Origin of the sequence: Brevundimonas sp. 2YAF1 (assembly GCF_052114745.1) — a bacterium.
Lineage (GTDB): Bacteria > Pseudomonadota > Alphaproteobacteria > Caulobacterales > Caulobacteraceae > Brevundimonas.
Genome location: NZ_JBFRFI010000005.1, coordinates 57,672 through 113,339, shown reverse-complemented (window position 1 = coordinate 113,339; position 55,668 = coordinate 57,672). Strand labels below are relative to the sequence as shown.

The window sequence follows — 55,668 nt, the reverse complement described above, 5'->3', positions numbered from 1 at the left end:
CCTGCCGGACGCTTCGCTGGATCGGGTCATGATCCTGTTCCCCGACCCCTGGCACAAGGTGCGCCACAACAAGCGCCGTCTGCTGCAGGACGAGACGGCGGTCGAGATCGCCCGCCTGCTGAAACCGGGCGGCCGGGTGCGCTTCGTCACCGACTGGCTGGACTACGCCGAATGGGCGCTGGAGCGGCTGATGCGCACGCCGGGCCTGACGAGGCTGGAGACGCCCGGCGCCGACTGGTTCGCGGTTCCCGCTGACCACGTCGTCACCCGTTACGAAGAAAAGAAGCTGGGCGACACCACGCCGATCTTCCTTGAGTTCCAGCGCCAAGCCTAGCCTTATGTCGGCGATCTGATCCCGGAGCCGACCATGACCTTCAGCCTCTATGACGCCGCCGTGCCGATGTTCCTGCGCGGGCTCGACAGCCTGTCGGCCATTCTGGAGAAGGCGGCGGCCTCGGGGCTGGACGAGGCGGCCCTGATCGAGGCGCGGCTGGCGCCGGACATGAAGCCTCTGTCGGCCCAGATCGACATGGCGACCTTCTCGGCGCGGGGCTGCGTCGCCCGGCTGGCGGGGATCGAAGTTCCGGCTATCGCGGGCGATGACGCGACCTTCGATCAGATGCAGGCGCGCATCGCCGCCTCGCGCGCCTTCATCGCCGGGGTCGAGCGCGCCGATTTCGAAGGGGCCGAGACGCGCCCGGTGCGTCTGGTCTTCCCCGGCGTCGACCTGTCGTTCGACGGGGCCGGCTATCTGACCAGCTTCGCCCTGCCCAACTTCTATTTCCACGTCACGACCGCTTACGCTCTGTTGCGTCAGGCGGGCGTCGACCTGAGCAAGCGCGACTATCTGGGGCGTCTGGCCCTCGTCCCGACGGACTCATAACCAAGCAGGGCGAAAGCGGGGGCTGACACGGCTCCTGCTTTCGCCTATATGACGGCTCACATCGTTAGACCGGCGTCCAACGGCGTCGTTTCAAGCGGCGGCCCGGACGGACCGCCGCTTTTGTTTTCTGGATTGATCCTTTGCGCGCCAAGACCGCTGAAGACCGCGCCCTGCTGGAGATGATCGACCCCGTGGCCGAGAGCCTGGGGCTGGCCGTCGTGCGCGTGCGCCTGATGGGCGGCACCCTGCGTCGCCGCCTGCAGATCATGGCCGAGCGTGTCATCGACAACGACATCTCGGTCGAGGAATGCGCCCGCCTGTCGCGCGCCGTGTCGGAAGTGTTCGACGCCGCCGACCCGATCACCGGCGAATATCTGCTGGAGGTGTCGTCGCCCGGCATCGACCGGCCGCTGACCCGCCTGCTGGACTTCCAACTGTTCGAAGGCTTCGAGGCCCGCCTCGAGACCGACCGGATGGTCGAGGGCCGCAAACGCTTCAAAGGCATCCTGGCCGGGGTCGAGGGCGAGAACGTCGCCATCGACCTGGACGGCGAAGAAGACACCGCCCTGATCCCCTTCGAATGGGTGTCGGACGCCAAGCTGATCCTGACCGACGAGCTGCTGAAGCGGGGCGCGGCCCTGCGCGCGGCGCGCGGCGAACCCGAAGACGACGGCCTGCCGGAAGGCGAGGCTGAAACTGACGACACGACCAACACCACGACCTCGACCAAGGACAAAGCCTGATGGCCGTCACCGGTATTTCCGCCAACCGTCTCGAACTGCTCTCGATCGCCGACGCCGTCGCGCGTGAGAAGAACATCGACAAGGAAGTCGTCATCGAGGCGATCGAGGAGGCGATCCAGAAGGGCGCCAAGTCGCGTTACGGCGCTCATCACGACATCCGCGCCAAGATCGACCACAAGACCGGCGAGCTGGCGCTGACCCGCCACGTCACCATCGTCGAGGACGACTGGCAGCCGGAAGACGAGCTGGAAGAGTTCAACGACAGCGCCATGGTGCGCCTGACCGACGCCTCCAAGCGCGACCCGGAAGCCGTGGTCGGCAAGGAATACGTCGAGACCCTGCCGCCGTTCGAGTTCGGCCGCGTCCAGACCCAGATGGCCCGCCAGGTCGTGACCGGCAAGGTCCGCGAAGCCGAGCGCGCCAACCAGTACGAAGAGTTCAAGGATCGCGTAGGCGAGATCGTCAACGGCACGGTCAAGCGCGTCGAATACGGCAACACCATCGTCGACCTGGGCCGTGGCGAAGGCATCATGCGCCGCGACCAGTCGATCCCGCGCGAAGTGTTCAACGTCGGCGACCGCGTCCGCACCTACATCTACGACGTCCGTCCTGAGGCCAAGGGTCCGCAGGTCATGCTGAGCCGCGCCCATCCGGGCTTCATGGCCAAGCTGTTCGCCCAGGAAGTGCCCGAAGTCTATGACGGCGTGATCGAGATCCGCGCCGCCGCCCGCGACGCCGGGTCGCGCGCCAAGATGGCCGTCCTGTCGAACGACAGCTCGATCGACCCCGTCGGCGCCTGCGTCGGCATGCGTGGCTCGCGCGTTCAGGCGGTCGTCGCCGAGCTGCAGGGCGAGAAGATCGACATCATCCAGTGGAACGACGACGAGCCGACCTTCATCGTCAACGCCCTGGCCCCGGCCGAAGTCGCCAAGGTGGTCATGGACGAAGACGCCGACCGCGTCGAAGTCGTGGTGCCGGACGAGCAACTGTCGCTGGCCATCGGCCGTCGCGGCCAGAACGTGCGCCTGGCCTCGCAGCTGACCGGCTGGCAGATCGACATCATCACCGAGTCTCAGGATAGCGAGCGTCGTCAGAAGGAGTTCGCCGAGCGGACCGCCCTGTTCCAGGAAGCCCTGGACGTCGACGAGACCATCGCCCAGCTGCTGGTCACCGAAGGCTTCGCCACGGTCGAGGATCTGGCCTTCGTCGACGCCTATGAAGTCTCCGAGATCGAAGGCTTCGACGAGGACACCGCCGAAGAACTGCAGACCCGCGCTCGTGAATTCCTCGACCGCAAGGCCGCCGAACTGGACGCCAAGCGCGTGGCTCTGGGCGTCGAGGACGACGTCCTGACCGTTCCGGGCGTCACCGGCGCCATCGCCGTCGCCCTGGGCGAAGGCGGCGTGAAGACGGTTGAAGACCTGGCCGACCTGGCCACCGACGAAATCCGCGGCGGCTATGAGGTCAAGAACGGCGAGCGGGTGAAACTGCCGGGCGTTCTGGAAAGCTTCAGCCTGTCGCAGGAAGCCGCTGAACTGCTGATCCTCCACGCCCGCGTGGCGGCCGGCTGGATCGACGCTTCGGAACTGCCGCAGCAGCCCGAGCCGGAAGTCGAGTTCGAGGAAGAAATCTTCGCTGAAGCTGGCGAAGAAGGCGACGAAGAGCTGGTCGTAACCGTTGACGTCGATGCGGAGGTCTTCGACGAAGACCTCGAACCGACCCAAGACGCGTGATGGGAGCCGCAGCTATCCATGGACCCGAACGAGGCGCTGATCGATAGAGACCGTCAAGACCTGGTGACACGCCAGGTTCTCGATGAATCTCGCCTGATCCGCTTCGTGCCGGCGCCGGACGGCTCGGTGGCCCCCGACCTCGCTCGAAAACTGCCCGGCCGCGGCCTCTGGGTCGCCGCCGACCGCGCCTCGATCGAGACGGCGGTAAAGAAGAACCTGTTCGCCCGCTCGGCCAAGGCGCCGCTGAAACCGGCGTCCGACCTGGCCGACCTGGTCGAGAAGCTGCTGGTTCGGCGCTGTCTCGACCAACTGGGCCTTGCCCGGCGCGAGGGCGTGCTTATCTCTGGCTTCGAAAAGAGCGCCGCCGCCATCCGTGGCGGGCGGGCGGCTTGGGTCGTGGAGGCGGCGGACGGCGCCGCCGACGGCCGAGGCAAACTTCTGGCCCTTGCGAAACACCCGTCCCCGGCGCCCAAAATCTGCGGCGCTTTCACGGCGGACGATTTGAGTTTGGCCCTTGGGCTGGAAAATGCGATACACGCCGTCCTGCTGAAAGGCGGGCGAGCCGATCGCTGGACCGTAGAGGTCGAGCGACTGGCGGGATTTCGGCCTCTGCGTCCAGAGAGCTGGCGCCGGGTTGGTCCCGGCGACGGCACCGAGGACGACCGGGGCGAGACCCCGGAACGAGAGCCAGAGGCTTTTGGCGGACGAGGCCCTGTTTCCTGACCAGGAAGCGGGACCACGCCCGGCTGTGGGTGTTTGACGAGACGACGGCGGAATTCTCCGCCCCGAGTAAAGCGACCGGATGAGCGACGAAAACGACAAGACCGAAGACGGCAAGACCCCTGCCAACGCGCCTTCTCAAACGGGGCCGCGCGCTCCGCTGAGCCTGAAGCCGCGCGTGGCGGGATCGGTCTCGACCGGCACCGTGAAGCAGAGCTTCAGCCATGGCCGCTCCAAGACCGTGGTCGTCGAGACGAAGCGCCGCGCCGGCGCGGTCCCCGGACATCAGCGTCCGCAGGGCTTCGATGTTTCACGTCCGCGCGCCGATCAGGGCGGCTCCAACGCGCCTCGATCCAACGCGCCTCGCGGCGGTTCCGCCGGCGGCGCCCTGTCGGTCGAGGAACAGGAGGCGCGTCGCCGCGCCATCGCCATGGCCACTCAGGCTCAGGCTGAACGCGAACGCGTCGCCGTCGCCGAGAAGGCCGCTCGGGAAGCCGCGCAACGCGATCAGGCCGCCGCCGCCGACAAGGCTGCGGAGACCGCTCGCGCCGAAGCCGCCGCCGCCAAGGCGGCTGCCGACGCGGCTCGCGCCGAAGCCGCCAAGCTGACGGCCGCTGCCCCGACCGCCGCGCCGGCCAAGCCGACAGCCGCCTCGGCCAAGCCGACCGCGCCCAAGGTCGAGCTGCCCAAGCCCATCGTTCCGGCGCCGGCGCCTGCGCCGACCCCGGTCGCCGCGGCTCCGACGCCGGCCGCTCCGGCTCGCCCGGCGCCGCCCGCGCGTCCGGTGGTCAATTTCGGCCAGCGCACGCCCAAGATCCCGACCGGCCGCGCGCCGATCGAGCGCCCCGCCTTCGGCGGCCGCTCGGCCCGCGAACAGGCCATGGGCGAAGGCGAACGGCCGCAGTCCGACCGGCCCCAGGCTTCGGATCGCCCGCAAGGCGGCCGCCCTCAGGGTGATCGTCCGCAAGGCGCCCGTCCGGCCGCCAGCCAGACCGTCCGCTATTCGGCGCTGAACCCGAAACCGGCGCCCGGCGCGGCCCGTCCGGGCGCAGCCCGCACCGGCCCCGGCGGCCGTCCGGCCCCGAACCAGCCTCCGGCCACGCCTGAAGTGGCGCGTCCCAGCCGCGCTCCCGGCGCCGGCTTCGGCCGCCCGGTCGGCCGCGAAGACGATCGCGACAAGCGTTTCTCGGACGCCGGTCCCGGCAAGGCCGTCAGCCGCACCCGCGGCGAGCCCAAGCGCCGCGAAGGCCGTCTGACCATCCAGTCGGTCGCCGGCGACGGCGACACCGCCGAGCGGATGCGCTCGCTGGCCTCGGTCCGCCGCGCCCGCGAACGCGAGAAGGAAAAGCGCAAGGGCGGCTCGACCGATGCGCCGAACCGGCCGCGCGAAGTCGTCATCCCTGACGTCATCACCGTGCAGGAGCTGTCCAACCGGATGGCCATCCGCGGCGTCGACATCATCAAATTCCTGATGCGTCAGGGCATGATGATGAAGATCAACGACGTGATCGATTCCGACACCGCCGAACTGGTGGCCGAGGAATACGGCATGGCCGTCAAGCGCGTCTCGGAATCCGACGTCGAAGAAGGCTTCATCGCCGAGGCCGACGACGAGGACGCGACCATGGTCCGCGCCCCGGTCGTGGCCATCATGGGCCACGTCGACCACGGCAAGACCTCGCTGCTGGACGCGCTGCGCACCACGGACGTGGCCGGCGGCGAAGCCGGCGGCATCACCCAGCACATCGGCGCCTATCAGGTGCGTCTGGAAGACGGCCAGCGGGTCACCTTCCTCGACACCCCGGGCCACGCCGCCTTCTCGGCGATGCGGGCGCGCGGCGCCAACGTCACCGACATCGTGGTTCTGGTCGTGGCCGCCGACGACGGCGTCATGCCGCAGACGATCGAAGCCATCCAGCACGCCCGCGCCGCCGGCGCGCCGCTGATCGTGGCCGTCAACAAGATCGACAAGCCGGACGCCAACTCGCTGAAGGTGGTCAACGAACTGCTGCAGTACGAAGTCATCGCGGAAAGCCTGGGCGGCGAAACGCAGATCATCGAGGTGTCGGCCAAGAACCGCACCAACCTCGACGGTCTGATCGAAGCCATCCTGGTTCAGGCCGAGATGATGGACCTGCGGGCCAACCCGGACCGTTCGGCCGAAGGCGTGGTCATCGAAGCCCAGCTGGACAAGGGCCGCGGCCCGGTCGCCACCGTCCTGGTCAAGCGCGGCACGCTGAAGCGCGGCGACATCGTCGTGGCCGGCTCCGCCTGGGGCAAGGCGCGCGCCCTGCTGGACGAACGCAATGCTCAACTGACCGAAGCCGGTCCCTCCGTCCCGGTCGAAATCCTCGGCCTGTCGGAAGCGCCCTCGCCGGGCGACGTCTTCGCCGTGGTGGAGAGCGAGGCCCGCGCCCGCGAACTGACCGAATATCGCGAGCGCGCGCGCCGCGAGAAGACCCAGGTCTCGGGCGGCTCGGCCTCGCTGGTCGACATGATGTCGAAGCTGCAGTCCAAGAAGGTCTCGGAACTGCCGGTCCTCATCAAGGCCGACGTTCAGGGTTCCGCCGAAGCCATCGTCGGCTCGCTGGACAAGATGGGCAACGACGAGGTCCGCGCGCGCACCATCTATTCGGGCGCCGGCGGCATCACCGAGAGCGACGTCAACCTGGCCAAGTCGGCCGGCGCGCCGATCCTCGGCTTCAACGTTCGCGCTTCGAAACAGGCGCGGGATCTGGCCGACCGTGAAGGCGTCGAGATCCGCTACTATTCGATCATCTACGACCTGCTGGACGACATTAAGGGCGTGCTCTCGGGCATGCTGGCGCCGCTCCAGCGCGAAACCTTCCTCGGCAACGCCAAGGTGCTGCAGGTCTTCGACATCACCAAGGTCGGCAAGATCGCCGGCTGCCGGGTGTCGGAAGGCGTGGTCCGCAAGGGCGCGCGTGTCCGCATCATCCGCGACGATGTCGTGGTTCTGGAACTGGGCGTCCTCAACACGCTCAAACGCTTCAAGGACGAGGTCAACGAAGTGCCCTCCGGCCAGGAATGCGGCATGCAGTTCCAGGGCTTCCAGGACATCAAGGAAGGCGACTACATCGAGTGCTTCACGGTCGAAGCGGTCAAGCGCACCCTCGACTAGGACGCCTGAACTCGACGAAGGCATCAGGGCGCGGTCTCGAAAGGGGCCGCGCCCTTTGTCTTGGGCGTGACAGCGGGACGACTTCACCTCGGGCCTGGTCGGCTCTAGAGTCCGCCTGGCGCCAGGGGGCGTTCATCGAAGGATCGCCATGCGCCGCCACATCCTGTCTCTGATCCTGGTCGCGTCGGGCGCGAGCGTCCTGGCCGGCGCCGCGGCCGCCGACACCCGCTTCCTGGCCTTCGACGCACGCGACCGCACGACCCAGGCCCTGACGCGCGGCGTGACGCTGGAGGTCGAGCGCGGCCTGTTCGGCGCGACTGCGGTGCGCAACCTGTTTTCCAGCACCTCGCGCGGTTCGGCCCGTTTCACGCCCGGCGGCCCCGACGCGGTGCGCCGCGCCCTGCCGGCGGGCGCCAGCGAGAGCGGCGTCTATGCCATCGTCCAGGAAGGCGACGGCCGCGGCCTGGCCCGGGCCCTGTGTCCCGGCGCTGACGAAAGCTGGGTGGTGATCGGCCGGGTCCGGGCCGGGCGGCCCATGACCATGCACGCCGTGGGCCGCTGGAGCGATGGCCAGTACCGTCACTGCGTCCAGCTGAACTACGACTATCGCGGCGAATGGGCGACGCAGGCCGGCGCCGGTCCGGCCAAGGACGCGCCTGTGGCCTACGGTCCGAACTGAGATCGGGATGCCGGGCCGGTTCCTTCTTGCGGCCCTGATCGGTCTGATCGCGGCCCTGTGGACCCTGACGCGGCCCGGCGATCCCGCCCTCTATCCGGCCTCGCCCAAAGAAGCGGGCGTGACCGTCTATCTGCTGGATAACGGCTTCCACACCGACCTGGCCGTGCCGCGCGCGGCGCTGATCGACGGGGGCGGAGCGCTGGCCGAGGCGACGGCGAGCCTGGAACCCGGCGACTGGGTTCTGATCGGCTGGGGCGACGCGACCTTCTATGTCGATCAAAGCCCGATCCAGGGGCGTCTGGCCGACGGCGCGCGCGCCTTCTTTAGGCCGCACAACCCTTCCGTGGTCATGCTGGACCCGCAGGCGCAGGATCCCGCGCGGCGTTTCCGCGCCAGGGATCGTCAGGTCCTGACCCTGTCTCAGGCGGGGATGGCGGCGTTGCGGGCTCGGGTGCAGGCCTCGCTGGAGACCGATGCGGCGGGGCGGCCCGTTCTGGCCGCGCGGTTCGGCGACGAGGCCTTCTTCAAGAGCCGCGAGACCTTCTGGTTCGGCCACCTGTGCAATCACTGGACGGCGGACCTGCTGTCGGCGGCGGGGCTGCCGATCCGACCATTCCGCGCCGTGACCTCGGACGAGGTGATGCGGACGGCGGCTCGTGCGGAAACACTGGCGCGGAAAAACGGACGCGGCCAAGCTGGCGCGGTCAAGCTGGACTTGAAGCCCGTCCGCGACTAGACCCCGGCCCTTCGCTTTTTCAGCCGGCGTCCGATCCCCGGCGAGCGACAAGGGAGGCGCGCCATGAGCCGCAAACAGCACACCCGTAACGCCACCGGTCCCCAGGGTCCGTCGCAGCGCCAGCTGCGCGCCGGCGAATTGATCCGTCACGCCCTGGTCGATGTCCTGCGCGAACACGGCATCCACGACGAGGCCTTGGCGGGCGTATCGATCACCGTGACCGAGGTGCGGCTGTCGCCGGACCTGAGGCACGCCACCTGCTTCGTCGAACCCCTGGGCGCGGGCGTCGAGGCCGCCGAGACGGCGGGCCAGGAGTCCGTGATCATCAAGGCGTTGAACACCCACGCAAAATTCCTGCGTGGCCAACTGGGTCGCAACATCGACATGAAATACACGCCGGACCTGAAGTTCCGCCACGACGAGAGCTTCGACGCGGCCAGCTACATGGAGCGGCTGATGGACGACCCGCGCGTGCGGGCCGACCTGGACCGTTCGGAAGGCGACGACGAAGGTCAGTCCTGATGGCGCGGCGCAAGAAGGGCGAGATCGTCAACGGCTGGGTCTGCCTCGACAAGCCTTTCGAGATGGGGTCGACCGAGGCGGTGACCAAGGTCCGCCGCCTGTTCGACGCCCAGAAGGCGGGCCACGCCGGGACGCTGGATCCCCTGGCCTCGGGCGTCCTGCCCATCGCCCTGGGCGAGGCGACCAAGACGGTGCCCTTCATGATGGACGCCGAGAAGGTCTATCGCTTCACCATCCACTGGGGCATCTCCACCGACAGCATCGACCGTGAGGGCGAGATCATTGCCCGTTCGGACGTGCGCCCATCGGTAGAGGCCGTGAAGGCGGCCCTGCCGGCCTTTGTCGGCGAGATTGATCAGGTGCCGCCGCAGTTCTCGGCCATCCGCGTCAATGGCGAGCGCGCCTATGACCTGGCGCGCGACGGCGCCGAGTTCGAACTGGCCGCCCGCAAGGTCATGATCCACGAGGCGGCCGTGACCGACGCCCCGGACGGCGATCACGTCGAAATCACCATGCGCACGGGCAAGGGCGTCTATGTCCGTTCGCTGGCCCGCGACCTGGCCGTCATGCTGGGCGCCGAGGGGCATGTTTCGGCCCTGCGCCGCGAGCGGGTAGGGCCATTCACCGCCGAGAACGCCGTCACTCTGGATTTTCTCGCCGATCTGGCGCATAAGGGCGCCGCCTTGGAAGGCTTGCTGCCCGTTTCGACCGCCCTGGACGACATCCCGGAGCTGGCCGTTACGGAACAGGACGCCTTCTCGCTGAGGCAGGGTCGGCCGATCGTTCTGCTCCCCCGTCAGGTTGAAACCTTGAAGAGCCGGCTTCCAGCCGGTTCGCGCACGGTGTCGGCTTTCGCGGGAGACACGCTGGTCGCGCTCTGTTCGATGCGGGCCGGACGGCTAGAACCCGACCGCGTTTTCAATCTCCCCTAGCGTTTGCTTCTGGCGGCGCGACCGGGCTCCAACATGGAGATCTACGATGTCGATCACTGCTCAACGCAAGGGCGAGGTCATTGCTGACAACGCTCGTTCGTCCGGCGACACCGGTTCGGCCGAGGTCCAGGTCGCGATCCTTTCGGAACGCATCGCCAACCTGACCGACCACTTCAAGACCCACAAGAAAGACAACCACTCGCGCCGCGGCCTGCTCAAGATGGTCTCGCAGCGTCGTCGTCTTCTTGACCACCTGATCAAGACCGATCGCGAGCGCTACGTCGCTCTGATCGCCAAGCTGGGCCTGCGTCGCTAAGGCGGCTGACCAGTAGCGGAAACGATTTTCGAGGCGCGGGCGAACACGTCCGCGCCTCGTTCCGCACCTAGAGCTTTTCTTGAAGCGGACTCGGTTTGCTTTGGAAAACGCTCAGACAAACGAGCTTCCTGCGCGCCGCAGGTCTTCAATCGGCGCAGACGCGAGGGCCATGAATCCGGTCCTTACTCCACCCGCCCGGCCGCGAAGCGCCGCCGGGTTCATCGGGAACCGTGGGACGATAAAGCCTGCCGCTCCACCCCCGCCGGGAATACGCCCGCCGGGCTTTGAAAGAAGAAAAATGTTCGACATCAAACGCAAGACGATCGAGTGGGCCGGCCGCCCGCTGACGCTGGAAACCGGCCGCATCGCCCGTCAAGCTGACGGCGCCGTGCTGGCGACCTACGGCGAGACCGTGGTTCTGGCCACCGTCGTCTATGGCCGCCAGCCCAAGCCGGGCCTGGATTTCTTCCCGCTGACCGTCAACTACCAAGAGAAGACGTTCGCCGCCGGCAAGATCCCGGGCGGCTACTTCAAGCGTGAAGGCCGTCCGTCGGAAAAAGAGACCCTGGTCTCGCGCCTGATCGACCGTCCGATCCGCCCCCTGTTCGTCAAGGGCTTCAAGAACGAGACGCAAGTCGTCGTCACCGTGCTGCAGCACGACATGGAGAACGACCCGGACATCGTCGGCCTGGTCGCCGCCTCGGCTGCCCTGACCATCTCGGGCGTTCCCTTCATGGGTCCGATCGGCGCCGCGCGCGTCGGCATGATCGACGGCGAGCTGGTCCTGAACCCCGCCATCGACACCATGGGTGAATCGACGCTCGACCTGGTCGTCGCCGGTACGCAAGACGCCCTGATGATGGTCGAATCCGAAGCCAAGGAGCTTTCGGAAGACACCATGCTGAAGGCGCTGATGTTCGCTCACGCCGGCATGCAGCCGGTGATCGACGCCATCATCGAACTGGCCGAACATGCCGCCAAGGAGCCCTTCGACTTCCACGCCGAGGATCACTCGGACGTGGTCGCCTCGATCAAGTCGCTGGTCGGCGAAGACATCAAGGCCGCCTACACCCACCCGGGCAAGTATGAGCGCCGCGCCGGCGTCGACGCGGCCAAGAAGACCGCTGCCGCCGCCCTGGTGAAGAGCGACGAGAAGCCCGAGGGCGTTGACTCGTCCAAGTTCTCGGCCGCCTTCAAGGAATGTGAAGCCGACGTCCTGCGTCGCGACATCATCGAGAACGCGCACCGCGTCGACGGCCGCGCCCTCGACAAGGTCCGCGCCATCGTCTCGGAAGTCGGCGTCCTGCCGCGCACCCACGGTTCGTCGCTGTTCACGCGCGGCGAAACCCAGGCCCTGGTCGTCGCCACCCTCGGCACCGGCGAGGACGAGCAGTACATCGACAGCCTGTCGGGCACGTACAAGGAATCCTTCCTGCTGCACTACAACTTCCCCCCCTATTCGGTGGGTGAAGCCGGCCGCATGGGTTCGCCCGGCCGTCGCGAAATCGGTCACGGCAAGCTGGCCTGGCGCGCGATCCGTCCGATGCTGCCGACCAAGGAAGACTTCCCCTACACCATCCGTCTGGTGTCGGAGATCACCGAGTCCAACGGCTCGTCCTCGATGGCAACCGTCTGCGGTTCGTCGCTGGCTCTGATGGACGCCGGCGTGCCGCTGATCCGTCCGGTCTCGGGCATCGCCATGGGTCTGATCCTGGAGCCGTCGGGCGAGTTCGCCATCCTGTCCGACATCCTGGGTGACGAAGATCACCTGGGCGACATGGACTTCAAGGTCGCGGGCACGTCGGAAGGCATCACCTCGCTGCAGATGGACATCAAGGTCCCCGGCATCACCGAGGAGATCATGAAGCAGGCCCTGACGCAGGCTTCGGCCGGTCGCCTCCACATCCTGGACGAAATGTCCAAGGCCATGGACGCCCCGCGCGCCGAACTGGGCGAGCACGCTCCCAAGATCGAAACCATCAAGATCCCGGTCGACAAGATCCGTGAAGTGATCGGTTCGGGCGGCAAGGTGATCCGCGAGATCGTCGAGAAGACCGGCGCCAAGATCGACATCGGCGATGACGGCACCATCAAGGTCGCCGCCAACGACCAGGAGAAGATCGACGCCGCCAAGGCCTGGATCCAATCCATCGCCTCGGAACCGGAACTGGGCATGATCTACTCCGGCAAGGTCGTGAAGGTCGTCGACTTCGGCGCCTTCGTGAACTTCTTCGGCGCCAAGGACGGCCTGGTCCACGTGTCCCAGATCGCTCTGGAACGCGTCGCCAACCCGGCCGACGTCCTGTCGGAAGGCCAAGAGGTCAAGGTCAAGTTCCTGGGCTTCGACGATCGCGGCAAGACCAAGCTGTCGATGAAGGTCGTCGATCAGGAAACCGGCGAGGACATCACCGACAAGATCAACGCCGAGCGCGCTGAACGCGGTGAACCGGCCCTGTCGGACGACACCGGCGGCCGTCCGAAGCGTGAAGGTGATCGCGGTGGCGACCGCGGCCGTCGCCGTCGCGACTAAGCGACAGCCTCACGGTTGAAATGATGAAGGCCCCGCTGGAAACAGCGGGGCCTTTTTCTTGGCTGGAGGCCCGATATTCCCGTTCATCCCGGCGTCCGCCGGGATGAACGGTTAATGGCGGTGCTTACACCGCGCATTCCTTCGGCTTCGTCTCGTCCGGACCGTACATGGCGCAGGCGCGGTCGATCTCGTCCTGGATCATCGCGCAGGGGTTGGCGCTGTTGCAGGGCGGGTGCGTCGCCGGGCTGACCTTGATGCAGCGCTCGACCAGGCGTTTCGAGCGGGCCTCGCCGGTCTCGGCCAGGCAGGAGCCGGGCTCCCCGACAGGCGTGACGACGGACGCGGCGGGTTCGGAGACGACGGGTTCAGGCTTGGGCTTGGGCGGCGCCACGGGCGCAGGCGCTGGCTCGGGCTTGATCGGCACGGCGTCGATCGGTTCCTGCGACAGCCTGGTGTCGACCGCTGCGGGCGGCGCCTCGGCGGGCGCAGGCTTCGGCTGGCCGCAACCGGCCAGAACGACCGACAGGGCGAGGAAAGAGGCGGCGAGGGCGGGGCGCATCATGGGCGGCATGGGGCGGGGTCTCCGTTCGCGGAAGACCCCAGAATGCCCCGATCGGCCCTCGCGGCCTAGCCTTGTCTTTTAGCGTCCCAGGGCGGCGCGTTGCAGGGCGAACAGGTCGGCGCAGCCGATCTCGGCCAGCTCGAACAGGCGGTCGAACTCGGGGCGCGAGAAGCCGCGCTTCTCACCCGTGGCCTGGATTTCGACGATGCCGCCGGCGCCGGTCAGGACGAAGTTGGAATCGGCCTCGGCGGTGGAGTCTTCCTCATAGTCGAGGTCGAGCACCGGCAGGTCGTTGAAGATGCCGCACGACACGGCCGCGACCTGATCGATGATGGGATCGGTCTTCAGCACGCCCTCGTCCTTGAGGTAGTTCAGGGCCGAGGCCATGGCCACCCAGGCGCCGGTGATCGAGGCGGTGCGGGTGCCGCCGTCGGCCTGGATGACGTCGCAGTCGATCAGGACCTGACGCTCGCCCAGGGCCTTGAGATCGACGACGGCGCGGAGGCTGCGGCCGATCAGGCGCTGGATTTCCTGGGTGCGGCCCGACTGCTTGCCGGCGGCGGCTTCGCGACGGCCGCGCGTGTGGGTGGCGCGGGGCAGCATGCCGTATTCGGCGGTGACCCAGCCCTGGCCGGTGTTGCGCATCCAGCCCGGCACCTTTTCCTCGATCGAGGCGGTGACCAGTACCTTGGTGTGGCCGAACGACACCAGGCAGGAGCCCTCGGCGTAGCGGTTGACGCCGGTTTCCAGCGTGACGGTGCGGAGTTGTTCGGGGGTGCGTTCGGACGGGCGCATGAGATTTCCTTGGAACCAGAGCAGCGCGTGCTTATCCTGAAAGCGTGAGCCTGTATGCCCCCCACCCGTCCCCGTTCGGAAGCGCCCCCGCCGGCCTGGGGACGCTGGACGCCCGTGCGCGCGACATCTTCCGCCGCATCGTCGAGACCTATCTGGAGACGGGCGAGCCGGTCGGGTCGCGCACCATTTCGCGCGGAGGGCTGGCCCTGTCGCCCGCCTCGATCCGCAACACCATGCAGGATCTGACCCTGGCGGGCCTGCTGGCCTCGCCCCACACCTCGTCGGGACGGATCCCGACCCATGCGGGCTTGCGCCTGTTCGTCGACGGCCTCTTGGAAGTCGGCGACATCGGCCAGGACGAGCGGCGCGAGATCGACGCCCGTCTGGCCGGGAAGGGGCGGAACTTCGAGGAGGCGCTGGACGCCGCCACCAACCTTTTGTCCGGTCTGGCCGGGGGCGCGGGCATCGTCGCCAGTCCGGTGCGCGACGCGGGCGTCAAGCACGTCGAGTTCGTCGCCCTGGGCCATGATCAGGCGCTGGCGGTTTTGGTCGGCGACGACGGCACGATCGAGAACCGGCTCATGCCTCTGTCGGCGGGGGTGACGCCCTCGACCCTGACCGAGGCCTCCAACTTCCTCAACGCCCGGCTGAAGGGCCGGCCCCTGGCCGAGGCGCGCACCGAGATGAGCGCCGAACTGGCCGACGCCCGGCGCGAACTGGACGCCGCCGCCGCCCGCCTGGTCGAGGACGGTCTGGCCGCCTGGTCCGGCGGGGGCGAACGCGACCGGTCCCTGATCGTGCGCGGCCGCGCCAACCTGTTGCAGGACGCCCAGGCGGTCGAGGATCTGGAGCGGGTCCGCATCCTGTTCGACGACCTGGAGCAGAAGGAACAGCTGATCGGCCTGCTCGACGGGGTCGGCGCGGCCCAGGGAGTGCGCATCTTCATCGGCGCCGAAACGCGGTTGTTTTCCCTTTCGGGTTCCGCCGTGATCGCGGCGCCCTATATGACGGGTCGGCAGCGGATGCTGGGCGCCATCGGCGTCATAGGCCCTGCAAGACTGAACTATGCCCGTGTCATACCGTTGGTGGACTATACCGCCCGGGTGCTGGGCCGGATTCTGGACGGACAAGAGACGTGAACGACATCAACGACGAGACCCGGGACCAACTCGAGCAGGATATCGGCGAGGCCGAAATCGATGCGGCGGCGGAAGCGGCTGACGACGGCGACATGGCCGTGGTCGACGCCCTGATCGCCGAGCGCGACCAGTGGAAGGACCGCGCCCTGCGCGCCGTGGCCGACGCCGAGAACACCAAGCGCCGCGCCGAGACCCAGGCCAACGACGCCCGCGCCTACGCCATCCAGCGCTTTGCCAAGGACCTGCTGAGCGTGGCCGACACGCTGGAACGCGGCCTTCTGTCGGCGCCCAAGGTGCTGGAAGGCGCCGAGACCGAGGGCGCCGCCGCCGCCATGGTGACGGGCCTGGAACTGACGCAGAAGTCCCTGCTGTCGGCCTTCGAGGCCAACGGCTTGAAACGCGTCGCGCCGGAGCCGGGCGAGGCCTTTGATCCCCACCTGCATCAGGCCGTGATGGAACAGCCCTCGGACACGGTGCCGGGCGGCACGGTGATCCAGACCCTGCAAACGGGCTACGCCCTGTTCGGCCGCACCGTGCGCGCCGCCATGGTGGTGGTCGCGGCCAAGGGCTCGGGTCCTGCGAGCGGCGGCGCCTATTCGGAAGCCGGGACGACCGGCGGGAATTTCGACGCCAAGGCGTAAGTTTCGGTCCATCGAGAATAGGAAAGGGCCTGGAGCAGACGCGCCGGGCCCTTTTCTTTTGTCTGCCACCCATCTCCCGCTCGCCCCGGCGGACGCCGGGGTCCAGTCCTTTGGCCGCCGCCATGTCCGTGGCCATCGGGCGGGGTGCAATCAGCCGGCTGCTTGCGAGGCTCTCACTGGATCCCGGCGTCGCCGGGATGAGCGGTTTCCTGTTGGAGGTCAGTGCTTCAGCCGCTGATCGAACAGGGCCAGCAACCGCCGCCATCCGTCCTTGGCGTCGGCTTCGCGGTAGCTGGCGCGATAATCGGCGTGGAAGCCGTGCGGGGCGTCGGGATAGACCACGATCTCGCTGCCGTGCGCGCCGGAATGGGTCAGGGCGGCGCGCGTGGCTTCGATGCTGGCCAGGGGGATGCCCTGGTCCTGGCCGCCGTAAAGACCCAGCACCGGGGCCTTGAGATCGCGGGCCAGATCGACGGGCCAGGGGCGGCCCGCCGTCTGCTGGGCCTCGGTCGCCGCAGCCCCCGCGGCCAGTCGGCCGTACCAGGCGACGCCGGCGTCGATGGCCGAGAAGCGGGCAGCGGCCTGCCACACCACCTTGCCGCCCCAGCAGAAGCCAGTGATCCCGACCTTGCCCGCATTGGCCCAGGATTGCAGCCCGAGCCAGTCCAGGGTGGCGGCGATGTCGCCCATGACCTGTTCGTATCCGGCGGCGGCGACGATCTGCTGGATACGCGTCATGTCGCTGAGCGGGGCCGGGTCCTCGACGCGGACGAAGAAGGCGGGGGCGACGGCGGCGTAGCCGGCCTTGGCCAGGCGGCGGCAGATGTCGCGGATGTATTGGTGCAGGCCGAAGATCTCGGATACGACGATGACCACGGGGAAGGGGCCTTCGCCCTCGGGCCGCGCCACATAGGCCGGCAGTTCGAACCCGTCGGGGGCGGGATAGGAGACGGTGGCCGTGACCAGTCCGGCGCTGTCGGTGGTGATCGGGCTGGCGCTCTGGCTCAACGCCGCGGGGGCGTAGGCGGCGAACATCAGGCCGCCGGCCGTGGCCACGCCGAGGCTGCGGCGGCTGGGGGCGATCTGGTCGGCGCTCAGGCCCTCGGGCCGGGTGATCAGGGGCATCGCGGGTCTCCGGTGCGGCATCAAAGTCGAGGCGCGACTGTGGCCCGGCTTTCGGCGTTCCGTCGAGTCCTGATCGCCGAGAGGTCAGAGCGCGCACCTCAGCGTCAGATTGATCCGCCCGCCGCCGGGAACCAGTTGCGACGACCCCGCCAGCAGCCGGTCGATGCCGTGCCGCGCCAGCCGCGCCGGTCCCGTCAGGGCGCAGACGTCGCCGGAGGCCAGCTTCAGGCTCTGCGTCCTGCCGCTCTCGGTCGGGCCGATACGGAACACTGCCGTATCGCCCAGCGACACCGACAGGACCGGCGCGGTCAGGTCGGCCTCGTCCTTGTCCTGATGCAGGCCCATCTTCGCCTCGCCGCGATAGAGGTTGACCAGACAGGCGTCGGGCGGCGCGGGCCAGCCGGTCAGGGCGTGCCACAGGTCGAGCAAGGCCGATGGCATCGGCGGCCAGGGTTCGCCGGTCACAGGATGGGTCGGCTGATAGCGATAGCCCGCCCGGTCCGAGACCCAGGCCAGCGGCCCCATGCCGGTCATCTCGACCGAGAAGGGCTGTCCGCCGGGCGTCACGGGGCGATAGAAGGGCGCCGCCTCGGCGGCCTTCAGCACCTCGGCCAGCAGGGCGGCTTGCGCCTCGGCATCGAGCGCGCCGGGCCACAGGCGAAAGCCGGGCAGGCCGGTCGGGGTTTCGCGGAGCACAGGACGGTTCATTCTCCCCCATCTAAGACCCTTCTTCCGATGGGAGAAGGTGGGCCGAAGCGGCCGCCTCAGCCCCTCACCCTTTCGCCTTGCGGATCGCCTTCGGCTCTCCGAGGCTCAAGCCCTCTCCCATCGGGAGAGGGTCTAAGACGGGAAACTCCACCGAATCCGCCCCGAACCGCACGAAACCCTTGCAGCCCCTGCGGTCTTTCCCATATCCGGGCCAGTCTGGAAGAAACCCCGCAGTTCTTGGGGCTTTCGACCGAAACCATCCCACCTGCCCGACCGGATGTCCGGAACGGCTTTCAGCCCAACTGGGGGCGGTCACGCGCGGCGCTTTTCGAAGGCCACCGCATCGCCCGCCGCAAGGAGTGAAAAGACAAGCTCATGGCCAAGATCATCGGCATCGACCTCGGCACGACCAACTCGTGCGTCGCCGTCATGGACGGCAAGAACCCCAAGGTCATCGAGAACGCCGAAGGCAACCGCACGACCCCGTCGGTCGTGGCGATCCAGGACAGCGGCGAAGTGCTCGTCGGCCAGCCTGCGCGTCGTCAGGCGGTCACCAACCCGACCAACACCTTCTTCGCCATCAAGCGCCTGATCGGCCGCAATTTCGATGACCCGGTGGTGGCCAAGGACAAGGGCATGGTGCCCTACGAGATCGTCAAGGGCCCGACGGGCGACGCCTGGGTGCGCGCCCACGGCAAGGACTATTCGCCCCAGCAGGTCTCGGCCTTCACCCTCGGCAAGATGAAGGAGGCCGCAGAGGCCTACCTCGGCGAGACCGTGACCCAGGCCGTCATCACCGTTCCGGCCTACTTCAACGACGCCCAGCGTCAGGCGACCAAGGACGCCGGCAAGATCGCCGGCCTGGAAGTCCTGCGCATAATCAACGAGCCGACCGCAGCCGCCCTGGCCTATGGCCTGGAGAAGCACGAAGGCCAGAAGATCGCCGTCTATGACCTGGGCGGCGGCACCTTCGACGTCTCGATCCTGGAGATCGGCGACGGCGTCTTCGAGGTGAAGTCGACCAACGGCGACACCTTCCTGGGCGGCGAGGACTTCGACCTGCGTCTGGTCGACTACCTGGCCGACGAGTTCAAGAAGGAGCAGGGCGTCGATCTGCGGACCGACAAGCTGGCCCTGCAGCGCCTGAAGGAAGAAGCCGAGAAGGCCAAGAAGGAGCTGTCCTCGACGGCTCAGTACGAGGTCAACCTGCCGTTCATCACCATGAACGCCTCAGGCCCGCTGCACCTGAACATCAAGCTGTCGCGCGCCAAGCTGGAAGCCCTGGTCGACGACCTGATCCAGCGTACGATCGAACCCTGCGCCAAGGCGCTGAAGGACGCGGGCCTCAAGGCCTCGGACATCGACGAAGTCGTCCTGGTCGGCGGCATGACGCGCATGCCCAAGGTCGTGGAAGCCGTGAAGGCCTTCTTCGGCAAGGAACCGCACAAGGGCGTGAACCCTGACGAAGTCGTGGCCCTGGGCGCCGCCGTTCAGGCCGGCGTTCTGCAAGGCGACGTCAAGGACGTGCTGCTGCTGGACGTGACCCCGCTGACCCTGGGCATCGAAACCTTGGGCGGCGTCTTCACTCCGCTGATCGAACGCAACACGACGATCCCGACCAAGAAGAGCCAGGTCTTCTCGACCGCCGACGACAACCAGTCGGCCGTGACGATCCGGGTCTTCCAGGGCGAACGTCCGATGGCCGCCGACAACAAGGTCCTGGGTCAGTTCGACCTGATGGGCATTCCGCCGGCGCCGCGCGGCATGCCGCAGATCGAGGTCGCCTTTGACATCGACGCCAACGGCATCGTCCACGTCACCGCCAAGGACAAGGCGACCAGCAAGGAACAGTCGATCCGCATCCAGGCCAACGGCGGCCTGTCGGACGCCGACATCGACAAGATGGTCAAGGAAGCCGAGGCCAACGCCGCCGCCGACAAGGTCCGCAAGGAACTGGTCGAGGCCGTCAACGGCGCCGACAGCCTGATCCACTCGACCGAGAAGGCCTTGGCCGAACACGGCGACAAGGTCGACGACGCGACCAAGGCGACCATCCAGTCGGCCCTGGACGACCTGAAGACGGCCAAGGAAGGCTCGGACCCCGAAGTCATCCGCGAGAAGACCAACACCCTGGCCCAGGCTTCGATGAAGCTGGGCGAGGCCATGTACGCCTCCCAGCAGGGCGCGGGTGAAGGCGGCGCTTCGGACGAAGCCCCCGCCGACGACGGCGTGGTCGACGCCGAGTTCGAGGAAGTCTCGCCAAATGGCGACTCGGGCGACGACGACAAGAAGAACGCGTAACGAAACGCGGCTCATGACGACCGGCCCCGCTTGCCAGACGGCAGGCGGGGCCGTTTCATAAAACTTGCATCATTCGACCGGGCGCCCATGTCAGCAGGCATGGTCAACGGGTCATCCGCGAACGCACGATCCTCGGCTTAACAGGGACGGCGGACGCAACGGGAAAGTAAGAGGACGAACGCCTGATGGCGCAGCGTGACTATTACGAAATTCTGGAGGTCGAGCGGACCATCGACGCTGCGGGCCTGAAGTCGGCCTATCGCAAGCTGGCCATGGTTCACCACCCCGACCGCAACGGCGGCTCGGAAGAATCCCTCGCCAAGTTCAAGGAGATCTCCGAGGCCTATACGGTGCTGTCGGACGATCAGAAGCGCGCGGCCTATGACCGGTTCGGTCATGCGGGCGTGAACGGCGGCGCCGGCGGCGGCGACCCGTTCGGACGCGGCGGCGGCGGCCAGGGCTTCCACGACATCAACGACATCTTCTCCCAGGTCTTCGGCGACGCATTCGGCGACGCCTTCGGCGGCCGGGGCGGCGGGCGCCAGCAGCAGGGCGGACCGCGTCGCGGCTCCGACCTGCGCTACGACCTCGAGATCACGCTTGAGCAGGCCTACAAGGGCGCCGAGGTCGAGATCGCGGTGCCCACCACCATGACCTGCGAGGTCTGCGATGGCTCGGGCGCCAAGGCCGGGACCAAGCCGACCATCTGCTCCACCTGCGGCGGCGCTGGACGCGTGCGCCAGGCCAACGGCTTCTTCCAGGTCGAACGCACCTGCCCGCGATGCGGCGGCTCGGGCGAGATGATCGCCGACCCCTGCGGCGCCTGTCACGGTCACGGCCAGGTCCGCAAGAACCGCCAGCTCAGCCTCAAGATCCCCGCCGGCGTCGACGACGGCTCGCGCATCCGCCTGTCGGGCGAGGGCGAGGCCGGCCAGCGCGGCGGCCCGCGCGGCGACCTCTATGTCTTCCTGTCGGTGCACGACCACGAACTGTTCGAGCGCGACAACCTGGACCTTCTGGTCACGGTCCCCGTGCCGATGACGGTCGCGGCCCTGGGCGGCGAGATCGACGCCCCCTGCCTGGTGTCCGAGGCCTGCGACGGCCGCTGCAAGGCTGCGGTGCAGGTGCCCGCAGGCGCCCAGACCGGCAAGACCGTCCGCATCAAGGGCAAGGGCATGCCCCACCTGAACGGCCGTCAGCGCGGCGATCTGGTGGTCGAGCTGTTCGTCGAGACGCCCGCCGACCTGACTCCGCGTCAGAAGGAACTGATGCAGGAACTGGCCGCCTCGTTCGGCGAGAGCCAGAACCCGCGCAACACCACCTTCGCCGGCAAGGCCAAGCGCTTCTGGGCCGACATCCTGGGCGGCGACGCCGATACTCCGAAAGAGACGGCGTGAGCGACATCTTCCACGCCGGCATTTCCGGCGCCCGGGGCCGCATGGGCCGCGCCGTTTCGCAAGTCCTGGACGCCCGCGAGGACGTGGTGGTCGCCACTCGCTTTGATCGCGGCGAGACGCCCGATCTGAACCTGTGCGACGTCATCATCGACTTTTCTACGCCGGAAGCCTCGGTCGATCTGGCCCGCGCCTGCGCCGAGCGCGGCGGCCCGGCCCTGGTCATCGGCTCCACCGGCCTGTCGCCCGAACAGGACGCCCTGATCGAGGCGGCGGCCGAAAAGATCGCCATCGTCCGCAGCGGCAATTTCTCGCTGGGCCTCAACATCCTGATCGGTCTGGTCGAGCACGCGGCCCAGCGTCTGGACGGCCGCGACTGGGACATCGAGGTGCTGGAGACCCATCACCGGCGCAAGGTGGACGCCCCCTCGGGCACCGCCCTGATGCTGGGTGAGGCCGCCGCCAACGGCCGGGGCCGCGATCTGGAAGAGCTCAAGACCGCTCCCTATGACGGCATCACTGGCCCCCGCGAACCGGGCAAGATCGGCTTCGCCTCCCTGCGCGCCGGCGGCGTCATCGGCGAGCACACGGTGCTGTTCGGGTCGGAAGACGAACTGCTGACCCTGTCGCACTCGGCCATCGACCGGTCACTGTTCGCCAAGGGTGCCGTCGCCGCCGCCGCCTGGGTCCGCAACCGCCGCCCCGGCCTCTACGACATGCAGGACGTGCTCGGCTTCCGTCAGGCCTGATCCGGCGGATGATCCGGCCAGGTGCGCGTCAAGGGACCAGCTACGGCATGGCGCTGCGGGCCGCAGCCGCCCTCAGCTTCTCCCTGATGTACGCCCTGATGAAGTGGGCGGCGACGCTGGAGCCCGTATCGGCCGGCGAGATGGTCTTCTACCGCTCGCTCTTCGGCCTGCCGGTGGTGCTGATGTGGGTCCTGAGCGCCAAGGGCGGGCTGGCCTCGATCTCGACCCGTCGGCCCATGGTTCACGTCTGGCGCTGCGTTCTGGGCGTGACGGGCATCCTGCTGATCTTTCAGGGCTTGCGGCTTCTGCCGCTGGCCGACGCCACGACCATCGGCTTCACTGCCCCCATCTTCGCCACCCTGCTGTCCATTCTCTTCCTGAAGGAGAAGGTGGGGCGCCATCGCTGGACGGCGGTCATCCTGGGCTTCCTCGGCGTGCTGGTCATGGTGCGCCCCGGCGCGGCGGGCGCGCCGCCTCTGGCCGGGCTGCTGTTCGCGCTGGGCGGGGCCTTCGTGGCGGCCTCCGTCACCGTCACGCTGCGACAGTTGGGCAGGACCGAATCCGCGACCGCCATCGTCTTCTGGTTCTTCGTCGCCTGCGCCACCGTGGGCGGGGCCCTGGCCCTGATCGACGGCCACAGCCATAGCTGGGCGGTGCTGGGCATCCTGGCGGCGGGCGGACTGGCCGGGGGGCTGGCGCAACTGCTGATGACCACCTCCCTGCAACACGCGCCGGTCTCGGCCCTGGCCCCGCTGGACTATCTGCAGATGGTCGGCGCCGTCGTTCTCGGCTGGCTGTTGCTGAGCGACGTGCCGACGCTGGCGACCCTGAGCGGGGCTGCTCTCATCGCCGGCAGCGGCCTCTACACCGCCTGGCGCGAGCGCGTGCTGAGGCGCGAGATCACGCCGTCCAGTTCGGCGGTCTGACACTCTCCAGTTTGAGGGGCCTAGCGCCCCGTCGAGCCGAAGCCGCCAGCGCCGCGCGCGGTCTCATCCAGGGCCTCAACCTCGGCCATGACGGCCTGGGCGTACGGAGCGATCACAAGCTGGGCGATGCGTTCGCCGCGCTGGATCTCGAACGCCGTCTGGCCGTGGTTGATCAGGATGACGCCGACCTCGCCGCGATAGTCGCTGTCGATCGTGCCGGGGGAGTTCAGGCAGGTGACGCCGTGCTTCAGCGCCAGACCCGAGCGGGGCCGCACCTGGGCCTCATAGCCGGGCTCCAGCGCGATCTTCAGGCCGGTGGGAATCAACGCCCGCTGGCCGGGCTCCAACGTCACGGGCGCCAGGTCGGGCAGGGCCGCGCGCAGGTCCATCCCCGCCGATCCCGTTGTCTCATAGGCGGGCAGGGCCAGGCCCTGGGCGTGGGGCAGGCGTTCGACGCGGACAGTGGTCATGGAAGTCTCTCAGGCCTTGAAATGATCGGCGATGCGCTGGGCGAGCTTTCTCGCCACCTCGGTCTTGGACTGACGCGGCCAGGGTTCGGCGCCGTCGCGGGTGAACAGGGTCACGGCGTTGCCGTCCGAGCCGAAGACGTCGTCGGACACGTCGTTGCCGACGATCCAGTCGCAGCCCTTCCTCGACAGCTTGGCGCGGGCGTTGGCTTCCAGGTCGCTGGTCTCGGCGGCGAAGCCGACCACCAGTTTCGGCCGCCTGGGGCCGGGAGCGGAGACGCCGGCCAGAATGTCGGGGTTCTCGATCAGGGTCAGCGACGGCGGGCCGCCCGGCTTCTTCTTGATCTTGCCCGAGGCGATGCCGTCCACGCGCCAGTCGGCGACGGCGGCGCTCATCACGGCGATGTCGGCGGGGAGCGCCTGTTCGACGGCGGCCTTCATCTCGGTCGCGGCCTCGACCCAGACGCGCGCGACACCGACGGGGGCGTCCAGCGCCACGGGGCCGGAAATCAGGGTCACCTCGGCGCCCAGTTCGGCCAGGGCGGCGGCCACGGCGTAGCCCTGCTTGCCGCTGGAGCGGTTGGTCAGGCCGCGCACCGGGTCGATGGGTTCGAACGTCGGACCGGCGGTGACCACGGCGGTCCTGCCGGTCAGGGGGCGACCATCAGGGCCGGCCAGCAGGCGGACGATCTCGTTCAGTATGACGGGCGGCTCGGCCATCCGGCCGGGGCCGAATTCGCCGCAGGCCATTTCGCCGTCGTCGGGACCGACCACGGCCACGCCGTGGAAGCCGTCGAAGCTCTTCAGCCGCGCGACATTGGCCTGAACCGCCGGGTGCAGCCACATGCGCACGTTCATCGCCGGGGCCAGCAGCACCTTCTTGTCGGTGGCCAGCAGCGTGGTCGAGGCCAGGTCGTCGGCCATCCCGTTGGCGGCCTTGGCGATCAGGCCCGCCGTCGCCGGCGCCACCACCACCAGATCGGCCCAGCGCGACAGCTCGATATGGCCCATGGCCGTCTCGTCCTCGGGCATGAACAGGTCCTGGCGCACCGGATGGCCGGTCAGGGCCGCCAGCGACATGGGGGTGACGAACTCGGCCCCGGCCTTGGTCAGCAGGCTCATCACCTCGGCCCCGGCCTTCTTGAGCAGGCGCGTCAGCTCCAGCGCCTTGTAGGCGGCGATGCCGCCGCCGACGATCAGCAGAACCTTGCGGCCGGAAAGCGAGGATGCGGTCATGGGGGAATCTCTAGCGGGGCCGCATGACGGCGTCGAGACAAAGCCCGAGTCCGGGCGATCAAGCGTCTCCGGAACATTGCCAGAACAAGCCTTCTATGCCTAACTGTGTTCGGCGGGTTTTTCAGGGAGGGTGACCCATGCGAGTTCAAATGATTGCGGCCGCTTTGACGGCTCTGGTTGTGGCGGGATGCGACAGCGGCGGCTCGGCGGTCGAGACGCGTGAACGGGCGGCGGCCGAACCCGTCGCCCTGATCTCGGCGTCGGCGCCGGAAGGGGAGGCGGTCGAGGTCGCGGCCAAAGCCAAGCCGCCGGTCACCGCCAATCGGCGCGAAACCGCCGACGCCAAGGTTCAGCGCCTGTATGAGCGCAACGGGGCGGCCTTCGGGGCCAAGTCGGCGGACGACTATCTGACCAAGGTGCGCGCCTTCACCGACAAGGCGCCGCGCGGGACCGAGACGGTCAAGCGCCCGAACGGCGACACCCTCTACTACCAGGCCTCGACCAACACCTTCGCGGTGGTGGACCGCAACGGCGTGCCGCGCACCATGTTCAAGCCCGACGACGGCCCGACCTACTGGGCGCAGCAGAAGGAGCGGGCCCCGACCTTCGGCCAACGCCGCTCTGGGGCGCGGTCGTCGGAATAGACCGCCCTGCCCCTAATGCCGTCATCCTCGGGCTTGACCCGAGGATCTAGCCGGCGCTCCGGCGCTTGCGCAGGATGACCCATGACCCATGACCCATGACCCATGACCCATGACCCATGACCCACGACCGGCGGCCCGCCTTCCGTCGAGGCGCGCGCTGAACGCCCGATCCTCGGGTCAAGCCCGAGGATGACGGCGGTGGGGCTGGCGCTTCGCTTTTGCGGCGCTTCGCCGTGTGAGAGCCTCGTCCAGACGCGAGCCATATTCTTTTCACCGACGCCCCGAACCTAGCCGCGACGGCCATTGCGCGGCGAAATCCGTCTTGAACGCGCCGAGGTTCAGCGCGCCCCTATGATGCGCCCTGGTCTTTGACAAAGTTTGGCGTTCGCAAGGAGGCTTCGGCCGGTTCGGCGCAGGATGCGGGCGAAACCCACCCCGTTCCCATTGCACTAATTGCACTGTTTTTTTCGGCGCACGGTGCAATCGGCCAGGCCTTCGGGGCCTGCCGTCACCCTCCCCCACTGGCCGTCATCCTCGGAGCTTGACCCGAGGATCGAGCCGTCGGCTCCGCCTCGGCGCAGGATGACCCGCGACCGGCGCGCAGACTTCAGTCGTCGCGCTCGCAGTCACGCCCGATCTTCGGGTCAAGCCCGTGGATGACGGCGGGGTATGGGGGGCGCGCCCCCGCCTCAGGCGGCGGTGAAGGTCAGGGGCGCGCCCCAGAACTGGGCGATCAGGTCCGACTGCGGGCCGGGCGCGCCGGTGGTCAGGAAGTCGCGGCGACCCGAGGCTCCCAGATCGTATTCGGGGTGGCGCTCGAAATAGCGTTCCAGCGAGTCGGCCACGGCGGTCGGCTGGCTGATGACCTGGACCCCCGCGGGCAGGGCGGCGGCGAACATGTCGGCGACGATCTCATAGTGGGTGCAGCCCAGAATGGCCTTGTCCGGGTGACGGCCGATGCGGCGACGCAGGGCGTCGACGTGGTCGTCGACCACCACCTTCAGCTCCTCGGCCGGAGCGCCCAGTTCGATCAGGCCGGCCAGGCCGGGGCAGGGTTCGGTGAAGACGGCCAGGTCTTCGCGCCGCTTGTCGATCTCGATCTCATAGACGCGGCTCATGGCTGTGGCGGCGGTGCAGAAGACGCCGGTGACGTCGATCGCCTGCTTCTTCTGGCCTTCCTGCCGGCCGTTGCGCTCGGCCTCATAGGACCAGGGCAGGCCGGTGGCCGCCTCGATGGTCGGGACGATGATGCCCAGGACATTGACCGGACGGCCCAGCGCTTCGCGCATCCCCGGGATCCAGGTCTGCTGCAGGCGACGCAGGGCGATGGCCGAGGCGGTGTTGCAGGCCAGGACGACGACCGAGGCCCCCGCCTCGAACAGCCGTTCGCAGCCCGCGCGCGTCAGGTCGACGATGTCCTCGCCGCCGCGCCCGCCATAGGGGGCGTGGGCCTGGTCGCCCAGATAGATGAAGTCCCGCGTCGGAAAGCGGGTCGTGAGTTCGCGGTGGACCGTAAGGCCCCCCACGCCGGAGTCGAAAACGCCTATCGCCATGATGCGGCCTTTAGACCTGCGGGGTTCCGTCGTCCAATAGTTAGGGCTACATCGACGCCATGTGACGGCCCGACCACGTCCGCCTTAGGGCCGCGCGACACTGCTCAATGGTTGGGAGAACCGGATGCACAGACGCCATCTTCTCGTCGGGGGCGCGAGCCTCTTCGCCCTCACGGGCTGCGCCTCCGCCGGCGCCAAGGAGACCGCAATGACCCCGTCGGCCGCCGCCCTCTCGACCGCCGACGAAGCGCGCATCGCCCGCGCCGTCCTGCCGGCGACCGCGCCGCGCGCCGAGCTGCTGCAGCCCTGGACCGGCCCCTATGAGGGCGTGCCGCCCTGGGACAAGGTGACCGTGGCCAAGATGCGCGAAGCCATCCTGGAAGGCATCGACCTGCGGCGCGCCGACGTGGCCGCGATCGCGAACAACCCCGACGCGCCGACCTTCGCCAACACCCTGGTCGCGAGGGAACTGGCTGGCGAACCGCTGGATCGCGCCATGAGCGTGTTCAGCGTCATGACGTCCAACGTCGGCGGCCCGCAATGGCAGGCGCTGCAAACGGAACTGTCGCCGATCCTGTCGGCGGCCAGCGACGAGATCACCTTCAACGAGAAGCTGTTCGCCCGCATCAAGGCCGTGGCCGACGGCGCGGACACCAACGGCCTGAACGCCCAGCAGACGCGTCTGGCCGAGCGCAGCCGCGACGCCTTCATCCGCAACGGCGCCGCCCTGGACGCCGCCGGCAAGGCCGAACTGGGCCGCATCAACACCGCCCTGTCGAACGCCTTCACCGGCTTCGGTCAGAAGGTGGTGGCTGACGAGAACACCTGGACCGTCATCACCAACGAAGCCGGCCTGAAGGGCCTGCCTGCCTCGAACAAGGCCGCCGCCGCCTCCGCCGCTCGCACCCGCAACGTCCAGGGCTGGGCCATCGTCAACACCCGCTCCAGCGTCGATCCCTTCCTGACCTTCGCCGACGACCGCGCCCTGCGCGAGCAGGTGTGGAAGAAGTTCGTCAAGCGCGGCGACAACGGCGACGCCAACGACACCAAGGCTACGATCGCCCAGATCGTCGCCCTGCGTCAGCAGCGCGCCAAGCTGCTGGGCTTCGCCAACCACGCCCAATGGCGGATGCAGGACACCATGGCCAAGACCCCGGCCGCCGCATCCGAGCTGATGATGCGCGTCTGGGCCCCGGCCAAGGCGCGCGTGGCCGAAGAGGTCGCCGACATGAAGGCGATCGCTGGTTACGACATCGAGCCCTGGGACTACCTCTACTTCGCCGAGAAGGTCCGCAAGGCCAAGTACGACCTCGACCAGAACGAGCTGAAGCCCTACTTCGAACTGCACGCGGTGCGCGCGGCCTCCTTCTACATGGCCGAGCGCCTGTACGGCTTCGTCTTCAAGCCGCTGCCCAAGGGCACGGTCTCGACCTTCGAGCCCGACGTGACCACCTATGAGGTCACCGACAAGGCCAGCGGCAAGTTGATCGGCCTCTACTACGCCGACGACTTCGCCCGTCCGGGCAAGCGCTCGGGCGCCTGGATGACCACCTATCGGTCGTTCTCGACCCTGACCGGCGCCAAGCCGATCCTGGCCTCGAACAACAACAACTTCGTCAAGGCCGAGGACGGCCAGCCCCTGCTGATCTCGCTCGACGACGCCGAGACCCTGTTCCACGAGTTCGGCCACGCCCTGCACTACTTCAGCTCGAACGTGACCTATCCGTCGTTCGGCAACACGCCGCGCGACTTCGTGGAATATCCGTCGCAGGTGCATGAGCACTGGGTGCTGAGCCGCCCGATCCTCGACGGCTACATGAAGCACGTCGAAACCGGCCAGCCGATGCCGCAGGCGCTGGTGGACAAGATCGAGGCCTCCTCGACCTTCAACCAGGGCTACGCCACGGTCAGCTACCTGTCCTCGGCCATCGTCGACATGGACCTGCACACCCAGGCCACGCCGCCGACCGACATCGACGCCTTCGAGAAGGCTTCGCTGGCCCGGATCGGCATGCCCAAGGAGATGGTGATGCGGCACCGCCTGCCGCAGTTCAACCACCTGTTCACCTCGGACGCCTACTCGGCCGGCTACTACTCCTACCTGTGGTCGGAGACGATGGACGCCGACACCTGGGCCTACTTCGAGGAGTCGGGCGATGTCTTCAATCCGGACATCGCCGGCCGCTTCAAGTCGATCATGCTGGCCCCGGGCAACACGACGGATCGCGGCGAGGCCTATCGCCAGTTCCGCGGCCGCAACCCGGACGTGGCGGCCCTGCTGAAGGTGCGCGGGTTCCCCACATCTTAAGGGGGCCTACCGGCCTTCGGCCTACTTGAGGCCCGTTGGCGTTCGCTGCGAGAAGGCCCGGTGGAGCGATCCGCCGGGCCTTTTTCTTTGGCCGTCTTCGTCGCCCCAACTCCGCCGTCACCCCGGACGGCCCGAAGGGACGATCCGGGGCCCAGGCGTCGGCCCAGACGCCGGCGCGGCGGAAATGACAGACGCCTGGGGTCCTGGTTCGCTTCGCGCCCCGGAATGACGGCTGGAAAGGCATGGCGTCCCTGAGCCTCCGGGACCGCAAACCCATTCTGTTTCCGGTCGAGGTGGCGTAAGCCTTGGCCGTTGATCCGTTGATGAGGTTCGGATGTCGGTCGTCGCCTCCTACGTTTACAAGGACGGCAAGCGCGTTCGCGAGGCGCCGCTGACCGACGAGGGGTTGCGGCTCAAGCCGGGCGAGTACCTGTGGATCGGCCTCTACGAACCGACGGACGAGGAGTTCGAGGGGCTGGTGCGGCGCTTTCATCTGCATCCGCTGGCGGTCGAAGACGCGCTGACGGCGCACCAGATGCCCAAGATCGAGGTCTATGGCGACGAGCTCTTCGTCGTCGCCCGTACGGCCCAGGCGGCGGACGACGCCATCCTGTACGGCGAGACGCACGTCTTCGTCGGGCCGCGCTACGTCATCACCATCCGCCACGGTTCGGCCCGCGCCCATACCCTGCTGCGCACCCAGCTGGAGGCCTCGCCGCTCCAGTTGAAACACGGCGCCGATTTCATCCTGCACGGGGTGCTGGACTTCATTGTCGACGGCTATGTGCCTATCGTCGACGACATCGAGGACAGCGTCCTGGAGATGGAGCAGCAGGCGCTGGACAGCTTCCTGTCGCGCGCCGACATCAAGCGCCTGTTCCAGCTGCGCCGCGAACTGCTGAAATTCAGCCGCGTCCTCGGTCCCATGGAAGAGGTGGCGAACAAGCTGCAGTCGCTGGACCTGCCCTGCATCGACCGCGAGGTCCGCCCCTATTTCCGCGACGTGGCCGACCATGTGCGGCGGGTCTCCAGTCGGGCGGCGTCGCTGCGCGACATCCTGTCGTCGGTGTTCGAGGTGTCCAACCTGCTGGAGCAGCAGCGCCAGGGGGTGATCACCCGCAAGCTGGCCGCCTGGGCCGCCATCCTGGCCACGCCCACGGCGGTGGCGGGCATCTACGGCATGAATTTCGAGCACATGCCGGAGTTGCGCTGGGTCTATGGCTATCCGGCGACGATGGCCTTCATCGCCGCCGTATGCATCGGCCTCTACATCACCTTCAAGCGGACCAGGTGGCTGTGATCAGCCGCTGTTCCTGAGGCCCGCCGCCACGCCGTTGATGGCCAGCAGGATGCCGTTCCTCACGCGGGGGTCGTCGTCGCCGGCCCGTCTCCGGCGGATCAGCTCGATCTGCACGTGGTTCAGCGGCTCGACATAGGGCATGCGCTGGCGAATCAGCCGGTCCAGTTCGGGCTGGCCGCCCAAGAGGTCGTCGTGGCCGGTGATCGACAGGACGGCGCCCTTGGTGCGGTCCCACTCCGCGCGAATGGCGCCGTAGATGCGCTCGGCCAGCGCCGCGTCGGGGACCAGCTTGGAGTAGCGCAGGGCGATGGCCATGTCGGCCTTGGCCATCACCATCTCCATGTTCTGAACCACGGTGCGGAAGAAGGGCCAGGCGGCGGCCATGTCGCGCAGTTCGTCCGGGTTCTCGCCCTGAACCGCCGAGCCGAAGCCGTACCAGCCGGGCAGCATGACCCGCGACTGCGACCAGCTGAACACCCAGGGAATGGCGCGCAGGTCCTCGATGGCGGGGGAGGCGGTGCGGCTGGCCGGGCGCGAGCCGATCTTCAGGTCGGCGATCTCGGCGATGGGGGTGGCGGCGCGGAAATAGTCGACGAAGCCCGGCGTCTCATAGACCAGGGCGCGATAGGCCTTCATCGAGGCCGCGGACAGGCGCGCCGCCATGGCGCCGTGCTCGGCGCTGTAGCCGCCGTCGGTCTGCGGCCCCAAGGAGGCCAGCAGGGTGCCGCAGGTCAGGGCGTCGAGGTTCCTCTGCGCCACCTCAGGCTCGCCGTACTTGTTGGCGATGACCTCGCCCTGTTCGGTGACGCGGATGCGGCCCGCCACCGTCCCCGCCGGCTGGCCCAGAACCGCCGAGAAGCTGGAGCCGCCGCCGCGCCCGACGGCGCCGCCGCGACCGTGGAACAACTGGAGCCGCACGCCCGCCGCGCGGGTCACGTCCAAGAGGACGCGCGAGGCCTCGTGCAGTTCCCAGCCCGAGGTCAGGTAGGAGCCGTCCTTGTTGCTGTCGGAGTAGCCGATCATGACCTCCTGCACCCCGCGCGCGACGGCGACGGCGCGGGCCGAAGGCTCGGCCAGCACTCGCTTTAGCGTTGGCTGCGAGGCGCGCAGGTCGTCGATGGTCTCGAACAGGGGCGCGGCCTGGATGGGGCAGGCAGCGGGATCGGCGGGGTCGTAGAGGCCGACCTCCTTGAGCAGCAGATAGACCTCCAGCATGTCCGAGGCGGCGTCGGTCTTGGACACGATGTGGGTGCGAATGGCCTGAGGGCCGAAGGCGGCGAGCGCCTGCGCCGCCGCCTGCAGGATGGCGCGTTCCTTCAGGGTCTCGGGCGCATAGTCGGCATAGGGCGAGAACAGCGGGCGCGGCCCGGCCAGTTCGCGCGCCAGCAGGGCCAAGCGGCCCTCCTCGTCCAGGGCGGCGTAGTCATCACAGGCGCCCGCGACCTTCATCAGGTCGGCGACGACGCGCTCGTGCACGTCCGAGTTCTGGCGCAGGTCCAGGGTCGCCATGTGGAAGCCGAAGACGTCGGCGGCCGTGATCAGACGCGCCAGCCGGTCGTCGGCGAAGACGGCGCCGTGGGTGCGCACCAGGCTGTCGTGCAGCACGGTCAGGTCGGCGCGGAAGGCGTCGGGGCCGTCGTCATAGGGGGCGGCGTCGAACTGGGCGGGCAGGGGGGCGGGGCCGCCGGTCAGGGCCAGATGGGTCGCCGACAGTCGGGCGTAAATCTGGCTGAGCGCCCGGCGATAGGGCTCGTCCGCCCGCTGGATCGAGGCGTCGCCGGAGGTGCCGACCAGAGCCGCCAGTTCGGGGGTGACGGTGGTCAGGTCGGCCGACAGGCTCAGCTCCTCGCCGAGCGCGTTCACCTCGTCCAGATAGAAACGCAGGACGGCGCGTGACTGGGTGCGGAAGGCGGCGCTCATCACGGCGGCGTCGACATTGGGGTTGCCGTCTCGGTCGCCGCCGACCCAGGTGCCGATGCGCAGGAAGGGCGGCAGGTCGGGCGCGTCCAGCAGCTTGCGCCACTCGGCCAGGTGCGCCGGGGCGACGTGCAGGAAGATGCGCTGCAGCCAGTCCGTCACGGTGTTGATCTCGTCCTGCACCACCAGGCCGGAGGCGCGGGTCAGCCGCGTGGCCCACAGGATGACGATCTGGCGGCGCAGAGCCGCCTTCAGCGCCGTGGGCGAACAGGCGATCCCGTCGCGGTCGCAGCCGTCCAGCAGGGCGCCGACGGCGGTGATGCGGTCGATCACGCTCTTGCGCCGGACCTCCGACGGGTGGGCGGTCAGGACCGGCGAGATCAGCGCGTCCGACAACAGGCCGCGCACCGCCGCCCGATCCACCCCCGCCGCCTCCAACCGCTTCAGTGCGCCCTCGGGCGTGTCGGCCCGCTCGCCGGCCTCGGCCTGTTCCCGGGCGCGGCGTTTGCCTGCCCGGTCCTCGGCGACATTGGCCAGAAGAGAGAAGGCGGCGAAGCCGTGGACCAGGCCGACGGCCTGATCCAGCGACAGGTCCTTCAGCAGGGCTTCCAGCTTGGACGCGTCGTGCGAGGCGGAGTCGCGGTGATAGGCCACCGAGGCCTGACGCACCGCCTCGATCCGATCGTAGAGCGCCTGGCCCCCCTCGTCGCGGATCACCTCGCCGAGCAGGGCGCCCAGCAGGCGGACCTCTTCGCGCGGGGCATCGTCGGCGGCCTGGATCATCGCATTGTCCTTCAGCGGGGAGGCTGGAAGCAGAACCGTATCAGCGGAATGCGAACGAGCCAGTCCCATGCCCAACGCTGAAACCCTTTGTGTGGTTGTCGGACGAAGTTGGGAGCGCCCCCAACAAAATGTCGACTCTGGCTTGTTGATGAGGCATAAGCCGCCACTTCCGGCGCAATTGAACCTGCGCCTCCTCCGGTACGACCCCGCCACAAGGCGGACGAGCCCGGCGAGGACCCTCTGCCGACGTGATCGTCGCCAGAGGCCGTTTCTCTATGGAGGTCAGGGTTCGCGCATGAAAGGTTTTGAATGTTCGAGGCTCTGAACGAGCGACTGACAGGCGTCTTCGACCGGATCACCGGCCGCGGCGCCCTGTCCGAAAAGGATGTCGAGGAAGCGCTGCGCGAAGTCCGCGTCGCCCTGCTCGAGGCCGACGTCGCCCTGCCGGTGGTCAAGGACTTCATCAGCCGCGCCAAGGTGCAGGCGACGGGCGAAGACGTCATCCGTTCGGTCAAGCCGGCCGATCAGGTGGTCAAGATCGTTTATGACGGTCTGGTCGAGATGCTGGGCGGCGAAGAGCCGACCCCGATCAACATCAACGCCACGCCGCCGGCCGTGATCCTGATGGCCGGCCTGCAGGGCTCGGGCAAGACCACGACCTCGGCCAAGCTGGCGCTGCGGCTGACCAAGTTCGACAAAAAGAAGGTCATGATGGCCTCGCTGGACACGCGTCGTCCGGCGGCCATGGAGCAGCTGGCGACCCTGGGTCAGCAGATCGAGGTCGCGACCCTGCCCATCGTGGCGGGCCAGTCGGCGGTCGAGATCGCCAAGCGCGCGTTGCAATCCGCAAAACTTCAGGGCTTCGACGTCCTGATCCTCGACACCGCCGGCCGCATCACCCTCGACGAAGCCCTGATGGCCGAGGTGGCCGAGGTCGCCCGCGTCGCCAACCCGGTCGAGACCCTGTTGGTCGCCGACAGCCTGACGGGTCAGGACGCGGTCCGCACCGCGGCCGCCTTCCACGAGCGCCTGCCGCTGACCGGCCTGGTGCTGACCCGCGCCGACGGCGACGGCCGCGGCGGCGCCATGCTGTCGATGCGCGCCGTCACCGGCCTGCCGATCAAGTATCTGGGCGCCGGTGAAAAGGTCGACGCCCTCGACGTCTTCGACGCCCGCCGCGTCGCCGGCCGCATCCTGGGTCAGGGCGATATCGTCGCCCTGGTCGAAAAGGCTGCGGGCGAGCTGGACCAGGCCAAGGCCGAGAAGATGGCCCGCAAGCTGGCCAAGGGGCAGTTCGATCTGGACGATCTGGCCGCCCAGTTGCAGCAGATGAAGAAGATGGGCGGACTTCAGGGCATCATGGGCATGCTGCCCGGGGTGTCCAAGCTGAAGGCCCAGATGGCCGAGAGCAACGTCAACGACAAGATGATCGCCCGTCAGGAAGCCATCATCAGCTCCATGACCAAGGCCGAGCGCAAGAAGCCCGACCTGCTGAACGCCAGCCGCAAGAAGCGCGTCGCCGCCGGCGCCGGCGTCGAGGTCCAGGACATCAACCGCCTGCTGAAACAGCACCGGCAGATGGCCGACATGGTCAAGTCGCTGTCCAAGGGCGGCGGCAAGAACCTGCAGAAGATGGCCTCCATGATGGGCGGAATGCCCGGCATGTCAGGCATGGGCGGGGGCGGCGCCGACATGGCCCGCCTCAAGGCTCTGGGCGGCGGCAAGATGCCGGAAGCCAGCGCCGACGAAATGAAAGCCATTCAGGACCGCCTTGCGGGTCTGGGCGGCGGACAACTTCCGGGAGGCCTTCCGGGTCTGCCGGGCTTCCCGAAAAAGAACTGATTTCGATTTTCTAGAAAGAGACTGAAAATGCTGAAGATTCGTCTGGCCCGCGGCGGCGCCAAGAAGCGCCCCTACTACTACATCGTCGTTGCTGACTCGCACGCACCTCGCGACGGCAAGTTCATCGAGCGCGTCGGCAGCTACAACCCGATGCTGCCCAAGGACAGCGCCACCCCGCGCATCGTCCTGAAGGCCGACCGCATCTCGGAATGGCTCGCCAAGGGCGCCCAGCCGACCGACCGCGTCGCGCGCTTCATCAGCCAATCGCAAGACGAAGCCCTGGTCGGCAAGGTCGCCTGGACCCAGTCGAACAACCCGAACAAGGGCGCTCCGGGCAAGAAGGCCCAGGAACGCGCCGCCGAGCGCGCCCAGCGCGAAGCCGACCGTCTGGAAGCTGAAGCCGCCGCCAAGGTCGAGGCTGCCGAAGCCGCCGCCCGCGCCAAGGAAGAAGCCGCCGCCGCCGCCGAAGCCGCCAAGAACGCTCCGGCTGTCGAAGAAGCTCCGGTTGAAGCTGCTGCCGAAGAAGTCGCCGCTGAAGTCGTTGCTGAAGAAGCTCCGGCCGCTGAAGCGACCGAAGAACAGGCCTAAGCCTTTCGAGCGTCATCCCGGAACCGCCGCACGGCGGTATCCGGGACCGCCGGATGCGCTGCAGGTCAATATTGTCGAGCCTACCGCGGCCCCGGATATCGCTTTGCGATTCCGGGGTGACGTTTATGAGGAGTGCTCATGTCTGATCCGAAACTGATCCTCGTCGGCCAGGTCGGCGGCGCCTTCGGCGTGAAGGGCGAGGTGCGCATCACCGCCTTCACCGCCGAGCCCATGACCCTGATGGACTATCAGCCTCTGCTGAAGGCCGACGGCACGCCAGCCCTGACCCTGCTTTCGGCGCGACCGGACAGGGCGGGCGTGGTGGCCAAGGTCAAGGAGATCGCCACCAAGGAGCAGGCCGACGCCGCGCGCGGCCAGAAGCTGTTCGTGCCGCGCGACCGCCTGCCGGAGCCCGAGGAAGACGAGTTCTACCTGACCGATCTGGTCGGGCTGGAAGCCCGCGACCTCGACGACGCGGCGGTCGGCACGGTCAAGTCGGTGCAGAATTTCGGTGCCTCGGACATGCTGGAGATCGCCCCGAAGGAAGGCGGACCGACGTGGTATCTGCCCTTCACGCGCGAGGCGGCGCCGGACCTGCACGTCGCTGACGGCTGGCTGCGCATCGTGCGCCCGACCGAGGTGGACGAGCGCGACGAGGCCTGATCGACCGCCACCGTTACGGTGACTATTGCGGCGGACGGCTCGGCTTCCGACATGGGGTGTTCAACCCCGCTTTCGGAGCGCCCCATGGCCGACCTGTCCGCTTTTCCGATCACCCGCCAGTATCCGGCCCAGCATCCCGACCGGCTGCAGCTCTATTCCTTGCCGACGCCGAACGGGGTGAAGGTCTCCATCCTGCTGGAGGAGCTGGGTCTGGCCTATGAGCCGCATCTGGTGGACATCGGCCAGAACGAGACCTGGACGCCCGAGTATCTGTCGCTGAACCCCAACGGCAAGATCCCCGCCATCCTCGACCCCGACGGCCCAGGCGGAAAGCCGCTGGCCCTGTTCGAATCCGGCGCCATCCTGGTCTATCTGGCGGAAAAGACGGGACGCTTCCTGCCCGCCGATCCGGCCGCGCGCTACGAGACCCTGCAGTGGGTCTTCTTCCAGATGTCCGCTATCGGCCCGATGTTCGGCCAACTCGGTTTCTTTCACAAGTTCGCCGGGCGCGCGTTCGAGGACAAGCGCCCGCGCGACCGTTACGTCGCCGAGTCGAGGCGTCTGCTGGGGGTGCTGGAAGGCCGACTTGCCAATGAAGGGGGTGCGCCTCGCGACTGGATCATGGGCGAGGACTACACCATCGCCGACATCGCCAGCCTGGGTTGGGTGCGCAACCTGATCGGCTTCTACGAGGCGGGCGATCTGGTCGGCTTCAACGACTTCCCGCACGTCGCCGCCTGGCTGAAGCGCGGCCTGACGCGACCCGCAGTGCAGCGGGGTCTGAACATCCCGGCGCGGCCATAAGACAGATGGCGGGGACGCGGCGTCCGCGCCCCCGTGAAGCTTAGGTGTACTCAGACTTCTTCGGTGGGGGCGTCGCCGACGTGCTTCTTGATGGAGTCGATCGCACGCTTGGCGCCCGACTTGTCGGAGTAGCCCTCGGTCGAGAAGATGATCTCGGCATTGTACTTGAACCGGACTCGGAACTCGCCGGCCTTGTCCTGATAGATTTCGAACTTGTGGGACATCGTCGTCTCTCTATCTGGCCGTCCATCGGCCGGGGGGACGCTCTCACAATCGGCTGTGGCGTGGGAAGCCGCTGTTCTCTCACAGTGACGTGATGCTCAGGCGCGGCGGGGATGGATCCAGCGGCGCGCGGCCAGGGCGATGAAGCCGACCGCCAGCCCCCAGAAGGCCGATCCGACCCCGAACAGGGCCACGCCCGAGGCCGTGGCGGCGAAGGTCAACACCGCCGCTTCGCGGTCCTCCGCAACGTTCATCATGCCGGTCAGGGACCCGGTCAGGGGCGCGATCAGGGCCAGGCCGGTGATGACCGCCAGCGCCCCGGTCGGCATGGCGATGAACAGGCCCGCCAGCGGTGCGGCGAACAGGGCCACGACCAGATAGATCAGGCCGTAAATGACGCCGACGGTCCAGCGCCGGTTCGGATCCGGATGGGCTTCCGGTCCGGTGCAGATGGCGGCGACGATGGCCGCCAGATTGACGCCGTGCGCGCCGAAGGGGGCCAGCAGGGTGCTGGTCAGCCCGCCCCAGAAGATCAGCTTTCCGGCGGGCGGGGCGTATCCGGCGGCCCGCAGCACCACCAGACCGGGCAGGTTCTGCGACGCCAGCGTCACCAGATAGAGCGGCAGGGCCAGGCTGACGGCCGCCTTCCAGTCGAAGGCGGGCGTGACTGGCGACAGCGCGCCGAACAGGCCGGTCCCGGCGGGCAGGCCGACCTGACCGCGCAGGGTCAGAACCGCAAAGGCCGCGACCAGAACCGCAGGCAGGGCCCAGGCGGCGGCGACGCGGCGCAGGATCATGAAGACCGCCAGCAGCCCTCCCGCCAGGGCCATGTCGGTCGGAAAGACGAGGAACAGCTTCAGACAGAAGGGCAGCAGCACCCCGGCCAGCATGGCCGAGGCGATCGCTGCGGGAATCCGCTCGGCCAGCCGTCCCAGGGCCGGGATCAACCCCGTCAGCACCATCAGCAGCCCGGCGAGAACGAAGGCGCCGACGGCGGTGTTCCAGCCCAGTCCGAGCGTGGAGGCGGCCAGCAAAGCCGCGCCCGGCGTCGACCAGGCCAGGACCACCGGCATCTTCAGCCGCCAACTGAGCGCCGCGCCCGGCAGGCCGATGCCGAGGCAGAGCGCCGTGACCATGGAGATGATCTGCGGCGGCGAGGCGCCCAGCGTCTGCCCCGCCTGCACCACCAGGGCCACGGTGCCGCCGAAACCGATGACGGTCGCCACGGCGGCGGCGGAGAAGCTGGCGGGCGGGGGGAGGCGCGACGAACTCATGCGGCGAAGCTAGGCCGGGCGACGGCGCCCTGAAAGCAAAAAGGGCCGCCGGTTTCCCGGCGGCCCTGATCTCGTTCCGAACCCTGAGGGGTTCAGCCTTCCATGTCGTCCGGCAGGCCGACGGCGTGGAAGCCGGCGTCGACGTGGACGACTTCGCCCGTGGTCGAGCGGCCCAGGTCCGAGCACAGCCACAGGGCGGCGCCGGCGACGCCTTCCATCGAGGTCTCTTCCTTGATCAGCGAGAACTGGGCGCTCTTGGAGTGCAGGCCACGCCCGCCCGAGATGCCGGCCAGCGACAGGGTGCGCATGGCGCCCGCCGAGATGGCGTTGACGCGGATGCCCTTGGGACCCAGATCGCGCGCGATGTAACGGGTCGCGGCTTCGAGCGCGGCCTTGGCCACGCCCATGGTGTTGTAGTTGGGGATGACTCGCTCCGACCCCAGATAGGTCAGGGTGATCATCGAACCGCCGTTGGGCATCAGCCTAGCCGAGCGCTTGGCCACGTCGACGAAGCTGAAGGCCGAGATGTTCATGGCCAGCAGGAAGCTGTCGCGCGTGGTGTTGTCGACGAAGGAGCCTTTCAGCTCGTCCTTGTTGGCGAAGGCGATGGCGTGGACGACGAAGTCGATCGTGCCGAACTCTTTTTCCAGCTCCTCGAACGCCTTGTCCATCGAGGCGTCGTCGGTGACGTCGGCCTGGATCAGCAGCTTGGCGCCGACGCTTTCGGCCAGCGGGCGCACGCGACGCTCCAGGCTTTCGCCGAGGTAGGTGAAGGCCAACTCGGCGCCCTGGGCGGCCAGCTGCGAGGCGATGCCCCAGGCGATGGAACTGGAGTTCGCGACCCCCATGATCAGGCCCTTCTTGCCCTTCATGAGTTCGCCGGTCGGCATATCCCAGCCTTCGTTCGTCGCCATGGGTCGTCTCCGTATCTAGAACTTGATCCGTCTTTTGGACGCGTGGGGAGCGGGTGACAAGTCGCGGTCCCGCTGGCGTTCGGCGCGCAGCCGCCTAAGTTGAGAGGCGATGAGCCTTGATCCGCACAGTTCAGACGCGTCGCAGCCGGGCCCGGTCTTCTTCGACCGGCAGGAGCTGGGGCTGGTGCTGCGGGTCTATGGCCGGATGGTCGCCGCGGGGGAATGGCGCGACTACGCCATGATCGGCCACAAGGAAGTAGCCGAATTCGCCGTCTTCCGCCGCTCGGGCGACGCGCCGCTTTACCGCATCGAGAAACGCCCGGCCTTGCGCCTGAAACAGGGACAGTGGGCCGTGATCGGCGAAGGCGGCCATGTGCTGAAACGCGGCCGCGACCTGGCCCAGGTGCTGCGGGTCTTCGACAGCCGCAAGTTCACGGTGGTGGAATAGGCATCTCTCATCGTCATCCCGGAAGCGGCGTCGCCGCTATCCGGGACCGCTACACACGCAGAGGTCGGCGCCTTGGGCGGTCCCGGCTCTTCGCCTGCGGCTCGGCCGGGATGACGACAAAAGAAAAGGCCCCGACATCGCTGCCGGGGCCTTCATTTTTAGTGGCCTATCGCCCTTCGGGCTACTTGAGGCCTAGTTCCGGTTGCCCATGAAGGCCAGCAGGAATTGGAACAGGTTCACGAAGTTGATGAACAGGCTCAGGGCGCCGAAGCCGGTGGCCACGCCCATCGCGTTCTTGTCGCCGCCGAGGGCGTAGTAGGTCATTTTCAGGCGCTGGGTGTCATAGGCGATCAGACCCGAGAAGATCAGCACGCCCATACCCGAGATGATCAAATACATCACGCCCGACTGCATGAAGATGTTGACGACCGAGGCGATGACCAGGCCGATCACGCCCATGATCAGGAAGCTGCCCATGCCGGTCAGGTTCTTCTTGGTGGTGTAGCCGACCAGGCTGAGACCGGCGAAGGCCGCCGCGGTGACGAAGAAGGTCGAGGCCAGCGAACCGTGGGTATAGCGTAGGAACAGCACGCCCAGACCGGCGCCGATGGTGGCGACCACGGCCCAGTAGAGCATGTTCACGCCCTTGGCCGTCGGGTTCTTCATGAAGAACATGGAGCCGAACAGCATGACCAGGGGCGAGAACTGGACGATCATGCCCAGCATCGTCAGGCCGATGCGGCCGTCAGCGGCCTGGGTGTAGAGAAGTTGCTGCACCGGGGCGTAGTTGCCGGTGAGATAGGCCAGCGCGCCGGCGACCACGAGGCCGAGGGCGAGCTTGTTGTAAACGCCCAGCATGAAGGCGCGCAGACCGGCGTCCACGGACATGTCCGCCGACTGCGGAAGCGGGCGCGCATAACCGTTGTTGAAGTCGCTCATCGCGAAGATTTTCTCCCGTTTGGACGGCAAGCGCCGACCTTGACTGGAAATATCGGGACGGATGGGCCGCCATGCAAGGAAAACCCGTCTTCCGAAGGGGCGTTCCGCCCGCTACCAAGGGTCGCATGCCCCGCCTGTTCACCGCCATCTCCATTCCCGAGGACGTCGCCGAGGCGCTTCAGCGCCGGCAATCCGGCCTGCCGGGCGCCCGCTGGCGGCCGCTGGACGCTCTGCATGTGACGCTGGCCTTCTATGGCGACGCGGACGAGCGGAAGGCCGACGATCTGGCCTCCGAACTGAGCCGGGCCGAGGGCGGCGGGGCGTTCGAGATCACGCTGAAGGGCGTCGGGGCCTTTGGCGACGCCCACCGCACCCATACGCTGTGGGCGGGGTTGGAGCCCAGCGAGCCGCTGAATGTGCTGGCGGGGCGCTGTCGGTCGGCGGGCGAGCGCGCGGGCGTGCCGCCCGAACGGCGCGAATACCGGCCGCATGTGACCCTGGCCTATCTGAAGCCGCAGGCCAATCCGGACCGGATCGGGGCCTGGATCGCCGGGCACAACCTGTTGAACTCACCGCCGATCCGCATCGACCGTTTCGGCCTCTATTCCAGCGTCCTGACCGGCGATGGCAGCGTCTACAGCCTTGAGCGGGAGTATCTGCTGTGACCGACTTTTCCTCTCCGCTGGGTCCGACGCTGGAGACCGAACGGCTTTACCTGCGCCCGCCGACGCTGGAGGATTTCCCGCGCTGGGCCGAGTTCCAGAGCGATCCGGACACGACCCGCTTCATCGGCGGGGTGAAGTCGAAGCACGAGGTCTGGCGGACCATGGCCTCGGTCGCGGGCATGTGGGCCCTGCAGGGCGAAGGCATGTTCTCGGTGATCGAAAAGGCCACGGGAAAATGGATGGGCCGCATCGGTCCGTTGCATCCCTATGACTGGCCGGGCCGGGAGGTGGGCTGGAGCCTGCATCGCGACGCGACCGGCAAGGGCTATGCGGTCGAGGCCGCCGCCGCGACTATGGACTACGCCTTCGAGGTGCTGGACTGGGCCGACGTGATCCACTGCATCGACCCGGCCAACCGGGCGTCGGAAAAGGTGGCTGAGCGCCTGGGCTCGACGAACCGGGGGCCGGGGCGGGCGCCGCCACCGTTCCACGAGACGCCGCTCAACCTGTGGGGCCAGACGCGCGACCAGTGGCGCACCAACCGGCAGCGCTTGCGATAGGAACATAGGCGGAACATAAAGGGCGACATGGCCGCCTCCGCCCTTCATCTCGAACTGGTCTTCAGCCGTCCCGACACCACCCTGTCGGTCACGCGCGGGGCGGCGCGGCTGATGCTGGACCTGGGCTATGCGCCGTTGTTGGAAGTCGGCCTGCCCAATGGCCGCCGCGCCGACGTCATGGCCCTGGGACCCAAGGGCGATATCGTCATCTGCGAGGTGAAGTCGGGCGTCGACGATTATCGCGTCGACCGCAAATGGCATGAATACGGGCCCTTCTGCGACGCCTTCTACTTCGCCGTCGCGCCGGAGTTTCCGCAAGCTGTCCTGCCCGACGCGCCGGGGCTGATCGTCGCCGACGGCTTCGGCGGAGCCGTCGTCCGCGATGCGCCCGCCACGCCGCTGGCGCCGGCGCGGAGGAAGGCGCTGACGCTGGCGTTTGCGCGCCTGGGGGCGCTGAGGACGATGCGGGACTAGTTTCCTTCTCCCCTTGAGGGAGAAGGTGGCCCGTCAGGGCCGAATGAGGGGTGTCGGCGCGACATCAAGAATCGATCCGCCGACGTCTCAACATTCAGATCGAGGCGCTCACACCCCTCATCCGTCAGCCCCCGGAACAAGTCCGAGGGCTGCCACCTTCTCCCTCAAGGGGAGAAGGGAACTAGCGCGGCGCGCGCTTGGCCAGGATGCGTTGCAGCGTGCGGCGGTGCATGCCCAGGCGGCGCGCCGTTTCCGAGACATTGTGGTCGCACAGTTCATAGACGCGCTGGATGTGCTCCCAGCGCACCCGGTCGGCGCTCATGGGGTTTTCCGGGGGCTCGGGGGCTTCGCCGCTGGAGAGCAGGGCCTTGACCACGTCGTCGGCGTCGGCGGGCTTCTGCAGATAGTCGACAGCGCCGGCCTTGACCGCCGCGACGGCGGTGGCGATGGCGCCGTAGCCGGTCAGCATGACGATGCGGGCGTCCTCGCGCCGTTCGCGGATGGCCTCGACCACCTTCAGGCCGTTGCCGTCCTCCAACCGCATGTCCAGCACGGCGAAGGCGGGGGCGGAAACGCGCAGGGCGTCGCCGGCCTCGGCCACCGAACCGGCCAGGGTCACCTCGAAACCGCGCGCCTCCAGCGCCCGGCCCAGGCGGGTGCGCAGCGCCTGGTCGTCGTCCAGCAGCAGCAGGGTCTTGTCGGCCAGGGTGGCGATACGGGCTTCGAGTTCGGACATGGGATTCTCCTGACGCTCAGGTCGGGCGCCTGCGAGGCATGGTCAAGGTTCTAGCTCCCGACTGCGACATCAGGTTCCACGCGCTGAGCGCGGCGTCAGGGCCGGATCGGCCGCCTCCAGCGCCTGTCGCGGCCAGCGGACGGTGACGCGTGCGCCCTTGGGCTGGCCCCTCTCGCCGTCGCCGGCGCCGACCGAAACCTTGCCGCCGCTGCGCTCCAGCAGGGTGCGGGCGATGAAGAAGCCCAGGCCCATGCCGCCCTGGCTGGGGGCGATGGGGGCGGTGATCGGGGGCGGGGGCGCGACCCTGCGGCCGTGCCGGCGCGGGGCGGTCGGGGTCGAAGCGGCGGCGATCTGGGCCGCCAGGGCGCGGCGGGCCTTGGCCTGGGGGCGGCTGGTCACATAGGGCTCGCCGAGGCGGGGCAGGATTTCGGACGAGAAGCCGGGACCGTCGTCGACGATGTCGATCTCGATCCAGCCCGCGTCGACGATGGCGGTCACCCGCACCCGGCTGTTGGCGAAGTCGGCGGCGTTCTCGATCAGGGTGGACAGGCCGTGGATGACTTCGGGCAGGCGATGCACGCGCGGGACCGGCTGTCCGGGCGGGGCCTTGATCGCCGTCTGGAAGTCCAGATCAAAGCCCCGGTGCGGCTCGACCACCTCTTCCAGCAGGGCCTTCAGATCGACGTCTGCGTAGAGGGCGTCGCCTTCTTCCGGCTGGGCCGACAGCTGTTTCAGGATGTCGCGGCAGCGCTCGGCCTGTTGCAGCATCAGGGCGGCGTCCTCGGCCACGGGGCTGTCGGGCGGCGAGGCGCGCAGCAGTTCCTTGGCCACCACCTGAATGGTCGCCAGCGGGGTGCCCAGTTCGTGGGCGGCGGCGGCGGCCAGACCGCCCAGGGCCGCCAGTCTCTGTTCGCGCTGCAGCACGTCCTGGGTGGTGGCCAGGGCCAGCTCCAGCTTTTCGGCGTCGGCGGCGACCTTCCAGGCGTAGCCCGAGGTGAACAGGACCCCGGTGACCAGGGCTAGTCCCATGCCGAAGCGATAGAGGCCCGGCAGCTCCAGATGTTCGTGCATCCGCCACGGCAGGGGCAGGGACCAGGAGAAGAGGACGCCGACCGCCAGCAGAGCCATCAACCCCAGAGCCAGGGCCTGACGCGAGGGCAGGGCGGCGGCGGCGATGGTCACCGGCGCCACTAGCAACAGGCAGAACGGGTTGTCGAGGCCGCCGGTCAGGGCCAGCAGGGTCGCCAGCTGCAGGATGTCGAAGCCCAACTGTGCGGCCGTCTGACGCCCGTTCGGCAGACTGCCGTCGATACGCCGGGCCCGCGCCATGGTGGCCAGGTTCATGACGGCGCTGGCCCCGATGGCGGTCAGGCATTGCCACAGGGGTAAGGGGAAGTGCAGCGCGAAATAGGCGGTCAGGATGGCCGAGCTCTGCCCCACGATGGCCAGCCAGCGCAGCACGATCAGGGTGCGCAGGGACAGGCCGCGCCCACGCCGGGGCCGCTCGCGCAGGGCCTCCATGGCACCCGGCGGGGAGGCGGCGGCCCCGCTGCGATGGGGGGGCTGCGACAGGGAGGGGGCTTCTGTGCTGCTCACGCCTCTTCTATAGACCGCGACGCTGGCGGCTGCACACCCGTCGCCAGATTCCGAGGAGAAGTCGATGCCGCGTCGTCCCGTCATTCTGTTCGCCGCCGCCTGCGCGGTCATCGCCCTGGCCCTGGGCCTGATCACCATGGTGGTCGTCAATGGACGCCAGCAGGCGACTCAGACTGCCGAGACCGGCACGGGCCAGCCGACCGTCGGCGGTCCGTTCACCCTGACCAATCAGGACGGACAGGTGGTCGATCAGTCGATCCTGAACGGCAAGTGGACCCTGGTCTTCTTCGGCTTCACCTACTGCCCCGACTACTGCCCGACCACGCTGGGCGTGCTGAACGCGGTGCAGGAAAGGATGGGCGACAAGGCCAAGGATCTGCAGATCGTCTTCGTCAGCATCGATCCCGAGCGCGACACGCCCAAGCTGCTGAAGGACTATCTGTCGTCGGACGGCTTCCCCAAGGGCGTCATCGGCCTGACCGGCACGCCCGAGCAGACGGCCCAGGTCGCCAAGGCATATCGCGCCTTCTATCAGAAGGTCGGCGAGGGCGAGGGCTATACGATGAACCACTCCCTGACCGTCTATCTGATGGGGCCGGACGGTCAGTTCCGCAGCGCCGTGGCCCACGACCTGGGGCCGGACAAGACCGCCAAGCTGATTGAACGGAAGATGGAGCAGGGCTGATCACCTTTCGCTGATCGCGCCCAACTCCTTTTGCAGTGCGAAACGTTCTATGCTGCCCTGCCGCATCGGCGGGGGTCGCAGTCGGGGTTTCATGCTCTACGCATTTCACGAGCTCGCCTATCATTCGGCGACGCCGTTCCGGATCGGGGCCCAGATGGCGCGGTCGTTCTGGACGTCGCCCTTCAATCCGGCCTCTGACACGGCCATCGGCCGCACGGCCTACGCCTCGGCCGAGGTGTTCGAGAGCCTGACGCGCCGCTACGGCAAGCCGGCCTGGGGGCTGGAAACCATCGACATCGACGGCCATGCCGTGCGCACGACCGAACAGGTCGTCTGGTCCTCGCCCTGGTGCCGACTGGTCCGGTTTGCGCGCCACGCGGGCGACCTGAAGCGGGCGGGCAAGCCGGGCGTTTCGCCTGCCGTCCTGATCGTCGCCCCCCTGTCGGGTCACTACGCCACCCTGTTGCGCGGCACGGTCGAAGGCTTCCTGCAGGACCATGACGTCTATGTCGCCGACTGGGAGAACGCCCGTCAGGTGCCGGTGCTGGAGGGCCGGTTCGACTTCCACGACTACATCGACCACGTCCGGGCCATGCTGACGGCCATCGGCCCGCGCGCCCATGTCGTCGGCGTCTGCCAGCCGGGCCCGCCGGTGCTGGCGGCCTGCGCCGTCATGGCGGCCGAGAACGACCCCAACCGGCCCGCCTCCATGACCTTCATGGGCTCGCCCATCGACGCCCGCCTGTCGCCGACGGTGACGAACCAGCTGGCCGAGGCCAAGCCCTTCGCCTGGTTCAAGTCGAACATGATCCACACGGTCCCGTGGCCCTATCCTGGCTTTGGCCGGCGGGTCTATCCGGGCTTCGTCCAGCTCTACAGCTTCATGTCGATGAACGAGGACAAGCACCTCGACGCCCATCGCCGCTATTTCGAGGACCTGGTGAGCGGGGACGGCGACGGTGTCGAGAAGCACGAGCAGTTCTACGACGAGTATCTGTCGGTGCTGGACCTGACCGAGGAATTCTATCTCCAGACCATCGACATCGTCTTCCAGCAGCATCTGCTGGCGCGCGGCCTGCTGGAACATGACGGCAAGCGCGTGGACCTGTCGGCCATCACCGACATCGGCCTGGCCACGGTCGAGGGCGAGAAGGACGACATTTCCGGCGTGGGTCAGACCCAGGCCGCGCACGGCCTGACGCCCAACATCCCCGACGACCGCCGCCTGCTCTACGTCCAGCCGGGCGTGGGCCATTACGGCGTCTTCAACGGCCGCCGCTTCCGCGACGAGATCTATCCGCGGGTGCGCGACTTCATCGCCCAGAATGAGAGCCTGAGTGCAGTACCGGAACGGCCAGCGGCTGCCGCTTGAGGGCGGGGGCGCCCTTCGCCTGTCGGTGAATCCCCGCGCGCGACGGCTGTCGATCCGTATCGACGCCCGCGCCGGCGAAGCCGTGGCCGTGGCCCCGTCCGAGCGGCGGCTGGGCGAGGTCGTGGCCTTCGCGCGCACCAAGTCGGACTGGATCGCTGACCGACTGGCCGCGCGGGTCGCGGGCGCGCCGCTGGAGCCGGGTGGCGAGGTGTCCTGGCTGGGGCGGACCGTGCGGCTGGAGGCCGTCGGCGGGGCGGGCGCGGCGCGTCTGGTCGAGACGCCGGACGGGCCGGTGATCCGCTCGGGCGGCGAGGGCGAGGCTTTTTCGCGCCGGGTCGAGAACTGGTTCAAGCGGGCGGCGCGCGATTTTCTGGTGGCCCGCACCGAGGTTCATCTGAAATCGCTGGGCCAGAAGCCGGTCAAGGTGTCGATCGTCGACACCCGTTCGCGTTGGGGCTCGTGCAGCCCGCATAATCGCTCGATCCGCTATTCATGGCGCGTGATCATGGCCCCGTCAGAAGTGGCCGACTATCTGGCCGCGCACGAGGTGGCCCATCTGGTCCACGCCGACCACAGTCCGGCCTATTGGGCGGTGGTGCACCGGCTGGTCGGCGACCACCGGCCCTATCGCCGATGGCTGCGCGATCACGGCGCGGCGCTGCACGCCGTGGGGCGCTGAGGCGCCTCTCGCTCAGAATTTCACCCGTCATCCTCGGCCTGGCGCCAAGGATCCATAAACGCGACGCCGGCGATCCGAGCATCGCCGCGCGAACGGCCGACCTTGAGTCTCTGGATCCCCGGCACAAGGCCGGGGATGACGGCAAGGAAGGTGGTTTTTCTCTTAGAAGAACAGGGTCTCGGGCTTCTTGTCGGTGCGCGGCGCGGAGCTCGCATCCTTGGGCTGCGGCGAGGTGGACCGCACGACGGGCTGGTCGTTGGGCAGGGGCCTGGGCGCCGGGACAGGCTGGCCGTCGACGATGGCCGGGCCGTTCGCATCGCCGTCCAGCGGCGGGGCGTAGGGGTCCTGAACCTGACCCATCATGTCGCCGACCGGATCGGGCGCAGCCCAGCCTTCGGGCAGGGCCGGGCCGTTGGGGATGGGTTGGACCGCCAGTTTCGGCAGGGCCGCCTCCATGAAGCCGCGCCAGATGGCGGCGGGCGAGGCGCCGCCGGTCACGCCGCGCATGGGCTTGTTGTCGTCCTTGCCGACCCAGACGGCGGCGACGAAGCCGCCGGTGTAGCCGACGAACCAGGCGTCCTTGTAGTCCGAGGTCGTGCCGGTCTTGCCGGCGATGTCGCGCCCGCCGATGGCGGCCGAACGGCCGCTGCCCGAGGTGATCACGCCCCGCAGCATCTGGTTCATGTAGTAGAGCGGCGGATTGTTGATCGCCTGGCCGTTCTCGCCCGTGCCATGCTGATAGATGACGCGGCCCGAGGGGGTGCGGATGCGGCTGATGCCATAGGCCTCGACCCGTTTGCCGCCGTTGGCGAAGGCGTCATAGGCCTGGGCCATCTCCAGCGGGCTGACCTCGACGGCGCCCAGGGCCATGGACGGCTGCAGACCGATGGGGCTGGTGATGCCCAGACGGCGCGCGGCGCGGGCCACGCTGTCGCGGCCGACCTGATCGGCGACAGAGGCGGCGATGGTATTGGTCGACTGGGCCACGGCCTGGGCCAGGGACATCGGGCCGGCGAAGGTTCCGGAATAGTTGCGCGGCGACCAGCCGCCGATGGTCACGGGCTGATCGACCACGGGCGTCGACGGGGTGAAACCGGCCTCGACCGCCGCCAGATAGACGAAGGGCTTCCACGCCGAGCCGGCCTGACGGCGGGCGTCGACGGCGCGGTTGAACTGGCTGTCGGCGTAGGAGCCGCCGCCGATCATGGCGCGCACCCGGCCTTCGCCGTCCAGCGCCACCAGGGCGGCCTGTTCCACGCCCCGCCCCTTGTCGCGGTCCAGGATGCGGCGCACGGCGCGCTCGGCGTCGGTCTGGAGGTTCAGGTCGAGCGTGGTTTCGACCACCATGTCCTCGGTCGGTTCGCCGACCAGGCTGCGGATTTGCTTGTCCAGCCAGTCGATGAAGTATTGAGCGTGCTGACTGGCCAGGGTCTTGGACACCCGCACGGGCTCGGCCACGGCGGCTTCGCGCTGGGCCGGGGTGATGGCGCCGGTGTCGACCATTTCGTTCAGCACGACGTTGGCCCGGGTGGCGGCGCGCTTGCTTTCCGACACGGGGGAATAGCGCGACGGCGCCTTCAGCAGACCGGCGAGCAGGGCGGTCTCGCCGACCGTCAGCTTGTCCGCGCTCTTGTCGAAATAGCGTTGCGAGGCGGCCTCGATGCCATAGGCGCCGGCGCCGAAATAGACCCGGTTCAGATAGAGGGCGAGGATCTCTTTCTTGGTGAATTTCATCTCCAGCCAGACGGCCAGCATCAGCTCCTGAACCTTGCGCTTCAGGTTCTGGTCCGGCGTCAGGAACAGGTTCTTGGCCAACTGCTGGGTGATGGTCGAACCGCCCTGGACCACGTGTCCGGCTTTGAGGTTCAGGGCCATGGCGCGGGTCATGCCGATGGGGTCGAAGCCCGGGTGATGATAGAAGCGCCGGTCCTCGATGGCGACGAAGGCGGCGGGCACATAGTCGGGCAGGGCGTCCAGATCGACCGGCGGGGCCATCTGGGTGCCGCGCACCGCGATCAGGGCGCCCGAGCGGTCGAGGTAGGTGATCGAGGGCTGGCGCTCGACCTTATACAGGCTGGAGGTGTCGGGCAGGTCGCGCGCGAACACCGCGAAGAAGACCACGGCGAAGATCAGGCCCCAGACGCCGAGCACGGCCCCCCAGTAGAACAGCCGGCCCATGAAGGATCGGCGCGGCTTGCCGCCGCCCTGGCCCGCGTCATGGCCGCCGCCTTGCTCGTTGCGGTCCGGTCCGCCGTCTCTACGCGCCATGAATATCCCTCTTGCCAGCGGCGTGAACCCTAGCCGGTCACGCCGCCGACGAAAACGCCCCCATCCTTAATCACGGGAGCGTGAGGGCCTATTTCGCCGAAAGAAAGGCGTCGAGCTGGCCATAGAAGGCCTGAGGCTGGTCCAGCATGACGAAATGGGCGCTGTCGTCGATGCGCTTCAGCTTCGCTCCCGGCAGGCTCGAAAACGACATCCGGTAGATGGTGTCCGTCAGGGTGTCGGTCATGCGGGCGTCGTTGAACTTTACATAAAGAACCTCGACCGGGGCGGTGATCCGGCCCAGTTCGGGGCGCAGGTCGGTAGCGATCAGTTCACGGAACGACGCGGCGGCGACCTGCTGGTCGGTGGTCTCGACATCATGCAGGGGGCCGGCGCGCGCCGCCTCGGTATTGATCATGCCGGTGACCGAGGCCTTGGCCTGGGTCAGATACTGGTCGCGCGGGCTGGCCGACTGGGCGGCGAAGACCTGATCGGCGATCGGCTTGACGCTCTCGGCGGTGGTTCCGGGCGGGCCGAACATGGCGCCCATGAAGGGGATCATGTCCACGACCATCAGCTTGCCGACCGCCTCGGGATGGCGGGCGGCCAGCATCATGCCGATGGTGCCGCCCATCGAATGGCCGACGACGGCGGGCTTCTGCAGGCCCTGCTCGCGGATGTAGCGGGCGATCTCTTCGGCCACGGGGGCGGCCACGGGGCCGGCGGCGTTGCCCTCGGCGGGGGCTCCGGCGAAGCCCTGCACGTGAATGCGGTGGACGCGGTAGGCGCCGTTCAGATGGTCGACCGTGCCCTGCCAGACGGCGGGCGAGGAACTGAGGCCGGGGATCAGGATGACGTCCGGTCCCTGGCCCTCGACGGCGACATGAATGCGGTCGGAGGCGAAGGCGGCGTGCTGATGACCATGGGCGGCGTGGCCGTCTTGAGCCTGGACGGCGGCGGGCGAGGCCAGGATCAGCAGGGCGGCGGCGAGGGCGGTGCGGCGGTTCATATCGTTACTCCCCGAGTGATGATCGCTGATTACGTCATAGACTTTATGTTGTAAAGTTCTTTTTTAACATAAGCGCCGACCCCGACGACACGGAAGGCGTCTCTTGATAGAGAAGCGGGATGAAGCCAGCCGCCGCCGATCCCGTCCAGTCCCCCGTTTCCGCCGCTCCCGAGGCCAAGGGTCCGCCCGCCGCTTTCGGCAAGGGCTTCGTGCGCGACGCCTGGTATTTCGTCGCCCTGTCGCGCGACGTGCCGGTCGCCAGTCTGAAGCGCTATGAGTTGATGGACGAGCCGCTCTTGGTCGGCCGGACCCGCGCGGGCGAGGTCTACGCCATGCGGGACATCTGTCCGCACCGCGCGGCGCCGCTGTCGGCCGGGCGTCTGGTGGACAAGCCGGGCGAGGGCGAAACGATCGAATGTCCCTATCACGGCTGGCGCTTCCGGCCCGACGGGGTCTGCGCCGCCATTCCGTCCCTGGTCGAGGATCAGGCCTTCGAGGCCAACCGCATCCGCGTGCGGTCCTATCCGGTGCGTGAGAGCCAGGGGATGGTCTTCGTCTGGATGGCGGCGGACGCCCGCCATCCGTCCGAGCCCGACCACGAGCCGCCGCTTTTCCCTGGCGCCGAGGGCGACGTGAAGCTGGTCGAGGCGATGGATTTCGACAGCCATATCGATCATGCCGTCATCGGCCTGATGGACCCGGCGCATGGACCGTTCGTGCACCAGCAGTGGTGGTGGCGGTCCGAGCACTCGATGCACGAGAAGGCCAAGACCTTTGCGCCTAGGGACTTCGGCTGGGCCATGGTGCGCCACGCCCCGTCGTCGAACAGCCGCCTCTACAAGATCCTGGGCGGCGCGCCGGCGACCGAGATCACCTTCCGCCTGCCCGGCTATCGCTGGGAGCATATCCAGGTAGGGACGAAACAGGTGCTGGCCCTGACCTGTCTGACGCCGGTGACCGAGACGAAGACCCGCATCACCCAGATCTTCTGGTCCGACCACTGGGTGTTCAACATCGCCAAACCCTTCCTGCGGATGGGGGTGGTGGCCTTCCTGAAGCAGGACGGCGGCATGGTGAACCTGCAGAACGAGGGGCTGAAGTACGATCCCGCCCTGATCTGGATCGACGACGCCGACAAGCAGGCGAAGTGGTATCAGCAGCTGAAGCGCGAATGGACGAAAAGCCGCGCTGAGGGGCGCGGCTTCATCAATCCGATCAAGGAAGTCGTTCTGAGGTGGAAGAGCTGACCAGATATCTGGCGACGGTCAGTCGAATCCAAGTCTGAAACCAAGAAAAAAGGCCTCTCCCCGCGATGGAGGAGAGACCTTTTTTGTTTCGCGGTCAGGGGGCGTCGGCCCCCGCCGACTACTGGCGAGCGAGTTGGCTGGACAGGATCAGGTCCAGCTGCTTGCGGATCTGCGGCGTCAGTTCTTCGATGCCCCAGTTGTCGTAGGCGGCGTAGCGGAAGTTGGAGATGAAGACGTCCCAGATCATCCGGCCCAGCAGCACCAGATCCAGGTCCTGGCGCAGCTCGCCTTCGCGGATGCCGGCCTGCAGCACTTCGATGAGGGCGACAATGATCGGCTGGACGAAGGCGCGTGAACGCTGGTCCGCGGCTTCGGGCTGGAACCACGAGCGGGCGATCATGGCCTGCATCAACGGCAGGTGCTCCAGCGAGCGGTGGTAACCAGCGGTCAGCCCCTCGCCCAGGCGGTCGGCGACGCGGCCTTCGTGGCCGGCGGCGGTCTGGATGTCCTGCAGCAGGCCCGCCATCTCCTCGGCGAAGACGCACTCGAACAGTTCCGCCTTGTCCTGGAAGTTGGCGAAGACGGCGCCGGTGGACATGCCCGCGCCCTTGGCGATGTCGCGAATGGTGGCGGCGTCGTAGCCGCGCTCGGCGAACAGGGCACGCGCGGCGTCGAGCACCTTCTGACGGGTGCGGACCTTGGCCGCCTGGCGGCGGTTCAGGCGGGGCTGGCCTTCGGCCTCAACGGCTTCTGGGGCGGACAGGGTGGTCTCACGCATCAGGAAAAATACTCTGGCTCGGAGGGGCGAAACGCCGCCGATCGTTAAGGGGCGAAGGGCCGCCAGGCGAAGTTCACAGCCGCCTCGGCGTGAACTCCAAACACGACGACACCCACGTCCCGGAGGAGGGGGGAACTTTCATCACCGAACATTGACCAAAATGGGTCGCGATCCGCAGTAAGACCTAGCCCAAGCTTGGCCTTGAGATCAACGGGAGTAAGGAATTCTACTTGGTTTGAGGCGGAGCGGCGGCGGGGCGGGGCGGGGCGGGGCGGGGCGAGCGGAAGGCGCGCGAAGGACGGGTCCCCTGGTTGTCGGGCGCAGCCGCCTGGAAGGTCCGGCGGAAGCCGTCGCGGCGTTCGTGGATCGAGGCCAGGACCAGTCCCATCGGCACGCCCAGGTCGACCAGGGTGTTCTCGGCCAGTTGCAGGCTGGCTTCAGTGGTTTCAGGCACCGCATCGGTGACGCCCAGGGCGTAGAGGCGCGCCGCGTGCCGATCGTCGCGCGCCCGTGCGATCAGGATCAGGTCGGGCCGCAGGGCGCGCGCCGTGCGGACGACCTCGTCGACCTTGGACGGCGCGTCCATGGTGACGATCAGGGCGCGGGCCGTGGCCAGGCCGCAGGCGTTCAGCATCTCGGGCCGGGCCGCGTCGCCGTAATAGACCTCGCGCCCCTCCGCGCGGCCGGCGCGGACCGAGGCTGGGTCAGCGTCCAGGGCGACGAACTGCTGGTCGTGCTCGACCAGAAGATCGCCGACCAGACGGCCGACGCGGCCGAAGCCGACGATCAGCACGGCGCCGTCCGGCGCGAGCACGGGCGAAGACGCGGGCGACAGGGCCTGCGTCTCTAGGTCGCGGGGCGGGGCGATCCGCCGGGTCAGCGTGCGCGCCAGGACCGCCAGGATCGGCACCGCGAACATGCTGATCGTCGCCGCCAGCATGGCCTTGCGGGTCAGGCCGGGGTCCGCCAGGCCCTCGACCATTCCGGTGGTCAGGATGACGAAGGCGAACTCGCCCGCCGGGCCCAGCACCAGAGCGGTCTCGAGAGCCGAGCGCCCCGTCAGTCCCCATGCCCGTGCCAGGACGAAGATGACCAGGGCCTTGAGCAGGATCAGACCGCCGGCCATCCCCATCACTGTCGCGGGATCGGCGGCGACCGCATCCAGATCCAGGCTGATGCCGACGCCGATGAAGAACACGCCGAGCAACAGGCCCTTGAAGGGATCGATGGCCACCTCCACCTCGCGCCGGAACTCGGTCTCGGCCAGAAGCACGCCGGCGACGAGGGCCCCCAGACTCATGGATAGGCCCACGGCCTGGGCCGTCAGGCCGGCGACGACGACGACCAGAAGGCAGGCGGCGACGAACAGTTCGCGGCCTTCGCCGCGGTGCTGGGCGCGGGCCACCGAACGGAACATCGGCCGCAGCACCAGCCGCCCCAGCAGGACCATCAGGAACAGGCCGCCCGCCGCTGGCGCCAGGGTGAACAGGGCGCGCCCCAGTTCGGCGGGTTCGATCGCAGCGCCGCCCGTTCCATTTCCCTGGGCCAGGGTCGCCAGGACGGTGACGGTGATCAGGATCGGCGCCACGGCCACGTCCTGCGCCAGCAGGACGGCGAAGGTCGCCCGCCCGGTTTCGCCCTTGAGCCGGCCCTGGGCGGCCAGGACCGGCATGACCACGGCGGTCGACGACAGCGCCAGGCCCATGCCCAGGACCGCCGCGCCGGCCAGCGGCTGGCCCAGGATCATGAAGACGACGGCGATGGCCCCGGCGCAGATGGCGATCTGCAGCATGCCCAGGCCGAACACGAGCCGCCGCATGGCCTTCAGCCGCTCCCACGATAGCTCCAGCCCGATCATGAACAGCAGGAAGGCGACGCCGAGTTCAGATAGCTGACGAATCTGGGCCTGATCGCCGATGGTCAGCCAACTGAGCCAGCCGCCCTGCTGGGCGAACCGCCCGAGACCGTCGGGCCCCAGCAGCACCCCGGCCGCGAGAAAGCCCAAAACCGGGCTGATCTTCAGCCGGTTGAACAGGGGCACGACCACCCCGGCCGCGGCGAGGAAGACTACCAGATCCCTGTATTCGCCGCCGTGCGCCTGGGTCATTCGTCCTCCTGACCAGGCAGTGTGACGCACTCGATCACAGTCTGGCGAGCGGGGCTCGCATGTTTCATGAACTTTTTTTAAGACGCGCGTATGTTCAAGGCGGGATTAGGGTCCGGCCACCTGAGCTTCGGGGCTGCATTTAGGATTGTCACTGATGAAGAAACTGCTTGTCGGAGCCGCTGTCGGCGCCTTGTTGATGCCTGCCGCGGCCTTCGCCGATGACGGCCACGGCCACGCCTGCGTGGACGAATCCTGCACCGTCGTGGAGCTGTTCCACGGCGTCTCGGCGCCCGAAGGCGGCGCGGCGACGGCGGGCT

General features: G+C 68.1%; 52 protein-coding genes (2 of these 52 running past the window's edge). 34 read left to right on the top strand and 18 right to left on the bottom strand.

Annotated elements, in window-relative coordinates; all coding sequences use genetic code 11:
- The 12 genes from trmB to pnp form a co-directional block, all read left to right on the top strand.
- Positions 1-334: the end of a tRNA (guanosine(46)-N7)-methyltransferase TrmB gene (trmB, locus tag AB4Y68_RS08590; RefSeq protein WP_441455111.1), read on the top strand. The gene continues 416 nt to the left of window position 1, outside the view; the window shows 334 of its 750 coding nt (coding positions 417-750); the start codon falls outside the window, past its left edge; the stop codon is at positions 332-334.
- A gap of 33 nt (positions 335-367) precedes the next feature.
- Positions 368-883, top strand: coding sequence for a DUF1993 domain-containing protein (locus tag AB4Y68_RS08585; protein ID WP_441455110.1), 516 nt, complete (start codon positions 368-370; stop codon positions 881-883).
- A gap of 140 nt (positions 884-1,023) precedes the next feature.
- Positions 1,024-1,626, top strand: coding sequence for a ribosome maturation factor RimP (gene rimP / locus AB4Y68_RS08580; RefSeq protein ID WP_441455109.1), 603 nt, complete (start codon positions 1,024-1,026; stop codon positions 1,624-1,626).
- A complete protein-coding gene (gene nusA, locus AB4Y68_RS08575; RefSeq protein WP_441455108.1) occupies positions 1,626-3,359 on the top strand; it encodes a transcription termination factor NusA in 1,734 nt (577 codons plus the stop codon). Before rimP ends, nusA begins: the two co-directional genes overlap by 1 nt.
- 18 nt (positions 3,360-3,377) lie before the next feature.
- Entirely contained in the window at positions 3,378-4,082 is a 705-nt protein-coding gene (locus AB4Y68_RS08570; protein WP_441455107.1) for an RNA-binding protein, read from the top strand.
- A 79-nt stretch (positions 4,083-4,161) separates the two neighbouring features.
- Positions 4,162-7,221 carry a translation initiation factor IF-2 gene (gene infB, locus AB4Y68_RS08565; protein ID WP_441455106.1) on the top strand — a complete coding sequence of 1,020 codons (3,060 nt, stop codon included), beginning with the start codon at positions 4,162-4,164 and terminating at the stop codon, positions 7,219-7,221.
- 148 nt (positions 7,222-7,369) lie between these two features.
- Positions 7,370-7,900 (top strand): hypothetical protein, encoded by a 531-nt coding sequence (locus AB4Y68_RS08560; protein ID WP_441455105.1) that lies wholly within the window; start codon positions 7,370-7,372, stop codon positions 7,898-7,900.
- A 7-nt stretch (positions 7,901-7,907) separates the two neighbouring features.
- Positions 7,908-8,636, top strand: a complete 729-nt coding sequence (locus AB4Y68_RS08555) for a DUF2459 domain-containing protein (RefSeq protein WP_441455104.1) — start codon at positions 7,908-7,910, stop codon at positions 8,634-8,636.
- Between the two features lie 63 nt (positions 8,637-8,699).
- Positions 8,700-9,158, top strand: coding sequence for a 30S ribosome-binding factor RbfA (gene rbfA / locus AB4Y68_RS08550; RefSeq protein WP_441455103.1), 459 nt, complete (start codon positions 8,700-8,702; stop codon positions 9,156-9,158).
- Positions 9,158-10,090, top strand: coding sequence for a tRNA pseudouridine(55) synthase TruB (gene truB, locus AB4Y68_RS08545; RefSeq protein ID WP_441455102.1), 933 nt, complete (start codon positions 9,158-9,160; stop codon positions 10,088-10,090). The genes rbfA and truB overlap by 1 nt, the downstream gene beginning before the upstream one ends.
- Before the next feature lie 46 nt (positions 10,091-10,136).
- Positions 10,137-10,406, top strand: a complete 270-nt coding sequence (rpsO, locus tag AB4Y68_RS08540; protein WP_441455101.1) for a 30S ribosomal protein S15 — start codon at positions 10,137-10,139, stop codon at positions 10,404-10,406.
- A 298-nt stretch (positions 10,407-10,704) separates the two neighbouring features.
- Entirely contained in the window at positions 10,705-12,936 is a 2,232-nt protein-coding gene (gene pnp / locus AB4Y68_RS08535; protein ID WP_441455100.1) for a polyribonucleotide nucleotidyltransferase, read from the top strand.
- A 124-nt stretch (positions 12,937-13,060) separates the two neighbouring features.
- On the opposite strand, the gene AB4Y68_RS08530 is transcribed toward pnp, so the two are convergent.
- Complete coding sequence (locus AB4Y68_RS08530) at positions 13,061-13,507, bottom strand: hypothetical protein (RefSeq protein WP_441455099.1); 447 nt, start codon at positions 13,505-13,507, stop codon at positions 13,061-13,063.
- 69 nt (positions 13,508-13,576) lie between these two features.
- On the bottom strand, positions 13,577-14,293 hold the full coding sequence (rph, locus tag AB4Y68_RS08525; protein ID WP_441455098.1) for a ribonuclease PH: 717 nt from the start codon (positions 14,291-14,293) through the stop codon (positions 13,577-13,579).
- 50 nt (positions 14,294-14,343) lie between these two features.
- On the opposite strand from rph, the gene hrcA reads away from it, so the two are divergent.
- Both hrcA and grpE read left to right on the top strand, forming a co-directional pair.
- Positions 14,344-15,432, top strand: a complete 1,089-nt coding sequence (gene hrcA / locus AB4Y68_RS08520; protein WP_441455291.1) for a heat-inducible transcriptional repressor HrcA — start codon at positions 14,344-14,346, stop codon at positions 15,430-15,432.
- Positions 15,429-16,073, top strand: a complete 645-nt coding sequence (gene grpE, locus AB4Y68_RS08515; protein ID WP_441455097.1) for a nucleotide exchange factor GrpE — start codon at positions 15,429-15,431, stop codon at positions 16,071-16,073. The genes hrcA and grpE overlap by 4 nt, the downstream gene beginning before the upstream one ends.
- 219 nt (positions 16,074-16,292) lie before the next feature.
- Here the strand turns inward: grpE and AB4Y68_RS08510 are convergent, their stop codons facing one another.
- Positions 16,293-17,198 carry a dienelactone hydrolase family protein gene (locus AB4Y68_RS08510; protein ID WP_441455095.1) on the bottom strand — a complete coding sequence of 302 codons (906 nt, stop codon included), beginning with the start codon at positions 17,196-17,198 and terminating at the stop codon, positions 16,293-16,295.
- 84 nt (positions 17,199-17,282) lie between these two features.
- Entirely contained in the window at positions 17,283-17,906 is a 624-nt protein-coding gene (locus AB4Y68_RS08505; protein WP_441455094.1) for an alpha-ketoglutarate-dependent dioxygenase AlkB, read from the bottom strand.
- A gap of 375 nt (positions 17,907-18,281) precedes the next feature.
- Here AB4Y68_RS08505 and dnaK point away from each other — a divergent pair, with 375 nt between their 5' ends.
- From dnaK to AB4Y68_RS08485, 4 genes are all read left to right on the top strand, one after another.
- Positions 18,282-20,207 carry a molecular chaperone DnaK gene (gene dnaK / locus AB4Y68_RS08500; protein ID WP_441455093.1) on the top strand — a complete coding sequence of 642 codons (1,926 nt, stop codon included), beginning with the start codon at positions 18,282-18,284 and terminating at the stop codon, positions 20,205-20,207.
- 185 nt (positions 20,208-20,392) lie between these two features.
- Positions 20,393-21,604 carry a molecular chaperone DnaJ gene (gene dnaJ, locus AB4Y68_RS08495; RefSeq protein ID WP_441455092.1) on the top strand — a complete coding sequence of 404 codons (1,212 nt, stop codon included), beginning with the start codon at positions 20,393-20,395 and terminating at the stop codon, positions 21,602-21,604.
- Entirely contained in the window at positions 21,601-22,350 is a 750-nt protein-coding gene (dapB, locus tag AB4Y68_RS08490; RefSeq protein WP_441455091.1) for a 4-hydroxy-tetrahydrodipicolinate reductase, read from the top strand. Before dnaJ ends, dapB begins: the two co-directional genes overlap by 4 nt.
- Positions 22,351-22,397: 47 nt before the next feature.
- The gene (locus tag AB4Y68_RS08485; RefSeq protein ID WP_441455090.1) at positions 22,398-23,276 is read left to right on the top strand and encodes a DMT family transporter; all 879 of its coding nucleotides are present in this window, start codon (positions 22,398-22,400) and stop codon (positions 23,274-23,276) included.
- A gap of 20 nt (positions 23,277-23,296) precedes the next feature.
- Here the strand turns inward: AB4Y68_RS08485 and dut are convergent, their stop codons facing one another.
- Positions 23,297-23,746 carry a dUTP diphosphatase gene (dut, locus tag AB4Y68_RS08480; RefSeq protein WP_441455089.1) on the bottom strand — a complete coding sequence of 150 codons (450 nt, stop codon included), beginning with the start codon at positions 23,744-23,746 and terminating at the stop codon, positions 23,297-23,299.
- A gap of 9 nt (positions 23,747-23,755) precedes the next feature.
- A complete protein-coding gene (gene coaBC / locus AB4Y68_RS08475; RefSeq protein WP_441455088.1) occupies positions 23,756-24,979 on the bottom strand; it encodes a bifunctional phosphopantothenoylcysteine decarboxylase/phosphopantothenate--cysteine ligase CoaBC in 1,224 nt (407 codons plus the stop codon).
- A 137-nt stretch (positions 24,980-25,116) separates the two neighbouring features.
- Here coaBC and AB4Y68_RS08470 point away from each other — a divergent pair, with 137 nt between their 5' ends.
- Complete coding sequence (locus AB4Y68_RS08470; RefSeq protein ID WP_441455087.1) at positions 25,117-25,623, top strand: S-type pyocin family protein; 507 nt, start codon at positions 25,117-25,119, stop codon at positions 25,621-25,623.
- Positions 25,624-26,312: 689 nt separating this feature from the next.
- Here AB4Y68_RS08470 and AB4Y68_RS08465 read toward each other — a convergent pair.
- The gene (locus tag AB4Y68_RS08465) at positions 26,313-27,176 is read right to left on the bottom strand and encodes a glutamate racemase (protein ID WP_441455086.1); all 864 of its coding nucleotides are present in this window, start codon (positions 27,174-27,176) and stop codon (positions 26,313-26,315) included.
- Between the two features lie 208 nt (positions 27,177-27,384).
- On the opposite strand from AB4Y68_RS08465, the gene AB4Y68_RS08460 reads away from it, so the two are divergent.
- Positions 27,385-29,484, top strand: coding sequence for a M3 family metallopeptidase (locus AB4Y68_RS08460; protein WP_441455085.1), 2,100 nt, complete (start codon positions 27,385-27,387; stop codon positions 29,482-29,484).
- A 334-nt stretch (positions 29,485-29,818) separates the two neighbouring features.
- Positions 29,819-30,784, top strand: a complete 966-nt coding sequence (corA, locus tag AB4Y68_RS08455) for a magnesium/cobalt transporter CorA (protein ID WP_441455084.1) — start codon at positions 29,819-29,821, stop codon at positions 30,782-30,784.
- On the opposite strand, the gene ppc is transcribed toward corA, so the two are convergent.
- On the bottom strand, positions 30,785-33,484 hold the full coding sequence (ppc, locus tag AB4Y68_RS08450; protein ID WP_441455083.1) for a phosphoenolpyruvate carboxylase: 2,700 nt from the start codon (positions 33,482-33,484) through the stop codon (positions 30,785-30,787).
- 309 nt (positions 33,485-33,793) lie between these two features.
- Between ppc and ffh the strand changes: the two genes are divergently transcribed.
- From ffh to AB4Y68_RS08430, 4 genes are all read left to right on the top strand, one after another.
- Positions 33,794-35,326: a signal recognition particle protein gene (gene ffh / locus AB4Y68_RS08445; protein ID WP_441455082.1), complete on the top strand. Its 1,533-nt coding sequence runs from the start codon at positions 33,794-33,796 to the stop codon at positions 35,324-35,326.
- A gap of 27 nt (positions 35,327-35,353) precedes the next feature.
- Positions 35,354-35,914: a 30S ribosomal protein S16 gene (gene rpsP, locus AB4Y68_RS08440; protein ID WP_441455081.1), complete on the top strand. Its 561-nt coding sequence runs from the start codon at positions 35,354-35,356 to the stop codon at positions 35,912-35,914.
- Between the two features lie 138 nt (positions 35,915-36,052).
- Positions 36,053-36,577 (top strand): ribosome maturation factor RimM, encoded by a 525-nt coding sequence (gene rimM, locus AB4Y68_RS08435; RefSeq protein WP_441455080.1) that lies wholly within the window; start codon positions 36,053-36,055, stop codon positions 36,575-36,577.
- Positions 36,578-36,661: 84 nt separating this feature from the next.
- Positions 36,662-37,381, top strand: a complete 720-nt coding sequence (locus tag AB4Y68_RS08430) for a glutathione S-transferase N-terminal domain-containing protein (RefSeq protein WP_441455079.1) — start codon at positions 36,662-36,664, stop codon at positions 37,379-37,381.
- Between the two features lie 50 nt (positions 37,382-37,431).
- Here the strand turns inward: AB4Y68_RS08430 and AB4Y68_RS08425 are convergent, their stop codons facing one another.
- The 3 genes from AB4Y68_RS08425 to AB4Y68_RS08415 form a co-directional block, all read right to left on the bottom strand.
- Entirely contained in the window at positions 37,432-37,605 is a 174-nt protein-coding gene (locus tag AB4Y68_RS08425) for a YegP family protein (RefSeq protein ID WP_441455078.1), read from the bottom strand.
- Between the two features lie 96 nt (positions 37,606-37,701).
- Positions 37,702-38,877, bottom strand: coding sequence for a benzoate/H(+) symporter BenE family transporter (locus tag AB4Y68_RS08420; protein WP_441455077.1), 1,176 nt, complete (start codon positions 38,875-38,877; stop codon positions 37,702-37,704).
- A gap of 92 nt (positions 38,878-38,969) precedes the next feature.
- On the bottom strand, positions 38,970-39,767 hold the full coding sequence (locus AB4Y68_RS08415) for an enoyl-ACP reductase FabI (protein WP_441455290.1): 798 nt from the start codon (positions 39,765-39,767) through the stop codon (positions 38,970-38,972).
- Positions 39,768-39,900: 133 nt separating this feature from the next.
- On the opposite strand from AB4Y68_RS08415, the gene AB4Y68_RS08410 reads away from it, so the two are divergent.
- Positions 39,901-40,239: a DUF2794 domain-containing protein gene (locus AB4Y68_RS08410; protein ID WP_313102981.1), complete on the top strand. Its 339-nt coding sequence runs from the start codon at positions 39,901-39,903 to the stop codon at positions 40,237-40,239.
- Positions 40,240-40,431: 192 nt separating this feature from the next.
- On the opposite strand, the gene AB4Y68_RS08405 is transcribed toward AB4Y68_RS08410, so the two are convergent.
- Positions 40,432-41,178 carry a Bax inhibitor-1/YccA family protein gene (locus AB4Y68_RS08405; RefSeq protein WP_441455075.1) on the bottom strand — a complete coding sequence of 249 codons (747 nt, stop codon included), beginning with the start codon at positions 41,176-41,178 and terminating at the stop codon, positions 40,432-40,434.
- Between the two features lie 125 nt (positions 41,179-41,303).
- On the opposite strand from AB4Y68_RS08405, the gene thpR reads away from it, so the two are divergent.
- Genes thpR through mmcB form a run of 3 tightly spaced genes read left to right on the top strand, consistent with a single transcriptional unit; the run spans position 41,304 to position 42,877 of the window.
- Positions 41,304-41,843 carry an RNA 2',3'-cyclic phosphodiesterase gene (gene thpR, locus AB4Y68_RS08400; protein WP_441455074.1) on the top strand — a complete coding sequence of 180 codons (540 nt, stop codon included), beginning with the start codon at positions 41,304-41,306 and terminating at the stop codon, positions 41,841-41,843.
- Positions 41,840-42,403, top strand: coding sequence for a GNAT family N-acetyltransferase (locus tag AB4Y68_RS08395; RefSeq protein ID WP_441455072.1), 564 nt, complete (start codon positions 41,840-41,842; stop codon positions 42,401-42,403). The genes thpR and AB4Y68_RS08395 overlap by 4 nt, the downstream gene beginning before the upstream one ends.
- A gap of 27 nt (positions 42,404-42,430) precedes the next feature.
- On the top strand, positions 42,431-42,877 hold the full coding sequence (gene mmcB, locus AB4Y68_RS08390; protein ID WP_441455070.1) for a DNA repair putative endonuclease MmcB: 447 nt from the start codon (positions 42,431-42,433) through the stop codon (positions 42,875-42,877).
- Positions 42,878-43,058: 181 nt separating this feature from the next.
- Here the strand turns inward: mmcB and AB4Y68_RS08385 are convergent, their stop codons facing one another.
- Both AB4Y68_RS08385 and AB4Y68_RS08380 read right to left on the bottom strand, forming a co-directional pair.
- A complete protein-coding gene (locus AB4Y68_RS08385; protein WP_441455069.1) occupies positions 43,059-43,613 on the bottom strand; it encodes an ActR/PrrA/RegA family redox response regulator transcription factor in 555 nt (184 codons plus the stop codon).
- 69 nt (positions 43,614-43,682) lie between these two features.
- Positions 43,683-45,209 (bottom strand): ActS/PrrB/RegB family redox-sensitive histidine kinase, encoded by a 1,527-nt coding sequence (locus AB4Y68_RS08380; RefSeq protein ID WP_441455068.1) that lies wholly within the window; start codon positions 45,207-45,209, stop codon positions 43,683-43,685.
- A gap of 64 nt (positions 45,210-45,273) precedes the next feature.
- Here AB4Y68_RS08380 and AB4Y68_RS08375 point away from each other — a divergent pair, with 64 nt between their 5' ends.
- The 3 genes from AB4Y68_RS08375 to AB4Y68_RS08365 all read left to right on the top strand — a co-directional run bounded on the left by AB4Y68_RS08375 (position 45,274) and on the right by AB4Y68_RS08365 (position 47,945).
- Positions 45,274-45,894: an SCO family protein gene (locus AB4Y68_RS08375; protein ID WP_441455067.1), complete on the top strand. Its 621-nt coding sequence runs from the start codon at positions 45,274-45,276 to the stop codon at positions 45,892-45,894.
- 91 nt (positions 45,895-45,985) lie between these two features.
- Positions 45,986-47,266 (top strand): polyhydroxyalkanoate depolymerase, encoded by a 1,281-nt coding sequence (locus tag AB4Y68_RS08370; RefSeq protein ID WP_441455066.1) that lies wholly within the window; start codon positions 45,986-45,988, stop codon positions 47,264-47,266.
- Entirely contained in the window at positions 47,232-47,945 is a 714-nt protein-coding gene (locus tag AB4Y68_RS08365) for a M48 family metallopeptidase (RefSeq protein WP_441455065.1), read from the top strand. The genes AB4Y68_RS08370 and AB4Y68_RS08365 overlap by 35 nt, the downstream gene beginning before the upstream one ends.
- A gap of 162 nt (positions 47,946-48,107) precedes the next feature.
- Here AB4Y68_RS08365 and AB4Y68_RS08360 read toward each other — a convergent pair whose 3' ends face one another.
- Together AB4Y68_RS08360 and AB4Y68_RS08355 are read right to left on the bottom strand one after the other, a co-directional pair.
- Positions 48,108-50,213 carry a PBP1A family penicillin-binding protein gene (locus AB4Y68_RS08360; protein WP_441455064.1) on the bottom strand — a complete coding sequence of 702 codons (2,106 nt, stop codon included), beginning with the start codon at positions 50,211-50,213 and terminating at the stop codon, positions 48,108-48,110.
- 88 nt (positions 50,214-50,301) lie between these two features.
- Positions 50,302-51,219, bottom strand: a complete 918-nt coding sequence (locus AB4Y68_RS08355) for an alpha/beta fold hydrolase (protein ID WP_441455063.1) — start codon at positions 51,217-51,219, stop codon at positions 50,302-50,304.
- Positions 51,220-51,338: 119 nt separating this feature from the next.
- On the opposite strand from AB4Y68_RS08355, the gene AB4Y68_RS08350 reads away from it, so the two are divergent.
- A complete protein-coding gene (locus tag AB4Y68_RS08350) occupies positions 51,339-52,466 on the top strand; it encodes a Rieske 2Fe-2S domain-containing protein (RefSeq protein WP_441455062.1) in 1,128 nt (375 codons plus the stop codon).
- Between the two features lie 118 nt (positions 52,467-52,584).
- Here AB4Y68_RS08350 and AB4Y68_RS08345 read toward each other — a convergent pair whose 3' ends face one another.
- Positions 52,585-53,244 carry a TetR/AcrR family transcriptional regulator gene (locus AB4Y68_RS08345; RefSeq protein WP_441455061.1) on the bottom strand — a complete coding sequence of 220 codons (660 nt, stop codon included), beginning with the start codon at positions 53,242-53,244 and terminating at the stop codon, positions 52,585-52,587.
- Between the two features lie 226 nt (positions 53,245-53,470).
- Positions 53,471-55,351 carry a cation:proton antiporter domain-containing protein gene (locus AB4Y68_RS08340; protein WP_441455060.1) on the bottom strand — a complete coding sequence of 627 codons (1,881 nt, stop codon included), beginning with the start codon at positions 55,349-55,351 and terminating at the stop codon, positions 53,471-53,473.
- 154 nt (positions 55,352-55,505) lie between these two features.
- Here AB4Y68_RS08340 and AB4Y68_RS08335 point away from each other — a divergent pair, with 154 nt between their 5' ends.
- A protein-coding gene (locus AB4Y68_RS08335) for a M13 family metallopeptidase (protein ID WP_441455059.1) crosses the window boundary here: on the top strand, positions 55,506-55,668 show its beginning. It continues 1,973 nt past the right edge of the window; the window shows 163 of its 2,136 coding nt (coding positions 1-163); the start codon lies at positions 55,506-55,508; its stop codon lies beyond the right edge, outside the window.

What these genes read in the sequence shown, in the direction of transcription:
- AB4Y68_RS08585 (WP_441455110.1), top strand. Translation starts at nt 368, where the DNA reads ATGACCTTCAGCCTCTATGACGCCGCCGTGCCGATGTTCCTGCGCGGG.
- nusA (WP_441455108.1), top strand. Translation starts at nt 1,626, where the DNA reads ATGGCCGTCACCGGTATTTCCGCCAACCGTCTCGAACTGCTCTCGATC.
- AB4Y68_RS08570 (WP_441455107.1), top strand. Translation starts at nt 3,378, where the DNA reads ATGGACCCGAACGAGGCGCTGATCGATAGAGACCGTCAAGACCTGGTG.
- infB (WP_441455106.1), top strand. Translation starts at nt 4,162, where the DNA reads ATGAGCGACGAAAACGACAAGACCGAAGACGGCAAGACCCCTGCCAAC.
- AB4Y68_RS08560 (WP_441455105.1), top strand. Translation starts at nt 7,370, where the DNA reads ATGCGCCGCCACATCCTGTCTCTGATCCTGGTCGCGTCGGGCGCGAGC.
- AB4Y68_RS08555 (WP_441455104.1), top strand. Translation starts at nt 7,908, where the DNA reads ATGCCGGGCCGGTTCCTTCTTGCGGCCCTGATCGGTCTGATCGCGGCC.
- rbfA (WP_441455103.1), top strand. Translation starts at nt 8,700, where the DNA reads ATGAGCCGCAAACAGCACACCCGTAACGCCACCGGTCCCCAGGGTCCG.
- truB (WP_441455102.1), top strand. Translation starts at nt 9,158, where the DNA reads ATGGCGCGGCGCAAGAAGGGCGAGATCGTCAACGGCTGGGTCTGCCTC.
- rpsO (WP_441455101.1), top strand. Translation starts at nt 10,137, where the DNA reads ATGTCGATCACTGCTCAACGCAAGGGCGAGGTCATTGCTGACAACGCT.
- pnp (WP_441455100.1), top strand. Translation starts at nt 10,705, where the DNA reads ATGTTCGACATCAAACGCAAGACGATCGAGTGGGCCGGCCGCCCGCTG.
- AB4Y68_RS08530 (WP_441455099.1), bottom strand. Translation starts at nt 13,507, where the DNA reads ATGCCGCCCATGATGCGCCCCGCCCTCGCCGCCTCTTTCCTCGCCCTG.
- rph (WP_441455098.1), bottom strand. Translation starts at nt 14,293, where the DNA reads ATGCGCCCGTCCGAACGCACCCCCGAACAACTCCGCACCGTCACGCTG.
- AB4Y68_RS08510 (WP_441455095.1), bottom strand. Translation starts at nt 17,198, where the DNA reads ATGCCCCTGATCACCCGGCCCGAGGGCCTGAGCGCCGACCAGATCGCC.
- AB4Y68_RS08505 (WP_441455094.1), bottom strand. Translation starts at nt 17,906, where the DNA reads ATGAACCGTCCTGTGCTCCGCGAAACCCCGACCGGCCTGCCCGGCTTT.
- dnaK (WP_441455093.1), top strand. Translation starts at nt 18,282, where the DNA reads ATGGCCAAGATCATCGGCATCGACCTCGGCACGACCAACTCGTGCGTC.
- dnaJ (WP_441455092.1), top strand. Translation starts at nt 20,393, where the DNA reads ATGGCGCAGCGTGACTATTACGAAATTCTGGAGGTCGAGCGGACCATC.
- AB4Y68_RS08485 (WP_441455090.1), top strand. Translation starts at nt 22,398, where the DNA reads ATGGCGCTGCGGGCCGCAGCCGCCCTCAGCTTCTCCCTGATGTACGCC.
- dut (WP_441455089.1), bottom strand. Translation starts at nt 23,746, where the DNA reads ATGACCACTGTCCGCGTCGAACGCCTGCCCCACGCCCAGGGCCTGGCC.
- coaBC (WP_441455088.1), bottom strand. Translation starts at nt 24,979, where the DNA reads ATGACCGCATCCTCGCTTTCCGGCCGCAAGGTTCTGCTGATCGTCGGC.
- AB4Y68_RS08470 (WP_441455087.1), top strand. Translation starts at nt 25,117, where the DNA reads ATGCGAGTTCAAATGATTGCGGCCGCTTTGACGGCTCTGGTTGTGGCG.
- AB4Y68_RS08465 (WP_441455086.1), bottom strand. Translation starts at nt 27,176, where the DNA reads ATGGCGATAGGCGTTTTCGACTCCGGCGTGGGGGGCCTTACGGTCCAC.
- AB4Y68_RS08460 (WP_441455085.1), top strand. Translation starts at nt 27,385, where the DNA reads ATGACCCCGTCGGCCGCCGCCCTCTCGACCGCCGACGAAGCGCGCATC.
- corA (WP_441455084.1), top strand. Translation starts at nt 29,819, where the DNA reads ATGTCGGTCGTCGCCTCCTACGTTTACAAGGACGGCAAGCGCGTTCGC.
- ppc (WP_441455083.1), bottom strand. Translation starts at nt 33,484, where the DNA reads ATGATCCAGGCCGCCGACGATGCCCCGCGCGAAGAGGTCCGCCTGCTG.
- ffh (WP_441455082.1), top strand. Translation starts at nt 33,794, where the DNA reads ATGTTCGAGGCTCTGAACGAGCGACTGACAGGCGTCTTCGACCGGATC.
- rpsP (WP_441455081.1), top strand. Translation starts at nt 35,354, where the DNA reads ATGCTGAAGATTCGTCTGGCCCGCGGCGGCGCCAAGAAGCGCCCCTAC.
- rimM (WP_441455080.1), top strand. Translation starts at nt 36,053, where the DNA reads ATGTCTGATCCGAAACTGATCCTCGTCGGCCAGGTCGGCGGCGCCTTC.
- AB4Y68_RS08430 (WP_441455079.1), top strand. Translation starts at nt 36,662, where the DNA reads ATGGCCGACCTGTCCGCTTTTCCGATCACCCGCCAGTATCCGGCCCAG.
- AB4Y68_RS08425 (WP_441455078.1), bottom strand. Translation starts at nt 37,605, where the DNA reads ATGTCCCACAAGTTCGAAATCTATCAGGACAAGGCCGGCGAGTTCCGA.
- AB4Y68_RS08420 (WP_441455077.1), bottom strand. Translation starts at nt 38,877, where the DNA reads ATGAGTTCGTCGCGCCTCCCCCCGCCCGCCAGCTTCTCCGCCGCCGCC.
- AB4Y68_RS08415 (WP_441455290.1), bottom strand. Translation starts at nt 39,767, where the DNA reads ATGCCGACCGGCGAACTCATGAAGGGCAAGAAGGGCCTGATCATGGGG.
- AB4Y68_RS08410 (WP_313102981.1), top strand. Translation starts at nt 39,901, where the DNA reads ATGAGCCTTGATCCGCACAGTTCAGACGCGTCGCAGCCGGGCCCGGTC.
- AB4Y68_RS08405 (WP_441455075.1), bottom strand. Translation starts at nt 41,178, where the DNA reads ATGAGCGACTTCAACAACGGTTATGCGCGCCCGCTTCCGCAGTCGGCG.
- thpR (WP_441455074.1), top strand. Translation starts at nt 41,304, where the DNA reads ATGCCCCGCCTGTTCACCGCCATCTCCATTCCCGAGGACGTCGCCGAG.
- mmcB (WP_441455070.1), top strand. Translation starts at nt 42,431, where the DNA reads ATGGCCGCCTCCGCCCTTCATCTCGAACTGGTCTTCAGCCGTCCCGAC.
- AB4Y68_RS08385 (WP_441455069.1), bottom strand. Translation starts at nt 43,613, where the DNA reads ATGTCCGAACTCGAAGCCCGTATCGCCACCCTGGCCGACAAGACCCTG.
- AB4Y68_RS08375 (WP_441455067.1), top strand. Translation starts at nt 45,274, where the DNA reads ATGCCGCGTCGTCCCGTCATTCTGTTCGCCGCCGCCTGCGCGGTCATC.
- AB4Y68_RS08370 (WP_441455066.1), top strand. Translation starts at nt 45,986, where the DNA reads ATGCTCTACGCATTTCACGAGCTCGCCTATCATTCGGCGACGCCGTTC.
- AB4Y68_RS08360 (WP_441455064.1), bottom strand. Translation starts at nt 50,213, where the DNA reads ATGGCGCGTAGAGACGGCGGACCGGACCGCAACGAGCAAGGCGGCGGC.
- AB4Y68_RS08355 (WP_441455063.1), bottom strand. Translation starts at nt 51,219, where the DNA reads ATGAACCGCCGCACCGCCCTCGCCGCCGCCCTGCTGATCCTGGCCTCG.
- AB4Y68_RS08350 (WP_441455062.1), top strand. Translation starts at nt 51,339, where the DNA reads ATGAAGCCAGCCGCCGCCGATCCCGTCCAGTCCCCCGTTTCCGCCGCT.
- AB4Y68_RS08345 (WP_441455061.1), bottom strand. Translation starts at nt 53,244, where the DNA reads ATGCGTGAGACCACCCTGTCCGCCCCAGAAGCCGTTGAGGCCGAAGGC.
- AB4Y68_RS08340 (WP_441455060.1), bottom strand. Translation starts at nt 55,351, where the DNA reads ATGACCCAGGCGCACGGCGGCGAATACAGGGATCTGGTAGTCTTCCTC.